Genomic DNA, 57,671 nt, shown 5'->3' with positions numbered 1-57,671 from the left:
AGCCCTATGGTAAGCCCCGCTGTATTGATCAGTGTGTACAGTTTATTCCTGTAAGCATTCCTGAAAATAACTTTGATGTAATTACGGAACATGATCATTCGTTTATTAGCCTACCCCTGGAATTACTCATCCCTTAAACTGTCCACCGGATTAGAGGTAGCTGCTCTAAAAGATTTAAAACCTACCGTGAGCAAAGCGATCGATAATGTAAGCCCCAGGCCGGATAAAAAGGTCAAAAAACCCGGCGTTATCCTGTAATCATAATCTTGTAACCAACTGTTCATACCCCACCAGGCTAATGGCACAGCTATTATAAAAGCTGCAAAGATCAACCGAACGAATTCTTTTGAAAGCAAATACAGTATCTGAGCAACCGTAGCCCCAAGGACCTTCCTTACACCTATCTCTTTTACTTTTTGATTTACCATAAAAGAAACCAACCCAAACAGCCCCAGGCACCCGATGAATATAGCGACACCGGAAAACACAGAGAAAATAGTAGACATTTTCTGCTCCGATTCATAAAATTCGTTGATCTCCTCTTGCATGAAGTTGCCTTCATAGTTATAATCCGGGTACACCTCTTTCCATATCACCTCTACCTGATCAGCCACATTTTTGAGGTTGCCCGCAGCTATTTTGACAGAAAGGTTATCATACCTGCTAATGCCATTGATTAAAAATGTAGGTTCTATTTTACTATGAAGTGACATAGTATGAAAATCCTTAACAACACCAACGACAGGCACAGAATTTCTCCATAACCCTATGGTGTATCCAACGATGCTATCAGGCGTAATACCCACTGCCTTACAAAACATTTCATTCACTACCGCCCGATCAGCTGTATCAATGTCAAGCAAACCTTTCCCGGCAATCAATTCCAACCCAAACAAGTCAGCATAATTACCGTCTACTCTTTTATACTGGGATTCCTGTCCGTTGGGTTTAACATCTATGTCTACCCAGGTGGCTGAAACGGACCCCGATGATGGCGGTTTGTAATTTAAACTCACTAACTCAACCCCGGCAATGGATGCCACACGGGATTTCAGAGTTTTTCTCTTCTCATCCCCACCCTCCGGCAGTCTGGGTATCCAGGCGTTAAGGATTCCTTCTTTTTTAAAGCCGAGGTCTTTATTTCTAAAGTAGTCCATCTGATCGAATATGATGAATGTACTGATAATAAATACCTGGGAGATCAAAAACTGGAATACCACCAATGTTTTCCTGAGGTTATAACCTTTGCCTGTATGTCCTGTTAACCTGCTTTTTAACGCTTTTGAAGGTTGGAAACGTGCTTGTACAAAGGCAGGGTATAAACCGGCCAGCAGGGTGATCAAAAGGGTAACAGAAGTTATGTAAATTACCAGTGGCTGATTAGAAAACAGGTCCATGGCCAGCTTTATGTCCAGAAATGGGTTCACGTAAGTCAAAACCAGTTCGATAAGCCCTAATGAGATCAAAACTGCTAATATCACCACTGCTAAAGACTCACCTAAAAACTGACGAACCAACTGAGTTTGTGACCCTCCCAGTACTTTTCTCACTCCTACTTCTTTAGCTCGTTTCACCGCAATTGCTGTAGAGAGATTTACGAAGTTGATACATGCCGTAACAATGAGAAAAACACCAATAATAAGCATGGCCCATAACTCCGATTTCGCCACTGTATTATAGGTGTAATTTGAGTAGTTGGTATTGAAATGAATATTGGATAAGGGTTGTAGCCAATGCTCCCGCTTGGACTGATTATCACCTTCCAGGTATTTATCCACAAATTCAGGGAAACCGGATTGGATACTTTCCGGATTGGCCCCTTCCTTTAGCAGTATATAACATTGATCATCACTACCAATACTTCTCCAGCCTGTTCTTTCAAGGTATTCATCCTCTATCGTAGCGTAGGAGACCAGCATTTCAAACGGAAAGTCAGAATTATCAGGATAGTTTTCCATTACTCCTGTCACCTCCAGTTCATGTTCTTTATTCAGCAGGATCATCTGCCCTACTGGTTCGCTATCTTTAAAATATTTTTTTGCCAATCGTTCAGATAGAACCACTTTATTAGGACCTTCCAGCGCCTTTTCCCTGTTGCCTTTTGTAATTCCCCGATCAAAAATATTGAAAAACCCAGGTTGCGTATAAGCGACTCCATCGTCTTCCTGGATAGATTGCTGCTGTCCTAAAGCATCCGTAAAATTGACCAGACCATACCCTCTGTTGGAAATAAATATGACCTCATCCAGGTAATCCCCGAAATCATTTTTAACTGCTTCCGGCAGCGGGCTTGGGACCCCTGAAGTATTATCTTCATTGCCATCAGAATAAGTATTGGTCACTACTCTGTAGATCCTGTCTTTTTTTTCATGGTAGGCATCATAGCTAAAATAAAACTGTGCAAGCAGAAAAAGTATCACGCTCCCTGTAATGCCAAAAGACAGACCTAAGGTATTAATGATTGTATTCACCCTGTTACGCAAGAGGGTTCTTATGGCTGTTTTGAAATAGTTTTTGAGCATTTTTTATGTTGTTAATCGTGAGTTATCAGTCTTGAGTCGTTAGTCATTAGTCTTGAGTCTTTGTTTTTAATGTTTATAGTTTTGATTTTCTCTCTGCTCAGTCACTTTTGAGTGTCTTTACAGGGTTTGTTTGGGCGGCTTTCAGGGCGTGGATGCTTACCGTGCTTAGTGACAGCAATAGTCCCACCACTAGTGTAAATAGAAAAACAGCTCCATTGATCTCCACTTTATATTCAAAGCTTTGCAGCCAATAATCAGATACATACCACACTATAGGTAACGCAATAACATTTGCCAACAGGATAATTCTCACATACTCTTTAGAGATCAAATTCCATATGCTCATTATGCTAGCACCTAATACTTTTCGTATACCCACTTCTTTGGTACGTTGCTGAACGCTGAATGCGGCTATACCAAATAATCCCAGGCAAGAGATGAAAATGGATAGTATGGAAAAGGCCATGAATATACGTGACTTTTGTAATTCACTGTGGTAAAAAGCATCCAGTTCCTGATCTATGAAATAACATTCGAAAGGTTTTTCCGGGTTAAAATTCTCCCATTTGGATCGAAGCATCTGTACGTTTTCTATCAAATCACCTTTATGTAATTTGACAGAAAGGAAGTCGCTGTAATACGGGTGTTTATTGATGTAGATCACTAAAGGTTCCACCTGGTTATAAAGTGAAGCAAAATGAAAATCTTCTACTACGCCGATTACTTTACTTTGCCTGATTTCTTCTTTTTGTGTATACACCGTAAGACCAAACTCTTTGTGAAGTGGTTCGGTCCAGTTCAACTTTTTAGCTGCGGCCTGATTCAGGATAATAGCTTCTTTTTGATCGGTTATAATATCCCTGGAAAAATCCCTGCCGGCTATGAGTTTAATATTGTAAGTGGTAAGGAAATCTTCATCTACCCCCAATGTCTTAAAAGTGTACTCCGACTGTTCTTTCACGCCCTCCGGAAAAGTTTGGAACGCATAAAAGTCATTGCTCCCCATAAGTGCACTGGAAAGCGCTACATTCGCTACACTGGCTTCTCTAAGGATGTCTTGTTTTAACCTTTGATAATTTTTCTGGGCCATACGGTCTGTCATTTTTATGGCTACCACACTTTCTTTATCAAACCCTAAGTCTTTACCTCTAAGGTATTGGGTCTGTTGTATAACAATGACAGTACCGGCGATAAGTACACTTGAAACTACAAATTGAAACACGACCATTCCTTTTCTTAAATTCAGCCTTTTTGATGTGCTCTTTTGCATCCCTTTCAATGCACGAGCTGGTTTTTGACCCGATAAATAAAAAGCGGGATACAGTCCTGAAAACAAGCTAATGAGCAGAAAAGCCGCTATAATATATACTACACCTTCAGCATTTAGCATAAAATCCAGAGACAGCTGCTGATGTGTAAAGCCTTTAAAGAAATATCTGATCACTAATTCGGCCAGGCCGAATGATAATACAAACGCTAAAAAAGTGGTAATGGTGGATTCACCTAAAAACTGGACGACCAGTTGCATTCGGTGGGCTCCTAATGCTTTTCTCATCCCCACTTCCCTTACCCGCTGACTTGACCTAGCGGTGGCAAGGTTTACAAAATTCAAACATGCAATGATCAATATGAAAACAGCGATAATGATAAATAATTTGACATAGAGTACATTCGAATTGGACTTCCACTCATGGTCCATATCAGAATGCAGATGAATGGCGGTAACAGGCTGAAGTATAAATTCACGATTTTCCGCTTGCACATAATCAGGTAAATGACTGTATGTCAATTCATTTACCTGATGGTTTAACTGATGATATTGCAACTCGTCCTGTGATTGGATATAGATGTACATGGGCGGGTAATGCCAATTGTCATACCTGGGCATGATTGTTTCCAGGGTACTAAAAGAGCCAAGGATATCAAATTGAAAATGGGTGTTTTGAGGAAGGTCCTCCATCACCGCTGTGACGGTAAAGTTTGCTTTCCGCCGCTCATCTTCATAATAAAATGTACTACCAACAACGTCTGTAGAGCCAAAATGTCGCAGTGCAGCACCTTCGGAAAGCACCACGGAGAAAGGGGCATCCAGCGCCGTAGCAAGGTTACCACGAATAGCCTTGAAGCTGAAGACCCGAAAGAAGCTGGAGTCTGCAAAAGTAAAGCCTGATTCTTTGATCTTATTCTCTTTATCAGCACTGGCCACTATGGGGTAAGGATACATTCTGACGGTATTGACTATACCCGATAAAGACTCTTTAAGAACAGGTGCCAGCGGCGCATTATTTTTGGCAGAGTTCACACGTTGACCATCATCCTCCCAGTTTACCGCCACCCTGAAAATAGACTCTTTGTGCTCATGAAAATTATCATAGCTTAATTCAAGGTGCACATAACTTAAAATAATCAGTACACACGCTAACCCTAATGCCATACCGATGACATTGATCAGAGAGAATACCTTGTTTTTCAGCAGGTATCTCAAAGCTATTTTTATGTAGTTTTTGATCATTTTTTTGGTGGTTAGTATTTAGTTATGAGTTATTAGTCTTGAGTCGTGAGTTCTGAGTTTATGTTTTATAACCTTTCCTTGTGCTCTATGCTCTATGCCCTCTGCTCTACTCGTCTTTTAGCACTTCTATTGGATTTATGATGGAAGCTTTAAAGGATTTTAAACCTACCGTAAGCAGTGTAATTACCAGGGAACAGCCTAAAGCCAGCAGAAATATCCAATAGCTGATCTCTATCCTGCTGGCAAAATCTTCCAGCCAGCGGTCCATAAAATACCATGAAACCGGTACAGCAATCAAGAACGCCACTCCTACTAACTTTACGAAATCTGATGACAGCAATTGTATCACCTGACCAATGCTGGCGCCCAATACTTTTCGTACGCCTATCTCTTTGGTACGTGTATTCACCAGGTAGGACATCAGGCCAAAAAGGCCAATAGCCCCAATGAATATAGCTACAGCGGCAAATACCATAGCTGTTCGTGAAGTACGTTGCTCATTTTCATATAGCCGGGCAATTTCATCATCCAAAAATCCATAAGAAAAAATGTAGTCAGGAAACAACCTCTCCCATTCACTTTTAATCCGCGTAATATTATCAGGCCAATTACCCGGCAGCATTTTCACCGCCCCCAGGTAATGGGATTTTGGTTGTGTCCACATCACAACCGGCTCCATTGCATTGTGCAGGGAAGTAGTATTAAAATTCTTCACCACGCCGACTATCGTTCCCTCTTTCCCCCAAATATCAAATTTCTCTCCTATCGCCTCCTCATAGCTTTCTATACCCAATGCAGTCACTGACATTTCGTTGATCAAAAACTGCCTTACAGTATCAAAACCAATATTCCTTCCTGCAAGGAGTTCAATATCATAGGTATCTAAATAAGTCTCATCAATGAGTTTTATTTGCATAGATTGGTTGACCGGGCCATTTCCATTGTTATACCTGGCCTTACCTCCCCACACACTTTCGGAAGTAGTACCTGTATTTGAAAAAGTCACCTGCTCTATCCCTGAGATAGCTTTCAGGTTTGTCTTAAAGGTTTCTAACCGTTCTTTACCGGGTTCAGGTACACGGAACTCTACCAATCCTGCCATGTCCACACCGGTTGGAGCATTTATAAAGTGCCGTAACTGTTGCGAAACCACAATTACAGCCACTATAAGAACTTGTGAGATCAGTAACTGAACCACTATCAACGACCTTCGCAATGAAAGTCCATTCCGGTAGCCGGCGTTTATTTTATTTTTAAGAGCGCTTATTACTTTATATCTGGAAAGAATAATGGCAGGATAAAGGCCGGATAATAACGAAACCACAAGTATCATGACAATCAATGCGGCAAATAACTGTAAATCATAAACGGTAGGCGGCAAAGAATAACCAATAACGACTTCTGTTTTGAGGAGAAGTAATTCCGCCAACCCAAGGCTTATAACGGTAGAAATAAGCGTTATCAGAAGCGTTTCTCCCAAAAACTGTAAAGCCAGATGGGTACGTCCGCTCCCCAATACTTTTCGTATACCAATTTCCTTGGAACGTTTTACTGCCTGGGCAGTATTCAGGTTGATAAAATTGATAGATGCCGCCACGAGAAGTAATACTCCTATGATCACCAAAATAAGTATTTCATCTGAAGTTATTACCCGACCTGTGAAGGGCGGATAATCTGTATTAAAGTGCACTTCTGCAAGTGGCTGGAGCAAAAGCGTACTCTTTGATATTCGCTCGCCTTCTTTTTTATGATCTTGCAGGTAAGAAGCTATTTTACCATCAAAAACCTGAGGATCAATTCCTTTATGGAGCTTCGCATAACATTGCACAGACGATGAGGTAGCTGTCCACGAATCCCACATCCTGTTTTTATTGGTCTCAAAAGAAAAGAGTATATTGAAAGGAATATCCGTATTGTCCGGCACATCTTCCACCACACCGGTTACGGTCACTTCAAAATTGCTATTTACGGTAAACGTCTCTCCCATGGCCGACAGCGGGTCTGAATAGTACTTTTCCGCAAGGCTTCTGGATATCACAACGGCATGTGGATTCTGAAGCGCCTTATCCGGGCTGCCATGAATGAACTGATATTTGAAAATGTGGAAATAATCGGGCATTACATAGGCAGTTGTAAGATCATCCTCCTGAAGTTTCACCTCTGCGCCATGGCGCTCGAAAGATATGATCGGATCTCCTATGTTATTATCTACATAAGTAAAGAATTCAACATCTGAAAAGTCCTGCTTGAAAGACAAGTGCATGGGAAATGGCACACCCGTATCAGGATCTATTTCACCATTTAACTCTTCTTCTACTACCAGACGGTAAATGCGATCTACATCATCGTGATAATTATCAAAACTCAGATCAAAACGAATGATCATAAAGATCACCAGCGCTGATGTGATGCCAAGTGACAACCCCACAATGTTGATCAGTGTGTGCGACTTATTTTTTAAAAAACTACGAAAGCCTATTTTGATGATATTTCTAAACATTATTCTTCTTTGTTATTCATCTTTTAATACATCCACCGGATTGACCATAGCAGCCCTGTACGCCTGGTAGCCCACACTTACAAAGGCAATGGCCATAGAAAGTATGATCGTTAACAGAAAGAACCATACTTCCATATCAATCTGATAAGCAAACGAAGACAGCCAATAATCCATGGCATACCACGCTACAGGAGCTGAAAGCACAAAGGCAATCAGTACTAACCAGATAAAATCACGTGAAAACAGCATAACAATACCCAATACTTTGGCACCAAGTACTTTTCTTATCCCTACCTCTTTCATGCGCTGGGACACCACGAAGGATATGAGCCCTAACAACCCCAAACAAGATATAAAAATGGAAAGCGCACTGAATAGCTTAAACAAGGCAAACGTTCGCTGCTCGGTAGAATACAGTTCCTCTATACTATCGTCAATGAATTGGTATTCAAAAAGGTTATTGGGGTATACGTCTTCATAAGTGGTTTCCAGGTGGTCTATGCCATCAGACATTCGATTGGAGGCCAATTTGACGTTTGCCGTAAAATAAAACATGGGTAAATGCATTAATATGGCCGGGGCTATCTTCTGTTTAAGAGACCCCATGTGATAGTCTTCCACTACTCCAACAACAGGGGCCGTCAATTCATCGATCCCAGTGGTTATCCGGGCGCCGACGGCATCTTCCGGGTTGCTATAGCCTAATTTTCTGGCAGCGGTCTCATTGATGATATAAGAAATATCAGGCTTAGGCTGATCATCATCTCCTTCAAAGACGATCCTGACCAACTTTTCTTCGCCAGGCAGAAACCATCTTCCATGCTTAATATTTAGTCCGTAGGTATCTTTAAAGTGATAATCTGCAGCTTGTATGTAAACACCACTCCGGGTGTCAACGCCATCTTTTGTCTGGTAAAAATGTGTTTCTATAAAATTTTCTTTTTCAGGAGAGCTAAAAGAAAAGGACACTTCCTCTATCCCTTCGCTCGTAAGCAGACGCTCCCTGAAACGTTTAAGGATCTCTTCATCGTTTTCGCTTATATCCAGTGTTACCACGGCCTCCCGGTCAAACCCCAGTGGTTTACTCATAAAATACCCCATTTGGTTAGCAATGACGATAGTAGCAATGACGAGCGCTTGAGAAATGAAAAATTGCAGGATGATCAACCCCTTCCGCAAAAACAATGACGATTGACTTTGTGAATGAATATTGTTCTTCAACGCTTTGGTAGGGTTAAAACCCGATAATATGAAGGCAGGGTATATGCCCGCCAGTAAAGTCACCACAATGATGATGAACACGGTAAACAATAACGTATCTACCATATTCAATTCCAATTGCTCGTCAAAAAACCGGTTGAATAATGGAACGATCCGCTCGCTAATACCTACCGCCAGAATTCCTGAAATGGTGGTGATTATCAAGGTATCCGACAAATACTGTATCACAAGTTGCGCTCTACCTGCGCCAAGGCTTTTTCGAATACCCACTTCTTTAGACTTTCGCACGGCAAGTGCTGTGGACAAATTGATGAAGTTCACGCAACCTATGAACAGAATAAAAATGCCAATAACACCCAGTATCCACAACGACGTTTCATCGGTAGCTGAGTTATTCCATTTTCGGTCAAAATGAATCTCTTCCAAGGGTTGCAGTTGAAATGTAAGATTTCTACCATCATCCTTATCAAGATATTGCTTCACCATTTTCTCAAAAGAAGCACTGGTATTTGAAGGCTTTTCGCCACGCTTTAACTTTACATAGGCATAACCACTGGCCCGCATGGTCCAACTGTCAATGTCCAGGCCATAAACGTATTTATCTGAAAATGAAGGATAAGAAACTAACAGGTCTGGTCTTATATGTGAGTTTGTGGGAGGGTTTTCAAAAACGCCTTCCACCTCCACTTCTATTAGATTCCTTAGTTTTATTTTCTGCCCCAGGGGGTCTCCATCCCCAAAAAGGGCCAAAGATTGACGTTCAGAGATAAACGCTCGTCCCGGCGCTCCAAAAGCCCTTTTGGGATCACCGGAAATTATTTTAAAACTGAAAACATCAAAGAAATTGCTGTCTGCAAAAATCACCAGGTCGATTAACGACTTCTGGTCATTTACTACCGCTAATGGACTGGGGTCCAGATGCATTTGAGTGCAGGCTTCAAATTGACTGAATTCTGAATTCAATGCTCCAATCAAGGGGTATGGGGTGGAATCCTCGTATTCCGTATCATTGCTTGAAAAAGAAGTAGACACCACCCGGTAAAGCCTGTCCACATCTTTATGAAAACTGTCATAAGATAATTCATGACTTACATAAACATAGACAATCAGGCTAGCTGAAATTCCAATGGTTAACCCTATTATGTTTATAAAAGTGAACCAGCGATTCTTCTTCAGATCTCTCAGCGTAATTTTTAGATAATTTCTTAACATCACTTCGTTGTTAGCTACACTCCCTATACCAAAGGCTATGCCATTGATTCAAAACACTGAATATCAGTAAATTAAGTCATTTTTAATTATTTTGAATTACATGAGTGTATCATAAACATACGCATGAGTGTATCATTTATGATACAACTTTTAACAACCCGAGCAGATACTTTACTAAAAAAAATTCCATTACGAAATAAAAGTGCTTATCTCCCTCCCTTGATGCTCTTTGCGATTCAATTGTATCATTTTCATAACAATTTTTGATCACTTTATGGATCATATCCGTACATTCAGGACATGAAAACGAATGCCAGCATACTCATAGTCGATGACGACAGAGACGTTTTGGAAACAGCACGTATGTTTTTAAAACAGGAATTCAGCCAGGTGGATATCGAAGAAGACCCGAAGCTTCTCCCGAAATTAATGACGGGTAGTAACTATGACCTGATCTTGTTAGATATGAATTTTAAAAAGGGAGTGAATGATGGGGAGGAAGGTTTTTATTGGCTTGATCGCATCATGGAAATGGATAAAGATGCCATTGTGATCCTGATCACGGCTTACGGAGAAGTGGACCTGGCGGTAAAAGCCATGAAGAAAGGCGCCACGGATTTTGTGTTGAAACCATGGAAAAATCAAAAACTGTTGGGCACGATACTCTCAGCATTAGAACTTGGAAAATCGCGTAAGAAAGTGGCCCGGTTAAAAGAAACCAGCCAGGTACTTTCTAAAGATAATAACCAGGGATATGAAGATTTCATAGGACAATCCCCGGCCATCAAAAGAGTAAAGGAATTGATCAATAAAGTAGCTAAGACTGATGCTGACGTATTGATATTAGGAGAGAACGGTACGGGTAAAGAGCTGGTAGCACGTGCCATCCACGGTCGTTCGTTACGGAAAGAAGAAGTATTCATCAGTGTTGATCTTGGAGCTATTACCGAAACGCTGTTCGAAAGTGAGCTGTTCGGTCACTCGAAAGGGGCCTTTACAGATGCCAAGCAAGACAAGACGGGTCGGTTTGAGCTTTCGTCAGGAGGCACCATTTTCCTGGATGAGATCGGCAATCTCTCCACTCCGTTGCAGGCCAAGCTACTCACCGTTTTACAAAGTAAAACGGTACGCAGAGTAGGCTCTAACCAGGAAATTCCGGTGGACTTCAGGTTAGTTTGCGCCACCAACATGCCTCTATATGACATGGTCTATGAACAACGGTTTCGACAAGACCTGCTTTACAGGATCAATACCGTGGAGATCAGGCTTCCGTCGTTGAAAGAGCGTATAGATGACATCCCCATTTTGGTAGAACACTTTCTAAAGGTGTACCGCAAAAAGTATTTCAAACCACAACTTACCATAAGCGAGAGTACGTCTGAAAAGCTAAAAAAGTATCATTGGCCCGGTAATATACGCGAGTTACAACATGCGGTAGAGCGTGCTGTCATTTTGAGCGATCAGGATCAAGTCGATACCATTGAACTATTCATCAACGCCACTTCCGGACAGCGCGTAATGACTGGCAGCGCCTCACGAACACTGGATGAAATGGAGCGCGATTTCATCCTGGAATCCTTGGAACTCAATGGAGGGAACGTGACAAAAACAGCCCAAACCTTAGGGCTGACCAGGACAGCGCTTTACCGACGGATGAATAAGCATGGGATATGAAAGGTGCAAATAGGGTCTCCCGCAATTACTTTCAGTATTACTACGCCAAACCTAAAAGTAGAGTCCACACATTGCTTATTATATACAATATTAATAACCATGAACTATAATCTAATTGAGCTGGAAATCATTTAAAAGCTCATAATTTCTATTACCCAAAGTTGCTATCTGGTTTTTGAACCAGACAGCAACTTTAAAAGCGGAACTAAATTTTGAAACCTCATGCTGATCACAATCTTGAAATAAACTTATTTTGAATTACGTCTACCAGGGTGGTAGGTGTATAAACTTCAGCTGTACGAGGTGTAGCATAAGCGCCATTAGGATCCCCCAAAGCAACATAAAGGTCTACCATTTCCTTTTGCACAATCTCATTTGCTCCAAACCGGGCAAATTGATTTTTGATATCCTCATAGGTTACTTGCTTGTATACAATTTCCTGTTGCAGCTCTGCTGAGAATATACTGGCTGCCTCTTGAAGGGTAATATTAGTCGGCCCCATAACATTTCTGGTCCATTGCCCCGCCCAATGCGCATCCATCAGATAATCTGCTGCAACATCTCCGATATCGTCAGCACTAATAAAAGGGATGTCATGATCCGGAGCATACGGAAAGGAAAAACTGCCATTTTTAAGGATATCCTCTTTTTGCAGTAAGAAGTTTTCCATAAAATAACCAGGCCTTAAGAAGACTACATTTGACGCTACTTTTTTGAAGGCCTGTTCTAAATTACCCACGTAAGTTACTGTACCCAAATTATTAGCGGCACCTGCACCAAGAGAAGAAATGGCCACTACACGTGGAATATTGTTTTCTTTGATGGCTTCTACCCCGGCAGTGATCACATCATCATACCATTCTTTCAGACTGGATGCACCAAGGGTTGGAGGTATAAGCCAAAAAAATGCATCTGCTCCTTTTGTATGTGCAACTACCTGTTCTGCATCACGCATATCCACTTCGTAAGCAGATGAATTAGGTATCCTGAGGTTTTGTAACGAATCAAGATTGTTCCCTAATAATACCACTGAATGATTTGCTGATGCTATTTTTCCGGCTACACGGCTGCCAATGTTTCCTGCGGCAGCACCAATTACTATTTTCATGATTTTATTGTTTTGATTTGTCATTAAACATTTTACTAACTTCTTTATCATCCCCCATGGTAGATACAGCCATAGGATTCCAATATTCTTTGTAGTGGATGATCTTTCCTTTTTTCAGGGTAATACGAACCACATAGTCTTGTCTGTAAAGCTGATTTGTCGAGGGGATAATAACTTCCCCGTGAAATTCGGCCCAAATCACATTTCTTTGTGCTGCCCGATAGACGTTCACATTTGAAAAAGCTATATCTGGCATATTCGCAAGCGCACCTTTTAAATAATGGCCATACTGCGTTTTGTCCAATGAGGAAGGCGTACCTAATGAATAGGCGTACGGGTATTCAATAATGGCTTCCTCATCAAAAAGTTCCAGTACATTTTCTGCCCCCAGATTGAATGCTTTTAATAGATCCTCAACAGTGTCCCCCTGCTTACTTCTGGGATTTACTTTTTCCGTTTTCCTGGCTTCGGCCTCAAAAGCGGGGGTGGATTTTTGAGCCTCGGTCGAAAGTATAGTTACAAATACTAATACGACCCATAACATTTGTCTTGTTTTCATCTCTTTCCGAATTTTATATTTAACTATTTACATTGTTTAACAAATTTAAAAGCATAAATTTACTTATTAAAGTAGGTACTTACTAGTAAGTTACTAACTTTTAGGTAGTAAATAGAAAAACATACCATAATGGCGGAAAAAAAAATCAACAAAGAGGTAAAAAAAATTTCATACATGGAATCATTGGCTGCCAGAGCCATCTTTGATGAAAACTGTATTATACATCAATCCTTTGCACTGATAGCCGATAAGTGGACGTTGCTGGTCGTAACAGTCCTGATGCAGGGAACAAAAAGGAACAGCGATCTGCTAAGGCAAGTCATTGGCATTTCACCTAAAATGTTGGCTCAGACCCTGAAAACTTTGGTGAAGTACGGTATGATCTCACGGAAGGTCTACCCCGAAGTACCACCTCGTGTTGAATACACGTTAACCGAGTTTGGAACGAGCCTTGCCAAACCATTGTCCGGACTTTATGATTGGTCAGTGGATTGGGAGGAAGAACTTCGTACGGTTTACCGGAAGAATAAAGCGAAAAAATAAAATCTGCGGTCAATGTTTTAAGCAATCGGCTTAGGTAAATGGATGATAGGCTTAATTCCTATGGGATATACAGAACCCTGGAAAGCCCTTAGTTGCCAGATAGGAGTAAAGATGATATCAATCGCTTTTTACATTCTTATTTCTCCTGCATTTTTCGCTGCAATATTTAACCTGTTCCCAATCTTTCGCCCATTTTCGTCGCCATGAGAAGGGCCTTGCGCATACCACACAGTTCTTACTTGGCAAGTCACTTTTTTTCATTCAAAACCAGGAAGTTCATTCGTCCTCACATACGGAAAGCTTGTTAACTTATTTAAACTGTAATAAGTGTTTAGTCCTGAAATGCCTACACCGAGACTACTGGCAAGATCAAGTTGTCCTAACTCATTGATGGCCTGATCGGGAAAAGATACCATTTCAACAGAACCTATTATTAAGGTGCAATCATTCGGTAATGGTATACTTTCCAACAGTTTCATTCCTATTTTCACAGGACTGTCCTTCACAAAGGGGGCCGGAAACTCATCAATTACTTCTTTGTCAATCTTCATTCTAACAAACTCTGATTCTTCCCTGGGGAGTTTTGCAGAAGTATAATGTGCTTTTTTTATGAATGACTCTGCAATATGATTAATAGTATAATACCCGGTTTCCTGAATATTACGGAAGGTATCCCGGGGTACCTCTGATTGAGGCCTGGCGATAAACCCCAATTGGGCAGGGTTGGACCCCAAATGAATTACAGAAGAAAAAATGGCTACATTGTCTTCTCCTTTTACAGAGCGTGTTGCGATAAGGTTCGCAGGTTTGATCCCTGAAATGGAATTGATCAAATTCAATCTCCATTTCCTCTCTGATCTTTCAAGTTCTTTTCCGGTTAGTTGCATTGCCCCTCGTATGTAATTTTATTATTCTCTGGTTTTCTTTTTTCACTTTTAATTCTTTTCGGTGTCCCCATATTTTAGCCCGTGCTTTTTTACCCGTTTTTTGAAGGTCTACCAAGGGGGCTGGATAGTCCAATGTGGTTCCTGAAAATGCCAGATCAAGAGTGGTCATTTTCCAGGGTTCATGGATGAATTCAGTCGGGACATTTCTTAATTCAGGCACCCATTCCCGAATAAAAATACCATAAGGATCATGTTCCCGGGATTGTTTCACAGGATTGTACATCCGGATGGTATTGATCCCTGTAGTCCCTGCCTGCATTTGGAATTGCGTATAATGTATGCCCGGCTCATAATCTAAAAATAATTGGGCCAGGTGATATACACCCGTCCGCCAGTCACAATCAAAATGATGACAAAGTACTGAAACAAGCATTGCCCGCATCCTAAAGTTGATCCATCCGGTAGATTTCAGGCATCGCATACAGGCGTCTACAAGCGGAAACCCTGTTTTACCCTCTTTCCAACCTCGAATTAATCTTTCGTCATTCGCATGTTCTAAGATCTCGTAGCCGCGATTTACACAACGTATTTCATATTGACATTCTACTTCAAACTTTTGAATAAAATGACAATGCCATTTCAAGCGAGTAAGCAGTCCATTAAAACTTCTTTTATTACTTGAATAATGGGAATGTTTTTTCACAAATTGATACGCCTGCTTTACAGATAGGTTACCCCAGGCCAGATAGGGAGAGATTCGACTGCACGACCTCCTACTTTCTTGTGGCTTTGAGATGTGCCTACTATAATTTTTTCCACGATCCTGACAAAAAGATCTCAAATATTCCCAGGCATAAAGCTCCCCGGCTTTTTGAAACTCTGGAGGGTATTCATCCCATTCTTTTTTTATAGAACTATTTAAATGAAACGTATGCTTAATCACGGGGCCTCTGTAATTCGAATACTGGTTTTCAATAATGCCGTCGTGCATGGTAGCATACCATTGCTTATCCCAGCCTTGTCTGTTTTGAATACCACGGAGAATACCATCCCTTTGAAATTCCGTCCACTTTATTCTGTTTTGTTCAAGAAACTTTGAAACTGCCTTATCCCTGTTCCACGTATTCAAAATACCACTTTCTTGATGGGAGAACACTTTTTTCACTTGAAAACGTGCATGAAGAAATTCAAATACCTCTACTGCTTCAGCATAAAAAATAATAACTTCTCGATCATAACTTCGGAATAGCTTATTGATCGCTCTGATGGAATGATAAACAAACTGCAAGTGCCGAAGTGAACAGTCAGCATAGTGGATGACCGATGGCTCAAAAATATATATAGGAATATATTCTTCACCGGCCTGCTCAGCCACATGAAAAGGAAAATGATCCTGGGTTCTCAAGTCTCTTTTGAGCCAAACAATATTCATGTCATGAGCTCTCTTTGCAAATAAAAGGGGCAGAAGCCCATTCCTGGATCAACCTTTTCGCCTTGGACCAAAGCAACGGCAAAGTCTGAAGATACTTGAAAGTTTTCCTTGTTGATCGTACTCGTTTTGAAATATAGGGGCTTACATAAAGTAAAACCTCCTCCATGCACTTTCTACTGAAGTCATACTTCAAAAGGTCAATATGAGCCCTACTTCCTATCTCTGATCTGTCAACAGGTAATTTCACCTTTTTGATATTTTATTGTTTGAGATAGTGGTTTGTCTTGAACATTTAAAGCGGTTAATATGACTATTTCTTTTTCTTAAATGCTTCTGGCTAACACCACTGCTTACTCGTTTTCTCCAACGTTTAAAAGAGCTTGGTTTTAACTCCGTTCTCATGATCTTAATTACTTCAGCTTCTGAAATAGAAAACTGAATTTGTATTGCTTCAAAAGGCGTACGGTCTTCCCAGGCCATTTCAATTATCCGGTCGATATTCTGATCAATCATTTTATGTCGTTAAACTTTCAAACAACTTGTCATACATTATAATGTGGTATGTGGAGAGTTGTTCTAAAAATTTTGATCTTAATTGATCTCTATGAAATTCTGGCACCTATTAGACCGGTTGGTTTTCTGTCGTTGGAAAAGCTAACACTCCCCAGGGTTTTACTTACAAACAAAAAATTTACAGCTTAGACCTCATAGAAAAAAAAGTTAACCCCGGATCATGCATTAAGATTCGTTATGAAAGTTCAAACCAGGTTAGCACTCACATCCAACCGGGGTGACATAGCGGATGACTTCGATTGATAGGCCTCCATATTAGAAAGCATTGCATCCAGCAAGATAATGGTTTCCACAATATGAGGACCTTTATTTAGCATTACACATTCTGCTTTCAAAGAAGCAGCAGCATCTGTGATTTCTGAACGGGCCGGTGTACCCTTTTTCGCCAGGCTTTCCAGCACTTGCGTGGCCCAAATTACAGGAACATGGGCGGCTCCACAGATATTCACAATCTCAGTTTGCAAACGCGCCATATTCGCCCATCCGGTTTCCACTGCCAGGTCTCCTCGTGCTATCATTACTCCTACCGGACCCCATCGCATACCATGCAGTAAGATGTCGATAAGGTTTGTAAAGGCCTTTTTTGTTTCAATCTTTAATACCACGCCAAAGTCTTCTTTGGTATGGTGTTTTTTTAACTCTTCTATTAACTGCTTGATATCTTGAGCCGTATTCACAAAAGAAACGTTTACAATATCTGCGTGAGTCACTACAAATTTCAGGTCTTCCTTATCCTTTTTTGTCAGGCCAGTAAGGTCCAGGTTTGAATCCGGCAGATTGATCCCTTTGTTCTTTTTTAATTTCTTACCATCTATCCCAGCCACTAAAGTCTTTGCCACAAAATGATCTGACTTAGTTTCTGTAATCTCTGCCATGATCTTACCGTCATCGAACAGAATGTGTTCACCAACTTTTACGCTATCAAAAACCACCGGCGAACTACATGTAATATGGTATTTTTCACTTTCTTTATCAGGTGTAAATGGCTCTTTATGAATATAAATGGCATCATCCGGTTTAATAAGAAGCGGCTTATCCATACCGCCTGTACGTATCTTGGGGCCGGCCAGATCCATAGCAATTTTTATCTCTTTCTTAAACTCCCTGCCGGCCTTTTTCACATGGTAGATCATATTTTTCCAATCATCCGGTGTGTCATGCGCACAGTTGATCCTCACCAGGTTCGTAGCGCCACCCACAATCCTTTTCACCAGCTCGTAATCGTGAGAAGCTTCTGAAGGCAATGTTACCATGATCCTGACCCTTCGGTCACCACTCAACATACCCAACAACTGTTCGGTATTCTTATCGAGCATGTTCATTCCATCCTGTATGGACAGGTCCGGAACCGGGGTCTCTGCTTGCCGGTCATCTGTAAGTTTTCTTAGGATATATCGTATGCCTTCCAGGCTACCTTTGACATGACGTTGGGCTCGTGCCAGCCGGGATATGCCAAGGAAACCGAGTGCATTCTGCAAAGCACTCAGATCCCGACCTCTTATCGCGCGGTAATAAACTAAATTGACCGCACTCATCTTATTGGAGGAATGTACCCTGGCAAGCTCTTTTTTGGACAGAGCAGTTTCTTTCTCCAGTATAGGGAAAAGCTCTTCTACAGCTTGCAAGACCGTTTTTAGATAATCAGGGTCGTAATAACTAGGCATGGTATTTATTGAAATGGAAAAGATTACAAATTCCCCAATTAGTTTGGCGATGTCAACGGTTTCTCTCATTTTCATAGCTGACAATAATCATATTCGTTCCGATCTTCTCAAATGCACCATTCATTCAATTTTAAAGTGATCTTCAGGCTGGTACTTATTCTGGCTAATATGATCGTACTATCGTTGATCTTTGGTGACATGCGACTTTTTTTCAACCAGATCATTTTAGGTATCACCCTGGTAATACAGATAATAGAAATGATACGCTACATCAACCACACCAACAAAGAGCTAGCAAAATTTCTACTGGCCATCAGGCATGACGACCTGGCCATCTCCTTTCATAAATCAAAACTCGGCAGGTCTTTCAGAGAATTGCACGGGTCTTTTGAGGAAATAGTAAACGCCATAAAAAGCGTTAAAATTGAAAAAGAGGCCCAGTTCCAGTATTTAAAACTGGCAGTAAACCGGGTAAACATTGGTATAATTTCTATAGAAAACAACCAGGATATCGTTCTCTTTAATAACTCGGGGAAATCGCTTTTAAGTGTACAGGGTATAAATAACCTGGCTATTTTAAAAGAAAAAGTGCCTCAATTCGTAAAGGAAATCAATGCAATAGGCGAAGAAGGCCGAAAACTTGTCGAGCTTAAGGTGGATGGGGATATAAAGACTTTGTCCTTAGATGTAAAGTCTATGGTTATGCTGGACAGATCTTATAAGCACATTACCTTCCAGGATATCAGGGGTGAAATTGAGCAAAAAGAGATCGAGGCGTGGCATAAACTGATCCGGATACTGACACACGAGATCATGAATTCCATTACACCTATATCTTCGTTGACCGAGACCATGCAATACATGCTGGAAGAAGGTGGCAGACAAAAGCCATTAGAAAACCTGGATGACGAAGTGATAAAAGACATACGTTTTTCGCTTAAAACCATCCAAAAGAGAAGTGACGGGATGCTCACCTTCATTGATGACTATCGCAAACTGACGAAAGTAGCCAAGCCACAACAAGAACATGTTTCTGTTAAAATACTTTTCGAAGAAATTAGCCTGTTAATGGCACCACAATTGGAAAAAGAAGACATCCGGCTATCCATACATGTGACTCCCGACGATATGTCCATCTATATGGATGCTCATCTCATGGAGCAGGTGTTGATCAATATGATCACCAACAGCCGTCATGCTTTAAAAAATAGACCCGGTGGCACCATCCATCTAAAAGCCTACAGGGAACCTCAGGTAACTATAGAGGTAGAAGACAACGGAGCAGGCATAAATGAAAAAGAGATCAAAGAAATTTTCGTCCCGTTCTTCTCCACAAAAAAAGAAGGATCCGGCATAGGTCTGAGCCTGTCAAAGCAAATTATGCACTTGCACGAAGGGAATATTAAAGTACGATCAACCCCGGGAAAAGGCACCACTTTCCAGCTATCTTTCAAGAGATGATATTTGCTTCTTTTTTTCAGGCATTTTTTTGATACCTTAACGGCTCAATTTACCCTAAACCAAAAAAATGAGATCAAAATTATTCCTATTGCTATTCGCTTTGGGGGCTTGTACAGGCACCCAAAAACCTAACGATGAAACCCAAACCACCACGACTACCGAAGAAGTAAAGCCCTTTGTTTGGAACAACGCCAACATCTATTTCTTACTCACCGACCGTTTTAACAATGGCGATAAGGCCAATGATCAGGCTTTTGACAGGAAGCCTGATGGCGCCAAGTTGCGCAGCTTTGAAGGCGGAGATATTAAAGGGATCACTGAAAAAATAAAAGAGGGGTATTTCGATAAATTAGGCGTTACTGCTCTTTGGTTCACACCGGTGTGGGAACAAGTTCACGGTTTTACTGATGAAGGTACAGGGAAAACTTATGCTTACCATGGCTATTGGGCCAGAGACTGGACAGCAATAGACCCAAATTTCGGCACATTCATGGACCTGAAAGAAATGGTGGATACCGCCCATGAACATGGCATCAGGGTACTGCTGGATGTAGTGGTCAACCACACCGGTCCGGTAACCGATATAGACTCACAATGGCCTGATGACTGGGTCCGCGTTTCTCCTACCTGCGCATTCCAGGACATAGAAACTACCACACGCTGCACACTGGTAGAAAACCTGCCGGATATTTATACTGAAAGTGACGCACCTGTAGAATTACCTGCATTCCTTGTAGACAAATGGAAAGAAGAAGGAAGGTTAGAGCAAGAAATGAAGGAGTTGGATACTTTTTTTGCTAGCACAGGTCTGCCCAAAGCACCACGATTTTACATCATGAAATGGATTGTAGATTATGTCAGGGAATTAGGCATTGACGGTTTCAGAGTAGACACTGCCAAACATACGGAAGCGGAAATATGGGCAGAGCTAAAAGAACTGGCTGTTGCCGCTTTTGAAGGTTGGAAAAAAGAAAATCCTGATAAAAAACTGGATGACCAACCTTTCTTTATGATGGCAGAAGTCTATAACTACCGGTTACACAGCGGACAGGAGTTTGACATGGGTAAAGGGGAAATGGTCAATTTCTACCAAAATGGTTTTGAAAGTTTGATCAACTTTGCCTTTAAAGACGACGGCCATCGTAGTGCTGAGGCCACGTTCAGTGAATATTCAGAAATACTTAATACCGGTAACCTGAAAGGATATTCTGTTGTAAACTACGTCTCTTCGCACGATGACGGCCATCCCTATGATGTAAACAGAGACAGCACATTGGTGGCCGGGACCAAATTATTACTTGCTCCGGGAATTACTCAAATATACTATGGAGATGAGACGGGCAGGCCACTTGTGGTTGAAGGCACCAAAGGTGATGCTAATTTGAGGTCCTTCATGAATTGGAGCGAACTGGATGCCGAAGCAACGGCCAACGGAAACAACGCTGAAGCTATTTATGAGCACTGGGCAAAGCTAGGTCAATTCAGAAAAGACCATATTTCAGTAGGTGCAGGTATTCATGAGAAAATTGGAGATGCTCCTTACACCTTCAAAAGAACGTATTCCAAAGATGGTTTGGAAGATAAGGTATTAGTTGCTTTGGATATCAGTGCAGACCATTTAGTGATACCAGTAAACGGCCTGTTCAAAGATGGCACTGTGTTAAAAGAGTATTACAGTGAGCAGGAAGTAACTGTTAAGAACGGAGTGGTTGATATTTCTGAACCAGGCCGTTTGGTGCTTCTGGGAGAATCGTAATAGCGTACCTGTTTTTTATTGAAAATGGCTATTGATAAACTGCCCTTATATCAGGTCGACGCTTTTGCCAGCACGTTGTTCAGTGGTAACCCTGCAGCCGTTTGTCCGTTGAGGTCCTGGATTGAGGATGACGTTATGCAAAAAATAGCAGCAGAGAATAATCTTGCTGAAACGGCTTTTTTTGTCCCTGTAAAGGACCATTATGAACTCAGGTGGTTTACTCCGTTGGTAGAGGTAGATCTCTGCGGTCATGCCACTCTGGCTTCTGCCCACGTGCTTTATCATCATTTAGGATATGAAGCGGACGAGATCGTTTTTCAAACAAAAAACGCCGGTCCATTAAAAGTGTTCAGGCAAGGAGATCAACTTACCCTGGATTTTCCATGCGATGAACTACAAAAAGTGACCGTACCGGAGGGCCTTTCAGAAGCCTTGGGCACCACTCTGACCGCATGCTACAAGGGTAAAACGGACTACCTGGTTGTAGTAAAAGACCAGGAAACTCTCGATCAGTTATCACCGGATTTCCGGGCATTAGCTCAATTTAAAGTCCGGGGGGTTATCGCTACCTGCCGCAGCAAAAAATATGATTTTGTATCACGTTTTTTTGCTCCGGCTGCAGGAGTTGATGAAGATCCGGTAACCGGCTCCGCTCACACCTCCCTGGTACCTTATTGGGCAAATGAGCTTAACAAAAATATACTTAACGCCCAGCAACGGTCCAAAAGAGGTGGAGAGTTACACTGCAGCCTGAAGTCTGGCCGTGTCTTTATCTCCGGAAAAGCCACAACCTACCTGGTAGGTGAAATCAACATTTGCTAAAATGAACAAACCAATATCCATGACCTTGATCATTCAATTTGTCACCATTCTATTCCTTAATACTTTTATGTCCACTCCATCCATGGCACAGTTTACCGACCAGGAACGCTTACAAGGGTACAGCTCCGGAAATAATAACACTATATTCATTTTTGATGAAGGAAAATATGGTCTTAATGACTTACAACGTGTAGTAATATCCGGCGCTTTCAATGCATGGGACCATGGTATGGATGAAACACCCTGGGCTTTACAACACCATGAGAATGGCATCTGGACGCTCACAGTGGAAGATGCCATAAAACCTTCATCCCCTTTTAAATTCAGGGTTAACGAAGGACTGTGGCTGGACCCTCCAACAGAAGCCCCCAATGTACAGGGAGGTAACCTGATCTTTATGATGGGCGTTGAACCTCCTGAATTAAAAGCTGAAATTTACGATGCTCGCACTATATGGATAGATGTCAAAGGTGTAGACCGGTCTTTTGATCCAAACAAATATAAACTGACCAACTCCCTGGGAGAAGAGATCAAAATAGAAGCGATACTGCCCAATACCGATACCAAGACATTGATCAAACCGGCAGGTGAACTGGACATACGTAAAGTCTACTTTTTAGAGTTACCTGACCAACAGTTAAAAACGGTTTGTTCCTACGACGGTTGGTTTAGGTCATTGTATTCTGACAAAGATTTAGGGGCCAATTTGGTAGATGGAAAACGCACTGTTTTCAGAATATTTTCCCCAAGAGCTGAAGGTGTCAAACTGTATTTATATCAACGTGCCAAAGATGAAAAGGCGTTCCAGGTGCTCGATATGAAAAAAGACATAGATGGCGTATGGGAAGCCTATGTAGACGATAACCTGAAAGGGGTATATTACGATTTCACAGTACATGGTGCCGATGAGCCAGGCAATCATTTCTATGAGACCAACCCTATACACATCAGCGACCCTTATGCCCGGGTAAGTGATGACACCTGGGGCAAATGCCGCGTTTGGAATAAAACCATACCTGCCACACCTTTGAAAAATGGCATCCCAAAAATGGAAGATGTAATCGCCTATGAGGTGCACCTTCAAGATTTTACAGACCTGTTACCGGTAAATGACGATCTAAAAGGCACACTACCCGCCATGGTAATGCCAGGATTGAAAAATAAAAAAGGCTATAAAGTTGGCTTCGATTATTTGTTGGACCTGGGCATTAACACGGTACATCTTATGCCTGTCCAGGAATACCTCCACTACCCGGATGAAATATGGAAAGCTTCTTTCAAAGATGATCCTTATATGATTGAGCAAGGTATCAGCGAGGAAAATTACCAATGGGGTTACCGTACCTCTCATTGCTTTGCCATTGAGTCCCGCTTTCGTCAACGCGGTACAGAGCCCGGTGCAGAGAGAAATCAATTCAGAGACCTGGTCCAGGCATTTCATGATAAAGATATTGCCGTAATTATTGATATAGTGCCTAATCATACGGCTGAAAATATGGATGGTGGCAGCTGGTTTTTTCATTTTAATGTATTGGATAAAATCTACTACTATCGCACTAAAGATCTTGATCATATAGGTGAATATGGTAACGAGGTAAAAACTGAAAACAGGCCCATGGTACAGCGTTGGTTGATTGACCAGTGCACTCAGCTCATTGAAGAGTTTGGCATAGATGGCTTCCGGATCGATCTGGCCGGGCAAATTGATGAACAAACACTGATTGCGTTAAAGCAGGCCCTGGGAGAAGATAAGATCGTTTATGGCGAGCCTTGGATTGGCAGCAATGACCCGGAATATGAAGCTAACCCGGCCTGGGATTGGTACAAAGAAGACTCTCCCATCACTTTTTTCCAGGATGAAAGTCGCAACGCTTTCAAAGGGCCGGTTTTTGATATCGCAAATAAGGAAACAGACCGCGGTTATGCCGGTGGCCATGGAGATTTGAGAGAAGATGTAAAAAAAGGGTTGAGTAATCAATTTGCAGAAGATAAGACTACCGCAAGCGGTATTAACTACCTTGACATCCACGATAACTGGGCGCTGGCAGATCAGCTCTCTAAAAATGAAGAATGGGACGGCCGTACCGGTGCCGATGAAGACCGTATCAAGCTGGCAGCGGTAATGCTTTATACGAGCATGGGGCCTATCGTATTACATGGAGGCACGGAGATCATGCGCAGCAAAGCACATGGCCCTTTGGAAGAAGTGGAAAAAGAAATGACAAATGGTGTTAAGGTGTATCTGCATGGCAAACGCGACACATATAATATGCGGCGTGCCAATCAGTTTCTATGGGATAATGTAGGCAAAACGAAGAAAGATGGCGCACTCGACTATGCAGGCATGTATGCTTTTTGGAAAGGCCTGAATGAATTTAGAAATAGTGACTATGCAGATGTATTCAAAATAAGCGGGGCCGTCCCTCAGGATCATTTTCAATGGATAGAACCGAATGATAATCGATTGCTGGGATACATTGCAGGAGATAAAGTAATGGTATTGATAAATGTAGCGGAAGAACCTCTGACATTTGAAAACCTGAAGTTTCCGGAAGGTAAATGGAAGTTGATCGGAAATAATGATTCGGTCAATGTTCAAAAAGGAGTAAAAGATGATAGCGTCTTCAGGAAACCTACTCCCGGAAACGCAACAAATTTCACATTACCTGCCGCTTCGTTTAAAATGTGGGTAAGAGAGTAAATACACCTGCATTCAACTTTGATCTTAGACTAATTTCACATTTTAACCCGGGCCCAATGCCCTTAACTAAACGGCATTGGGTCCGGGTTTAACCAGTAAGCAAAAAAAGAGAATAGCAGGCATTACCATGTCCAAATTTGCTTTTTTCTCTTATTTCATCTATTATTCAATAACTTAGTTGTGTGATGACAGAATGGTACATACCTGTTACATTACTCCCGGGAGTAGGGCTGTTAATAATGTCTACCTCTAACCTGATGAATTCATTGAGTGGGGAACTCTCCATGCTGATCCATGAACATGACAACGCCTTTCATACCATTATTGAAAAGAAAATAAGTCAGATACATCTGCTGAATAAATCCCTTTCCAGTCTTTATATCAGTTCAGCAGCTTATGTTCTGGCAGGCTTAATTGGCGGCCTGGGTACTTCTCAAAATATGTTGGTGGAAACCGGACAATTCTCTTTGATGATCTTAGGAACAATTTGTGTTTTAATAGGATTGATCTGGCTTACTCAATTTTCTTACCGGGCGGTAACCATAAAAAGGGCTCAGTTCAAATTAAGTATTGAGCTAAAAAACAAAAAGCCTCAAAATATTGAGGCTAAACAGTGATTTTTGCAAATGATATCGTTAAAAAACGATCACTGAATTCTCTTCTAAGGAAACTCCGTTACTTACATATTTATCCGCTTTCCAATCATTTTCCCATCTCTTATTGTCTATGAGGTACCGGAATTGATATTCCCCTGATGGATCAAGGTCTACGGAAGCTTTAAATGAACCGTCCTTTTGTTTCGTCATTTTAATACCACTGGACCAGCCAGTGAAATCACCGAAAAGCTCTACTTTTTTAGCGCCTTTAACCGCCGTTTTCGGTATACTTAGTGTTACTTTTGCCGTCGGTTTTGTTTTGAAGAATTGTTTTTTGATAGCCATATGATTTCGATTTAGTGAACTAACCTGGTATAAAAAAAACAAAGAACAATGGTTTTAAAAAGTCTTTTTTCAAAAAATCCGTCTCTCAATTAGTTTAAGAAGTGACATAACGATCCAGTACCAGGAAATCAGAACGTTTATTAAAACATTCTCATGAGAAAAATACTAATTATAATTGTTATTATACTAGCTACCCTCCTGATTACCTTTATATTGGTCAATGAACCGAGACCTGATGGTAAAAGTGGAGTGGAAGCCGAGCAGTTGGCAAATAAAATATTGACTGCCGTTAACTACCAGGGTTGGACCAAGGTTGGAGCTGTAAAATGGTCGTTTAGAGATAGTCATCACTTTCTTTGGGACAAAAAAAGAAATTTGGTAGAACTACTCTGGGATGATTATAAGGTACTATTAAATCCAGAGACACAGGCAGGACTGGCTTACCAAAATGAAGCACTGGTTGCCGGTAAAGAAACTGAGGACTTATTAGAAAAGGCATGGTCATACTTTGCAAATGATTCCTTTTGGTTAGTAGCTCCGTTTAAATTAAGGGATCCGGGCACGAAAAGAGAGTTAGTCAAAACAGATCGGGGAGACGCCTTGCTGGTCACCTATCAATCCGGTGGTGTCACACCAGGTGATAGTTATCTATGGATAGTAGACGACGAAGGTTTGCCGGTAGCCTGGAAAATGTGGGTAAATATAATACCTATTGGGGGGATGGAGTTCTCATGGGAGTCCTGGGACACCTATACTAACGGGGTGAAACTGGCATCGCTGCACAGCGGTATGTTTGAATTGGAAATTACCGGAATTGCCACAGCTGATACTATATTAGAATTTACCAGTGGTCAAGATCCGTTCAGCGCACTATTAAAAAACTAAGTGCCTGCAGCAGGTCTATCTCTCCTTAATTTTAAATACCTTCACCACCTTTATGTCCAAAGAGAGAACTTTCCTCCTGGTACTGGCCGCTGCACTTTTTACACATATTCTGGACTTTATGATCATGATGCCCCTGGGCTCACAGCTCATGCGCATATTCAATATCAGTCCGGCGCAATTCAGCTTTTTAGTGTCATCTTATACCTTTTCCGCCGGCGCTTCGGGTTTTCTGGCTGCTTTTTTCATTGATCGCTATGATCGAAAAACAAGCCTCATTTTCATCTATTTTGGTTTTATAGGAGGTACACTAACCTGCGCTTTTGCTACTACCTACGAGTTACTGCTTATTACACGATCTGTTGCCGGTGCATTTGGCGGTGTACTTGGTGCGTTGGTACTATCCATTGTGAGTGACGCTATTCCATTAGATAGAAGGGCCGCGGCCATAGGGTTTGTAATGGCTTCTTTTTCGATAGCTTCTGTAGCCGGCGTTCCTCTCGGGCTTTATTTAGCTTCTGTATTCAGCTGGCATGCACCGTTTTTATTTCTTGGTGGAATCGGCATACTCATTGGCTTGCTTATCACCCTTTTTATTCCGTCTATGCGTACTCATATGACTGACAGAGATCAAAAACAATCACCGTTGAAAATATTGAAGACCATTTTTGGACGTAAAAATCCGCTCATGGCGCTTCTTTTTACAGCTATTCTCATGCTGGGTCATTTTACGATCATCCCGTTTATAGCACCTTATATGGTAGGTAATGTTGGGTTCAGTGAAGGTGAGCTCGCTTACATTTATCTCATAGGTGGTGGAATCACTATCTTCACGTCACCACGTGTAGGAAAGCTGGCGGATAAATATGGGCGTGAAAAAGTATTTACCATAAGCGCGTTACTGGTATTGATACCGGTTCTTATCGTGACACACCTCCGGCCTGTTCCTCTCTGGCAGGCACTGATCGTAACAGGCGCCTTCTTCGTCCTTGCCAACGGCCGGATAATTCCGTCCACTACAATGGTGACTTCCGTTATCAAACCTGAAAACCGTGGTAGTTTTATGAGCATAAGATCATCTGTACAGCAGATCGCCTCGGGACTGGCAGCACTAATGGCAGGTGCGATCATTACAGAGTCAGAACCCAGTATAAACCCGGAAGTAACAACGTTGGTCAATTATGATATTGTAGGTTATGTTACAGTTGCGTTCAGCCTGATAGCATTATTAATAGCCAGGAAACTGAAGGTAGTTTCAGAAGTTTAAAAAGGTCATCATCGCTTCTTATAAAAATAGCGTACCAGAATAACCAATATACCCGATGGTAATATACCCTTTATCGACTTATGCTGACTTTTATCCGAACCAGGGTTCGAGACCTGCTCTACAACAACAAAAGAGGATTGTGAATCACTAAATACTTCAGACCAGCAAACTACTGAAACTATGATAAAACAAATAACAATGCCACTTAATGAGATCTTACGCAATTGCGACTTTACATGATTCAACATGGTCTATGTAATGGATGATACTATAAAGACTTGTATCTATGCACTTTTGTTACAGTAACCTTTAATTAATTTTAAGAAAACACTAGTGGAATACAGGTTAGATCAGCCTGCTTCATTGATGACCTCATCCTCAATCACAACGGCCAGTTCGGCTTGTTTTGTCAGGCCCACATCAAATTCTTCTTTCAGATCAGCGCTTCTCCATATACCTTTGATCGTCTTAGCGAAATTATCCGTATCGGAAAAGAGACTTGCCTCCATAGAGGCTATGTAAACATTATTCTGGTTATAAATACGTATACCCATATCAGACTTCTCTGCATTCATTCTTCCGTTGAATAAAAACAGATCACCGGTTTTTTCAAGTATATAAGAACCCGTAATGACCAATCCCGTCACCTGAAGGTTAAATTCCACTTTCTGTACCTCTCCTATAGTACCACTGTAATAAAAAAGACTATTTTGAGAGCCGTTTTCATCGTCTTGTGCAACACCATATTGCCATACCATACTCATAATGAGTATCATCATATACTTAATCCCTTTATTCATCTTGCTTAGGCTGTTGTGACCGAAGTTAGTATAATTCATATGAAATCAAAAAGAATGAAAACATACACTTTACAAAAATAATTTACGGTTTTTGTAATGATTCCTCTATTTAGCATACAAATAAATCAGGAAAATGTTGAGCCGTTGAAGGAAACCGAACGCAAATTTGTTGAGCTAGTGGACAAGCATCAAAACCTGATCCACAAAGTATGCCGTATGTATGTGGATCATAGAAGTGATCACAACGACCTGTTCCAGGAGGTAGTATTGCAGCTATGGAAGGCGTACCCTTCCTTTAAAGGACAGGCCAAAATTACAACATGGATGTATCGTGTAGCCTTATATACTGCAATGTCTGATTTCAAAAAACGCCGTAAAACGAGGCTACTCGGTACGCATGAATTACCTCCTTACGCTACGCGCAACGAAGCTGAATCAACGTATGAGCTGGAACACCTCAACACTGCTATTCACCAATTAAATGCGGCTGAACGAGGGATATTAACGCTTTACCTGGATGAAAGATCCTACCAGGAAATATCGGAGATCATTGGAATCACTGAAACCAACGTAGGCGTAAGACTTAACCGTATTAAGAAGAAATTAAAAACCATCATGAACGTATCATAACATGGAACTGGATGAACTCAAATCAAAACTTGACGTTTCCGATGTACTATACAGTGCTTCTGAACTCAATGATATCTTTGAAGTCAAAACGAAGGACGCGGTAAACAGGATCAATCGCAAGATGTGGTGGGACGCTCTGTTCATGATCCTTACCGCTGCCACCCTGATCGTTACCACTTTTCTCATAGGTTTGAGGGACCGTTACCTGATCAGTAGCGAGATCATTATACTCTCTGCCGCTTTATTCATACACTATCGTATCAAGTATTACTTACTGAACCGGATAAATTTTGAGGAGAAATTTAACCATGTGGTGACCAAGGTCTGGAGACGTTTAAAGACTTACATGCGAATGTATGAAGTGGTTATCCCGTTAGGTATAGCTGCATTGTATCTCAATATACAGTTCGATCTTATAGCCATGACGCATATCGAACCTTTCGATAAAATAATACGACTGGGGTTTACCATACCACTTATTTCAGTTGTTTATGTTTTGACAAAAAAACTGGTCCATCTGATCTATGGGCCTGACCTGGAAAAGTTGAATGCCATTATCAATGAAATGACAACATAAGCGTTGAAGGACCCAAATCATCATTAAATATTTTCTACTTATTTCTTCGATCAATAATCAAAATTCTATTCTATAGCTCAACACGGGAATTAATCCAAGTTGATGTGCCGCGCCTATATCTTGCGTGTTTCTTAAATAAAATGTTTCGAGAATGTTTTGACGGTCGGTTACATTTTGAATATCCAGCCTCCATTCGCTGGTAATATTGGGTTTGTTTTTACGTAGACTCAGCTGTAGGTCCAGCCTGAAGTAATTCGGATAACGCTCCTCATAAGCTCTGTCAGTAATCCTTACTTCTTGCCCCTCAGCTATGGAACTCTGTAGGTCAAGGGGCACAAATCGCCGATTTCCCGAAAAAGTTGATTTCACATTTACACCGAAAATATTGTTTTTGCCGTTCTTACCTACCTTAAATTCCTTACCAAACAGCAGGTTAGTTCCAAAATTCCCATTATACCGACTATTTCGCGTTAATCCTTGCTGATTTGTGTATTTAGCTTCATAAATGGAGCCATTGGCAATGAAGTAATACCCCCGACTGAAAGATTTTTCCAATGATAGCTCAATACCATAATTTTCACCTGTCCCTCCATTCACCAGGGCCCTGTTGGTAAACCCTTCTGAAACCAAGATGGTTGAAAATGGATCATCTTCGAACCCGCGTAGCACAGGGATGTCATAAAGGTCCTGGTAATACACTTCAGTTTTAAACCTTAAGTTAGAACGAAAGGATCTCTCATATCCAAGTACATAGTGCCTGGATTTTGTACTCCTCAACCCACTATTTCTAAGACCAGTTGGCCCACCTTCCGTAAAAATATTGGCTAAATAATATTCCAGGGACTCCAACCGGCTATGTACACCAAAACCACCGCTGATCACTTGGTTTTTACGAATATTCCATTGAAAACCTGCTCTTGGTTCAAAAGAGGTCTCATCACTAAAATTGAAATGAAACACATGTAGCCCTCCCACTAACAAAAAGCGGGGAGTCAACCTGTGCCTGGAGGTGAGATAACCCTGAAACGTATGTGAGCTACCTTTTTGATTGAAAAAATTTATACGTTGAAACTCAGGTTCATTAAAGGGGTTTTCAACACGGTTAAAGAAATCATACGAAAGTCGCCTGTAAATAACTCCTGTCTCAGCAAACGTCCTGGCACTAAATTTTTTACTAAGAGACGTAGAAGCATTAACATAAGATTTTTTAAACGCCGAATGATTGATGAACGTAGAATCAGTATTGATAAAATTTGTGAAGTTGTCATCCACCTGAGTCCCGGTAATACCTATTGTGGTTTTTAAAAATGATTTCTTCCCAACCGGGAATAAATGATTTACCCCTAAAACACCCAGATCATATGTCTCGAGGTCATCAAAGGCCCGGGGAATGCTTTCCGTGAACTTACTCAAGCCCCCCAGACCAAACACAGAAAATGTGCCTGCTTTCTTTGTGGGCACATTAACTTTGAGCGAGAGATCCTGGAAGACGTTTTTTTCAGTTTCATCCTGGATATTGATACCCATAGAGCTTAAGATAGCTAATGTAGAATATCTGTAATTTATCAAATAGGAGGATTGTCCGCCTTTTTTCAGGGGGCCCTCACTAGCCAGGTCCAGGCCTAAAAGGCCGAACTGCACAGTGTTTTCAGTTTTCTCATTATTGCCTTTTCTAAGCCTGATGTCAAAAACTCCCGACAGCGCATTTCCATATTCTGCTGGAAATGCGCCTGTAAAAAAATCGGACCTGCCCATCACATTGGTACTCAACATACTGATTCCCCCGCTGGAAGCCCCTTCCGATGAAAAATGACTGGGACTCGGAATTTCCATTCCCTCTAACTTCCACAACAATCCACGTGGTGTATTCCCACGGATGATAAGCTCATTGGTGCCATCATCACCCCCACTTACACCTGCGTAAGCGGAAGCCAACCGGGCAGGATCTCCTACACTTACGGCATACCTTCTTGTTTCTTCGGCTGTAAATGACCGGGCACTGATCGTTGCCAATTCATTTAAAGGGGCCGAATCAGTGCCATCTGCCTCCACCACTATTTCTTTCATCTTCATGATAGATTCTACAAGCTCCAGGTTTAAAACAGTCTCCCTGCCGGAGCCAATAAGTATCTCGGGTAAGACCATAGACTCATAACCAATGTGATCGATCCGGATGGTTTTTCTGCCAACACGCACATTTTCAATTCTGAAATAACCGTTAAGGTCAGTATTCACACCTTGTAGTGGCTCAGTACCGGCTACAAACACGCTTGCTCCAACGATGGGCGCCTGAGTGTCCCCATCTACGATCCGACCTCGAACGGTTTGACGCAGATCGGTATATTTAAGTATTATTCTATTGTTTGAAATCACATAATCAATGGGTAGATCTTCAAAAAGCTTATTCAGTCCTTGCCTTAACGGGACACCTATCTCATTAATATTGATCATCTCTCCCAATGGGATCTTATTATTACTGTATGAAAACTTCACCTTAAACCTACTGCGGATATCGCTCAGCACCTCTTCCAGTCTAACTTCCGAATAACTCAGGTCAACTTCAGCATCAAGAGGTGAAAATTCCTGGGCATTACTGTTCTGAAGCATTACACATAGCATGATCAGCGAAAAGAATATTCTGTTCATAGTAATTTTTGAATTTTACCTAGTCGCAACCAGGACCTGTCAGGTAGTAGGTTTCATTAACAAGTTCGTATTCGATGCCCGCAGAAATCGCAAGTACTTCTAATACTTCTTCCATAGAAGGCGAGTCAAATTCCATAGTGAATTGACATGAAAGCAATCGATCATTGCGTGATTTGATCTCTTTTTTGAAGTAATTTTCTAAAACTGTTATCACCTCCGTCAGTGATGCGGCCTTAAATATCAGCTTATGGTCTTTCCATGACAGAAAATTCAGGTTTGTGTTCCTTGTTTTCGTAAATAGTCCGGTATTTTTATCATATATACCCTTATATCCTGGGGTCAGGATTTCTCCGGATCGTTGATTATCAGCGGCATAAAAAGCTACCTTACCTGTAACTACCGTTACCTCGGCAAATGCGTCCCCTACCTGATCTTTCGCATTAAATGAAGTCCCCAATACGGTAATTTGAGTTTCATTTGTAGTTATGATAAATGGTTTATTTTCGTTCGCGATAACGTCAAAAAAACCTTCCCCGACAAGCTTGATCGCTCTTCTTTCTTCGTTATAATCTTCTCTATAGTGTAAAGTCGCTCCTGTATTCAGCCAAACGGTAGAACTGTCAGGAAGTAAAACAGTAACTGGTTCATAAAGCGCCTGATGTTTAACCATATTGGTTTTAAATTCCCTTGTGAGTAAAAACACCATTGCCACAAGAAAAAAAATGGTAGCAGCCACATAATACCACCTTGATTTCAGGAAAACCTGTTTCATTCGTGAAGGAGGAGCAGGCTGTTGTACTTGTCGTATAATCCTCTCCCTTACATCATCCCATGGTATTGCCACAGTAACCGACGGTTTTAAACGACCAGCAGCCTCCCATCGTACTTTTAAATAATTAAAAATCCTTTGTTTATCAGAACTGCCTGAAAGTTCATTTTCCAGGCGTTGCTTTTCATTATCAGAAATTTCTCCCGAAAACTCTTTGGTAATGAGTTTTATAAGACTGTCGCTATCTGTCATATCGATATTTATACCTCCATGACGATTGATGGCATCCACATACGTAAAAACCCATAAAAAAACTTACACTATCATCAGCCCAAAGGTTAGTGACAGTAATTTATCGGTCCGATATCCTGCTTTCTGACGAAGTAATTTTAAAGCGATTGAAATTTGTTTTTCTACAGTACGAGGAGATAAATTGAGATAATCTGCTATTTCCGAATTGGTGAGGCCTTCAAAACGGTTGAGTGAAAATATGAGCCTGCACTTTGGAGGCAACTCTGACACAAACTGTTCTATCTCTGCTTTCAAGGTCTCATAGTTCGTAATATCTTGTTCTAATGGCTGTGTCGGATCCCATTCTAACTGCAGGTAACTTTTTTTATTCTTCTCAACCTGGAGATTTTTCTTGATGTGATCCAATGCCATATTTTTCATGGCGGTATTCAGATAGCTTTTGAAATTATCGATCTGAGAAAGCTGTGTGCGTTGAGTCCAGAGTTTAGTGAATAACTCCTGCACCATGTCCTGGGCCTCGTCTTTGTCCTTAAGTATATAATAAGCGGTCTTAAATGCCATCTGATGGTATTTATGAAAAAGAAGTTCAAGCCCTTTTACCTCTTCGTGTTGGAGTAAATCCCTTATTTCATCTTCCACCTGCATGTAATAACGGCTTGAAATTAAACAACTTTCACCATAGCGTAGCAGTAGAACGTTGTCATAAACTTTATGTTAAATGCGGCAAACGTATCAATAGTTCAAAACCACACCGCCACATATTTCAACTTCCTTTAAAACCTTCCAATACCTGAGGGTTAACTGCTACATACAGAAAGGCCACTATAATAAAAGCAACCAATAACATGAAGAAGCCAAGTAGCCATGCCAACACACCTTTAAAAAAACCAAACACCTTATTTCCAGAATAGAAAGACGTACAGACCCATCCATAAAAAAACAGGCCTATGAAGGTAATGATCAGGTTAGGCGCCCATCCGACCATCCAATACATTACCACGGAAAGGTTATTAAGTATGAGCGGATGTCCGATGGCATAAAAAACAATCACTGAATGCTCCACGAAATTGAGGTCTGACTTTCGGTATAACAGCCGGTTCGAAACAATGTAAAGCGGTAGCATAAAAAAAGAAAAAATGCGAAAATTGTTAGTGATGACATGCATCAAATCCTGGCTGAATTGCTCCTGGCGAGCAGAAAGATCTTCCTGATTAAAGGACCTGTTCACGTCAGACATCATTTTTGACAGATCAACGTCAAGCATTGAAGCCAACAACACATAAATGGTAAGCATCAAAAAGTAATACCCCACAGGTCCTACATAATTAACACGGATACCTATTAAGGTGCTTTGAATCACTTTTTCAGGCCTTAATGTAAGATCACGAATCGTTCGGATAAGCTTATTATCGAAACCAAATAACCTTTGTTGTAATTCATTGAATAAGGTGCGCCATGTTAATCGATTTATTCCCGACTTTTGTCCACAGGTTTGACAATAGCTACCTGATACTTCACTATTACAATTAATACAGTGTATTACATTTTCCATCTTTTCAACATAAAGCAAAAACAAATATAAAAGGCTGCTGTTGAATTCAAAACAGGTAAAATTTGAAAGCAATTGTTATTGGTGCCGGTATAGCCGGGCTGGCAGCAGCATGCCGGTTGGCACAAAAAGGTTATCGCGTCACTGTTTTTGAGAGTAATGAATATCCGGGAGGTAAGCTTACGGCTATTTCTTCCAAGGGATTTCGATTCGACGCAGGCCCTTCCCTGTTCACGCTCCCTCATTTACTTGACGATGTGTTCCATGCGACAAAGGAAAACCCAAGGGACTTTTATGATTATGAAACACTGGATGTGGCATGCCATTATTTTTATGAAGATGGTACCACATTGAAATCATTTTGTGATCAAAACAAGTTCGCCAGCGAGGTGAGTGAAAAATTAAATATTGATGGAGGCGTGGTCGTTGATTTCCTTCAACGAAGTGAAGTGATGTACAACCAGGCAGGTCAGATATTTCTGAATAACTCTTTGCACAAAGCGACAACCTGGCTCAAAAAAGATGTACTATCCGCTTTGCTCCGGATCTACAAATACGACCTGTTTAAAAGTATGGATGCCGCAAATCAAATTCATTTAAAACATCCCAAATTAGTCCAGTTATTTGATCGTTATGCTACTTACAATGGTAGTAATCCGTACAAAGCGCCGGGTATACTGAATTCTATAGCACATCTTGAGCATAATCTCGGCACCTACTTCCCAAAAGGTGGCATGCATACTATCACACTGTCACTTTATGAACTGGCCCAAAAGAAAGGTGTAGAATTTGTATTTGGAAAAAAGGTAAGCCGTATCCGCAGTAATAAGAATAAAGTAACAGGTGTCGATACCGAGGACGGTTTCACACAGGCTGACCTCGTGGTATCCAATATGGATGTTTACCCTACTTACAAATATTTGCTACCTCAAATAAAAACACCTGAAAGGATAGAAAAACAGGAGCGGTCGAGCTCAGGTCTGGTCTTTTATTGGGGCGTAAAAGGAGCGTTCAGCAACTTAGGCCTTCATAATATTTTCTTTAGTGAGAATTACAAAGAAGAGTTTCACCATCTTTTTGACAAACAACGCATTTACCAGGACCCAACCGTATATGTGAACATCACTTCCAAGCTAAATAACTCTGACGCACCGGAAGGTCATGAAAACTGGTTTGTAATGGTGAATGCCCCAAGTAACACAGGTCAGGACTGGCAAACCATAATCGCTCAAACAAGAGAAGCGGTAATAAAAAAACTCTCAAGGTTGCTCAACAAAAATCTGTCTGAAATTATCGTAACGGAAGAATTGCTCAACCCTATGAAAATAGAAGAGCGTACGTCCTCGTTCAAGGGATCACTCTATGGCACAAGTTCCAACAGTAAATTTGCCGCTTTTTTACGACACGCTAACTTTTCGTCAAAAATCAAAGGGTTGTATTTTTGCGGGGGTAGTGTTCATCCTGGCGGAGGTATTCCTCTCTGTCTTTTATCCGCAAAAATAGTAAGTGAATTGGTACCTGAAATCTCTTAACATCCTTTCATCCAGTTGGCTTATTGATCCAGCCACGCTTTAAATTCATTGACCCGTTCACGGCTTACGATAACATCCTGCTCTGAAAAATGATCTAAAACAATTTTCAAACGGCTATTAGAGTAACTAATAATGTCTTTGACCGACCGTAATGAAATGATAAACCGGCGATTAATTTGAAAGAATTTGGTTGGATCAAGCATATCGATAAGTTGTTGTAGTGTATAGTCCAGTAAGTAGTTTTTACCCTGGTCCAGGGTGCAAAAAGTAGCCTTTTCCCTACTGAAAAAAAAGAGTATTTCGTCAACTGCTATAGACCTGATGTGCTCTCCTGTTTTTACCACAAATCGATTCTTATACTGTCTGGTAAGCATTTGCATAGCTGCGGCAATCTGGTCCATACTGTTTACAGCAGTAACGTTGACCGTTTCAGGCGCCTGTTTCAACGTATTTAGTTTAGCAAATGCGTCAGAAAGATCTTCATCGTCTACAGGCTTAAGCAAATAGGCCACACTATTTACTTTGAAGGCTTTTAAGGCATATTCATCATATGCAGTGGTAAAAATAATGGGGGCAGTGATAGAAACATGATCAAATACTTCAAAACTCAAACCATCAGCCAGTTGGATATCCATGAACACCAGGTCTAGCATCTTACCGGTCTGAAACCAGTCTATTACACTTTTTACACTATCCAGTTTAGCGACAACCTCTATGGAATCATCGTAACTCAACAAAAGTCTTTCCAGGCGTTTTGCCGCTGGTTTTTCATCTTCGATAATTAATACTTTCATAGTCCGGTCAATGGATGCTTTAGGATTCGTTGAGTAAGGGTAGCTTAACCATAAAAAGACCTTTGGTATCCGATACCTGGATCTGTTTTTCTGATAAAAATTCATAGCGGGCCTTAATATTTACAAGCCCGACACCCGATGATTCTTCTTTCAGTATGTTCTTTTTTTGAAGGGTATTTTGAATCACCAGAAATTCATTTTCTTGCAAAATTTTAATAGTAAGCGGTTCATTATCAGAAACTACGTTATGCTTAAATGCATTTTCTACCAGCATTTGGACGGCCAGAGGAACTACATAATAGTTTTGATCTATCTGCTCATCCATTTCAAAGATAAGCGCATCTTCATGCCTTATTTTCTGCAAAAAGACATAAGACCTGACAAACTCGAGTTCTTCTTTAAGGGAAACCAGCTCTTTTTCGCGCGTTTCTAATACATATCGGTACACCTGTGAAAGCTTTTTAATAAACTTCGCAGACAAGTCGGCATCTTCATATACGAGGTTGGTAAGGGCATTCAGACTATTGAAGAGAAAATGCGGGTTCACCTGGTTTTTGAGCGACTCATATTTGGCAGAAATAGCCTCTCGCTTCATTCGCTCACTTTCGAGCGCAAGATTGCGCCAGGATAAAAGAAATCTTCTACTATTCATAATCAAGGTAGCTAACAAAGAGATAATCAGGGAAGTGGAAACAGTGGCAGAAGGACTGCCTACCCTAATATCAAAAAAATACTTAAACAACCACCCCATAATAATGACCGCTATTACGGTGAATCCGGAATGGCCAAGCAAACTGACCAGTAACCGTTTCACAGGTTCTTTAAGCCAGTCAACATATTCATTTGTAATATAATTCACAAAGACATTCCCTTTGGCCAGTACAATCCAAAATGTGGCACAAACCAGGATAGAATACCACACCATAAGGCTATCATCCCAGCATTCAGGACACATCAAAAAACTAAAAGGCACTCCGATCAGGCCCAAAAGAAAGATATCCCTGAGCTGCCGGAACCAAAATGATTTTGAATGCAATAAGAGCATATTAGATAACTAAAAGTAAATAACAATCAAGATACTGCCTTAGATTGATCGATCTTTCGCTTAAGTCTGACGATAAAAATATAGATTAAAGGCACTCCGATAAGAGAGGGCCAGCTCCACTGGAGCCAGGTAGGAAGAAAGCCCATTACCTGACTGGAAAATGCCGTTAGTGCAGCTATAAACCCTCCGATCATCCCTCCAATATGTCTATATAGCCAGGCTTGTGCTTCATGTGGTTTCAAAAAGAGCTGTATATTTTTTTTAGAAAGTAGCAGGCCCAACGTTCCAAAACCTATGCTTAAATAAGGAAACGCACCTTGTACATCTATGAAGATCAGGTAAATACCCCAAGCTACATATGTTGTATTAAAAATGGCGTTTACAATGGCAGCCAACCAGTCATACCATTTTACTGTATCTCCCCTATGGAGCTTCTTTTGGAACTTCCACCGGTAAGCGCTGAAAACTGAGTAATAACTGAAGACTGAGATCATTAATAAAAACGGGATCCATTTTACCGTAGATAAAAATAATGCGGTGACAAAGATAACTGTCATAGACCAAAAAAATATGAGGCCCCAACGCTTATGGCTTTGACCGCCTTTTTTCACCACCATTGCAATAGGAGCCACTGCCAATGCAATGACTCCCGCTATTATATGAATAATGAGTATGGTATCTGAAAGCGACTTCATTAGTTCAGAGTTATGGTCATCACAGTATCTGAACTTACTGAGAACTTTGATGCTTCATAGTCCGCAGGGCCATAGAAAGCAGGGGGGTTATTGGAAAACCCATACCCTTCTATCGGGCCCATAGGGCCAAAATCAACTTCACTATTATTATTTTCGTCATGATGCGTGGCAATAGCGTACTCACCAGCAGGTAATCCTTCTATGACAAACGCGTTTCCTTCATGATCAGCCAGGTTGAATTTCAATGATTTAAATGGCTGTTCCATATAAGATGCCTGTGAATTAAAAACACTTAAAGATAAGTGTCCTTCCCTGTTCAACATACCTTCTACCTTAACCATAATAGAGATTTTATCTTGCGCGAATGTGATATTTATGGCCGTTAGAATTCCTAAAATGACAATTAAATTTCTCATGATCTTTTGGGTTTGTGTTAAAATATGATGCTAATATCACCACGGGTGTGGCATGTTGAAAAAAGTACTTACTGAACTGTAGAATTACCTGGATGAATTGTAAAAACGATAAAGAATATTGATTTTACAGGTAACGGAAGAAGAGAAGGAACATACATTTCGCGCCAAAATTACCTCTGTTTTGCGAAACTGGCTCAAGAAACACCATCTAACGGAAAAAAGTGTATGGCTTATCCTGTAAAAAGACAGTAATGCACCCAGTGTATACTACAATGAGGCTGTAGATGAAGCATTGTGCTTTGGTGGGATTGACGGTAAACCTAAATAAAAGAGACCCGGAAAGCTACTACCGATTTTTCTCCAAACGTAAAACAACAAGCAACTGGAGCAGGATCAATAAGGAAAAAGTAAAAAAGTTGTAAAAAGAAGGGCATATGGCAGCGGCAGGCAATGAAATGGTACACATTGCAACAGAAAATGGCATCTGAAATGCCTTAGATGACGTAGAAAGCCTGGTAATTCCTCAGGATCTGGCAAATGAATTAGATAAAATACCTGGAACCAGGAAAAACTATGAACTTTTTCCAAGATCAGTAAAAGAGAATTCTGGAATAGATAATGAATGCAAAACGGCCCGAAACCAGGAAGAAGCGAATTGAGGAGACCACAAAACATATGAGCCAATCCATTCAGAAAACCTTGATAGACCGAAGCTTAACCATCAAAGCACGCTTTCACAAAATGAGACAACAGAGCATTTTCATTCAACAAAAAAGTATACAAATTGTATCTGATTTATGCAATTTGAAGACTTAAAGCACATCACATTAATAAGGCTTACATTCGCGAACAACTCATCAGAAAAACGGTTGATTAACTTGATTTTTATACATTTGTAAGCCGTACGAGAGGATAAAATAAGTTTACTCTTCGCTAAACCACTGGATAACCGTAAAAGCGCATTAAAGTTTTTTGGCACAAAAAACAATAATCATAACAATGTGAAACAAATGAGAACAGTGCTTGTTTACCAGTTAGATCAGGGATAGAGATGGGAAATTATTCGATTAAGGAACTTGAAAAGTTATCGGGCATTAAGGCCCATACGATTAGGATTTGGGAGAAAAGGCATCAGATCATAGATCCAAAACGCACTGATACCAATATCAGGTTCTACTCGGATGACGATCTGAAGAAAATCCTCAATGTCTCTATTCTAAATAATAATGGGTATAAGATCTCATATATTGCTGACTTATCCATTAAAGAATTAACGAATACCGTTAAGCAACTTTCAGAAGAAAAAACAGACGCGGCCTTATTTATTGATCAACTCACTATTTGCATGATCGATTTTGATGAAGTGGGCTTTGAAAAGAAATTGGCAGGATTTATTCTGAAAATTGGCTTCGAAAGAACACTCCTCGAAATTATCTATCCTTTCCTGACCAAGATAGGAGTGTTATGGTTGTCAGGCAATATAAGCCCGATACAAGAACATTTCATTACGAACCTAATTCGTCAGAAAATAATTGTAGCCATTGATGGGCTCGATGTAAAAACGGATGAAAATGCGAAAAAAGTCGCCTTTTTCCTTCCTGAAAATGAAATGCATGAAATTGGTTTGTTATTCTTTCATTACCTGCTGAAAAAGCTGAAATTCAAAACTTACTATTTAGGACAGTATGTACCTTTTGATGATCTGGTTAAGAGTGTTGAGATAATTCAACCGGATATGATGGTAGCATCTATATCGTACAGTCCCTCTGCACGTCAGCTGAATCAATTTTTAAAAAATCTCGCAGAAACTTTCAATGGTACCGACATATATATCACGGGCCAGTCACAACTTAAACAAAGTCTGAGTCAGTTTAAAAATCTACACTTCTTTGAGGACGCTCTGGCACTAAAAGAGTTGTTTTCTTCTAAAATTTAACACTTTCCGCCTTTACTTGCATATAAATGCCTCAATAGGTGTTTAAACACAATGTTTAAAGTTTACAAAAAAAAACTTAAACAAAATATTGTATAAGAAATCTAATCTTGTAATTTTGTTTAACGTTTCACCATAAATGTTAAACACTATGACGGCAATGGAATTTGATCACAAAATAGCTTCTCTCCATGAAACGCTAGAATTATTCACTAAGAAGTTCACAAAAGATCAGGAAGAATCAGAAGATCTGATCCAGGATACTATCCTGAAGGCACTGACCTATAGAGATAAGTTTAAGCAAAATACCAATCTGAAAGGGTGGCTTTATACTATCATGCGTAATACGTTCATCAATAATTATCGTAAAGCGCAAAGAGCTCGTACTACTTTGGACGACACCAAGGAATCATACTATCTTAATGTACCTGATAACCATACCTTCAATACACCGGATGGAAATTATGAATATAAGGACATCACCAAGTGTATCAATGAAATTAAAGAAGACTTATTGACACCGTTTAAAATGCATACGGAAGGTTATAAATACCATGAAATAGCTGATTATTTAAATATACCGATCGGGACGGTGAAAAACAGAATATTCCATGCCAGAAAGGAAATACAGAAAAAATTGTTAGCTTATGCTTATTAATTAATAAGCATGACAAAAAAAATAGCGGTCATAGGGTCCGGGTTTGCTGGATTAGCAGCAGCTTGTTGTCTGGCCGACGCCGGTTGTGACGTAGAATTATTCGAAAAGAACAGTACCCCGGGCGGCAGAGCACGCCAGTTCTCTTCTAAAGGATTTACTTTTGATATGGGGCCCAGTTGGTATTGGATGCCCGATGTTTTCGAACGTTTTTTTAATAAGTTTTCTAAATCTACGGCTGACTTTTACCAGTTAGAAAGATTAGACCCTTCCTATAAGATCTTTTTTTCAGATGATCTGCCGGTGGATATTCCAGCTTCAGTAGAAAAATTAGGCGAGTGGTTTGACAGCCTGGAGCCTGGAAGTAGTCGTCAATTGAAAGCTTTCCTGGATGAGGCCGCTTACAAATATGAAGTAGGCATCAACGAACTGGTTTATAAACCCGGGCAGTCATTAATAGAATTTGCTGATCTAAAACTTATTAAAGGAGTATTCAAACTCCACATTTTCCAGTCCATGTCGAAGTATATCAGAAAATACTTCAAACATCCAAAACTTATCCAACTACTGGAATTCCCGGTACTTTTCCTTGGCGCCATGCCGAGCAAAACACCGGCATTATACAGCTTAATGAATTACGCCGATATTTCATTGGGCACATGGTATCCTATGGGAGGGATGCACGAGATCGTTAAGGCAATGCATCAATTAGCTATTTCTCTTGGTGTCACCTTTCATTTTGACACCCCGGTGGAGGAAATCCATATGAATGCAGTAAAAGCCAAAGGATTAAAAGTGAAAGGGGAAATAAAAACCTTTGATTTCATAGTAGGTGGCGCCGATTACCATCATATTGAACAGCACTTGCTACCTGAAAAATTCAGGACTTATGACGACAAATATTGGGACACAAGAGCAATGGCTCCCTCAAGTCTGATTTTTTATCTCGGTATTGATAAAAAATTAGAGAACTTAAGCCATCATAATTTATACTTTGATGAGTCTTTTGAAGTACATGCCAAAGAAATATATGAAGACCCCAAGTGGCCTTCAAAACCATTATTCTACGTGTGCTGTACGTCTAAAACTGATCCTACTGCCGCTCCGGAAGGTATGGAAAATGTATTCATCTTAATTCCCACCGCCCCGGATCTATCGGATGATGAAAGTACAAGGGAAAAATATTTTGAAATGGTGATGGATCGGATGGAACGCCTGACCCATCAGAAGATCAAGGATCATATCATCTTTAAAAAGAGTTATGCTCACAATGATTTCATCAGCGATTATAATGCCTTTAAAGGAAATGCTTACGGACTTGCAAACACTTTAAAGCAAACAGCGTTATTAAAGCCATCAATGAAAAGTAAAAAAGTAAAAAATCTTTATTATACTGGTCAATTGACCGTACCGGGGCCCGGAGTCCCACCATCGTTAATATCGGGGCAGGTTGTGGCGGAAGAAATCCTCAAACAGGTTAATAAAAAATGAAGCAACTCTTTGATCACGTGTCTCAAAAGTGCAGTAAGCTAGCCACTACTTCTTACAGCACCTCGTTTTCTTTAGGGATAAGGTGTCTTTCAAAAGAACTAAGAGACCCCATTTGTGCTATTTACGGTTTTGTACGCTTTGCAGATGAAATAGTGGATACCTTCCATGACTATGATAAAAAGACCCTTCTTGAACGCTTTAAAAAAGACACTTACCTTGCTATTGAAGAAGGCATTAGTTTAAATCCTATCTTAAATAGTTTTCAACATGCGGTCAACACATACTATATAGATCATGAATTGATCGATCAGTTTTTATACAGTATGGAAATGGACCTCGCGGACCAAACCTATGATCAGGAAAAATTTGAAATGTACATTTTGGGTTCGGCTGAGGTGGTAGGTCTTATGTGTTTAAAGGTATTTTGTAAAGGAGATGAGAAAAAATATCTTGAACTCAAACCTTTTGCCATGAAGCTTGGCTCAGCATTTCAAAAAATCAATTTTCTTCGTGACCTTGAATCCGACTATGTAGATATGGGCAGAACTTATTTCCCGGGCCTTGAAATGTCTGAGTTCAATGCTGAAAACAAGCAGACCATTGAGGAGGATATTGATGAGGATTTTAAAATGGGTTTTGAAGGTATTAAAAGGCTTCCCCAAAGCGCAAGATTCGGCGTTTACCTGGCCTATGTTTATTACCATAATCTCTTTAAAAAAATAAAGAAAGTACGTCCTGCTCATGTCCTCAACGAACGCATCAGGATACCCAATCAACGTAAGCTGTCCATATTATTTTATTCGTACATCAAACATAGACTAAATCTTATTTAGCCTTGGAGCACGTTATATTGGTAAATACCAACGATGACCAATTGGGCACCATGGAAAAAATGGAAGCCCACCAACGCGGTGTTTTGCACCGGGCATTTTCTGTATTGGTCTTTAATTCCAAAGGGGAGCTAATGCTTCAAAAAAGGGCTAAGCACAAATATCACTCCGGTGGTTTATGGACAAATACATGTTGTAGTCATCCCCGGGAAAACGAATCGATGGAACAGGCTACTCACCGTCGTTTGATAGAAGAAATGGGCATTGACCTTCAGCCCGAATTTCTTTATAAATTCATTTATCGTGCTCACCTGGATCAAAACCTTATTGAACACGAATTAGATCATGTTTACACCGCTATCTATGATGAGGCCCCTACACTTAACTATGATGAAGTAGAAGATTGGAAATTCTCATCTATAAAAAATGTGAGACAGAGTATCAAAAGCAACCCCGAACAGTATACCGCGTGGTTTAAGATCATTATGGACAGTTATGAAAATCATGTTTCTTCAGACATAATCCGATGAACATCCCGGTGTTAAAGCTGTTAGTTTGATATAACAACTTTAGCTTATATGTTCTCACTTTTCAAATCAGATCCCATAAAAAAACTTAAAAAGAAAAAATCCAAATTGCTTGAAGAAGCGATGCAAGTCCAGCGCTCCGGAGACTTGAAGCTTTATGCCACCAAAATGGAGGCCATAGAAGCGCTGGAAAAGGAAATTCAAACCCTGCAAGGTACTAATGACTAAAAAGCCTGTTAATATATTCTGGTTTCGTCGTGACCTGAGACTTGAGGATAATACAGGGCTTCATAAAGCTTTGGAAGGAAAACACCCCGTATTACCCATTTTCATTTTTGATTCGCAGATCATAGATTCCCTGGAAGACCGGTCGGATGCTCGCCTCACATTCATTCACCATCATCTCTCGAAGATTAATGAGGTATTGAAAGAAAAAGGGGCCGCGCTACTTACCTTTTATGGCGAACCCAAGACTATTTGGGCCAAACTATTGGAAGATTACAATGTGCAAGGCATTTTTCTAAATAGAGACTATGAGCCTTATGCCAGAAAAAGAGATACTGAGATAGAGGAAATTGCACAAGAACAAAACATATCTTTTAATACATTTAAGGATCATGTATTGCATGAACCGGACGCAGTATTAAAAGATGATGGCACCCCGTATGTAGTATTCACTCCATATAGCAGACGCTGGCGTGATAGTCTTACACCTGGTCATTTTAAGACAGTTCCTTCCGCTTCTTATTATGATAACTACTATCAAATACCCAATGCTCCTATCCTATCGCTTGCAGACATGGGGTTCACCAAATCAAAATTAGTTGTACCACCTTCAACGGTTTCGGATACAATACTTAAAAGATATGGTGAAAACCGGGACTATCCTGCCGTAAATGGTACCTCGCGGTTGGGTGTACACCTTCGTTTTGGCACAATCAGCATACGCGAATTGGCACAACAGGCTGAGGGAAAAAGCAGTACTTTTCTTAATGAGTTAAATTGGAGGGAATTTTACCAGGTGATCCTATGGCATTTCCCGAGAGTGGTTACGGAAAATTTCAAAACCAATTATAACGCTGTGGAATGGCGTAATAACGAAGATGAATTTCAAGCCTGGTGCGAGGGAAAAACAGGTTATCCTATTGTGGACGCCGGTATGCGGGAGCTTAATGCGACCGGCTATATGCACAACCGCGTAAGAATGATAGTAGCCAGTTTTCTGACTAAACATTTACTCATAGACTGGCGTTGGGGTGAAGCATATTTTGCAAAAAAACTGTTAGACTATGAATTAGCTTCTAACAATGGTGGCTGGCAGTGGGCGGCCGGCACCGGTACGGATGCACAACCCTACTTCAGGATTTTCAATCCCGAATCACAAACCAGGAAATTCGATCCGGAACTAAAATATATCAGACAATGGGTTCCAGAGTTCCAGGAATTGAATTATGCCAAGCCTATCGTAGAACATAAAGCTGCCCGTGAGCGGTGCCTTAACACCTTCAAAGAGGCATTGGCATGAAGGTGTTACTCACAGGCTCTACCGGGTACATTGGACGACGATTATTGCCTGTTCTGGTAAAAGAAGGACATCATGTCACCTGTATTGTAAGGGATTCAAGACGATTTGATTGGTCTGATTTCAGTGAAAAATTTTTAGAAAATGTTACCGTCATTGAAGCAGACTTCAGTCAGAGTATTGAGCCAAATGAGTTACCCACTGATATTGAAGCAGCGTATTACCTGATCCATTCATTGACTCAGTCCTATGAGAGTTTTGAGCAGCAGGAAAAATGCACCGCATACAATTTTGCCTCATACATTTCCACCACTTCATGTCAACAAATAATATACCTGGGAGGTATATCCAATGCCGATGAGCTTTCAAAGCACCTTGCTTCACGGCAAAATGTAGAAGAGCAGCTTAGGACATCAAAAGTACCTGTAACGGTGCTTAGAGCGGCAGTGATCATAGGTTCCGGTAGCGCATCCTTTGAAATCATCAGAGACCTGGTGGAAAAACTTCCCGTCATGATAGCACCTAAGTGGCTAAAAAGTAAATGTCAACCTATCGCTATCAGAAACGTGATAGAATACCTGATGGGGGTGTTACACCATGAGGCATGTTATCACCAGGTTTTCGATATTGGTGGCCCCGATGTACTCACCTATAAGGAAATGTTATTGCAATATGGAAAATCACGACGACTAAAACGAACCATCATTACACTGCCTGTACTAACACCCAAGCTATCGTCTTTATGGCTTTACTTTGTCACGTCTACTGCCTATACCTTAGCAAGTAAGCTGGTAGACAGCATGAAAAACGATGTCGTCGTCAAAAATCATGGTATCCGGGAACTTGTGTCTATACAACTCCTTTCCTATGCCGAAGCGCTCGAAAAGGCCTTCAGTAAGATCAATCAAAAAAACGTGATCTCAAGCTGGAAGGATGCCATAACCCATCATCATATTGATAAGAATTTTCTGGATTATGTAGATGTGCCCCGTTATGGATGCTTCCGTGATACCAGAACAGTAGAATTTCATAGGGAAACAAGCGAAGTATTGAACAATGTCTGGCAAATTGGAGGAAAACGAGGCTGGTACTTTGGCAATACTTTATGGAAGATCAGAGGCTTTCTGGACCAGCTCATTGGTGGAGTAGGACTTCGCAGAGGCAGAAGAAGCCAGGTAGACCTTAAAGCAGGTGACTCATTGGACTTCTGGCGCGTGTTACTGGCAGATAGTGACAGAGGCCACCTTCTTCTTTATGCAGAAATGAAACTTCCGGGGGAAGCGTGGTTGGAATTTAAAATAAACGAAACACCGACCAAAAAACTTTTGTTACAAAGGGCCACCTTCCGTCCATTAGGGTTATGGGGGCGCTTATATTGGTATCTCGTACTGCCATTTCATTTTTTAATTTTTCCAAAAATGGCCCAGAACATAGTGAAGTACTGATTGTTTTATTTTTATGAAGGTATATACATTAACAAGAAAACAAACGCTTCCCATTAGCATGGAAGAAGCCTGGGATTTTTTTTCATCTCCGGTAAATCTGAAGGAAATTACGCCGAAGCATATGAAGTTTGAAATAAAATATATTTCGGGTAGAGACAGAATGTACGCCGGGCAGATCATCAGGTACATAGTGAATGTATTACCCGCCATTCCGGTAAAATGGACCACGGAGATCACACACGTTAATGAACCGTATTACTTTGTAGATGAACAGCGCTTTGGCCCATATGCTCTATGGCATCACCAACATCGCTTCAAGCCGGTAGAAGGTGGAGTGGAGATGATAGACGAGGTGAATTATGCTGTCCCTTTCGGTATTTTAGGACGTTTGGCTAATTGGTTGTTTGTGAGCAAACAGGTAAATACTATCTTTGACTATCGCTTTGAAGTGTTAGATCAACTGTTCAAAAGAAAAAAAGTAGCTGCATGACAATAACCACCGTGATACTGTGCGCTCTGATTGTCATCGGAGTTTTTCTGTTCATGGAATTTGTGGCCTGGTTTACTCATAAATACATCATGCATGGCTTTTTATGGGTATGGCATGAATCACATCATAAGAAACACAATCATACTTTTGAACGCAATGATCTTTTTGCTGTGGTATTTAGTGTACCCAGTATTGTCCTTATTATGGTATCCACTTCAGTATATCCATCCGCTTATCTTACAGCGGCCGGTATTGGTATTTTCTGCTATGGAGCCTTTTACTTCATTTTCCATGATATCATAGTACACCAAAGAATAAAGTGGAGGCCAAAAAAAAGAAGTAAATACCTGGATCGCATGATCAAAGCGCACTACATACATCATAAAGTACGTACAAAAGAGGATGCCGAAGCTTTCGGTTTTTTGTATGCTCCCAAGAAATACGACAAGGCGGATATCAATCAATCTTAAGGAGTTTCAACGCACACTTTCCTGGTCTTTTCGTTTTAAAATAATAGCTTTTTTATTCACTTCTCAGGTTAACCAAATGAATAACCATCTGTTATTTGATTATTGACCCGGGAACGTGTAAGCATGAAACTCAACAGTACATTTAGCATTCAAAATGGGCCCAAGATCTATTTCTCAATTGGAGTAGTTTGGCTTTTTCATATCTCAGGAATAGTGGGCATCACCATAGGGTTTGAATCATGGTTTGTTCCCAAAACTCCTTTAAACCTCTTGGTCTGCCTGGTCTTACTCGTGTGGCAATATCCTATTAAGACATTAAAAACAGCATTACTTACCTTGGTCTTCTTCAGCTGTGGAATGTTGATCGAATGGATAGGTGTACATCATGATTTTCTTTTTGGGGCCTACCACTACGGAAACAACCTGGGAGCCAAAATAGATGGCGTCCCCTTACTGATAGGGGTTAACTGGGCTGTTCTTACCTTGATCACCGGAACCATTGCCTCAAAACTCACCAACAGCTTTCCTGTCAGGGTCATCACAGGAGCCTTTTTAATGGTATTCCTGGACTTTTTCCTAGAAGTTTCCGCACCGGTCTTTGACTTTTGGCATTGGGAAGCTGGTGCCGCTCCCATCCGGAATTTCATTACCTGGTTTTTAGCCTCTTGCCTCTTACACGCTGTCCTTCAATTATATAAGGTGATTGGTAATGATCAGATTTCTATCCATCTTTACCTTGCTCAACTGGCTTTCTTCGTCTACTTCTATGGAATACATCACTTATGATTATGCTATTATTGGCGCAGGTGCTGCAGGTTTGAACCTGGCGTTGTGTATGTTAGAAGATCCCTTTTTCGACGACAAAGCCATAGTGATTTTTGATAAAGACCTTAAAAATGCCAATGATCGAACCTGGTGCTTTTGGGAAAAAGGGGCCGGCCGCTGGGACGGCGTTGTTTCTCATAAATGGGGAAAAGCTGTGGTTACAGATACAAATACAAAACAGTATACCCTAAGCCTTGACCCGTTTACCTACAAAATGATCCATTCAGATGATTTTTACAGGTTCGCTAAAGATAAGATCAGAGCATCCGGCATTATTGACTGGGTAACGGCGGAAGTAGAGCAGGTAAATATTATAAATGGAGCGCAGGAAATACAGGCTCAAAAAAGGTATTTGATCACGCGCCATACATTTGATAGCAGAATAGCCTCCAAGTTCAACCATGATACCTCCTCGATCAAGTTATTACAGCATTTTAAAGGCTGGGTTGTAGAAACCGATGCTCCTGCCTTTGATCCCTCTGCATTTGTAATGATGGACTTTAGCCTTAGGTGGAAAGACACTACAAGTTTTACTTATGTTTTACCTTTTAGTGCCACCAAAGCACTGGTAGAATTCACACTTTTCAGTCCGGACCTGATACAAAACGAGGAGTATGATACTATGCTCAAACAATATGTCACTGAAATCCTTGACATAAAAAAGTATAATATCCTGGCATCCGAACAGGGTGTTATTCCTATGTCTGATTATCCTTTCCACCATCAGAACAACGACAGTCTTACGAAAATCGGCACTGCAGGAGCATGGGTAAAACCTTCGTCAGGATATTCGTTCAAAAACACCGAACGTTATTCTTTGAGGATTATTGATAATATCAAAAAAGGCCTGGTCCCCTCAAAAAATATCATCCGTAAAAAATACCGTTACTATGACTCTGTATTCTTAAATGTACTATACCATAGAAATGAATTGGGGCCTGAGCTTTTCACTATCATGTACGGAAAAAACCCTATTGAAAAAATATTCGACTTTTTAGATGAGCAGACCTCTCTTCTCGATGACATCAGAATAATGAATACTTTCCCAAAAGCGCCATTTAACAAAGCGGTTTTTAGAAAATTAGTAAGTTAATAAACTATTCATCTTCATTACGCCGGGAAAGCTTTGGCAATGGATTAATTCCTTCCCAGGTTCCCTCCGACCGAAAGGGTTGAAATCTTGCAAACAACTCTTCTTTATACCAATTAAGCTCACGTGTAAGTCGGATAGCTTCCTTATGTTCTTCACTACCATAGGCAAAAGAGGTTAGTTGCTCTTCACTCTCCCAGAGACTAAAAGTAGCCATCTGCACTAACGGAATCTCACCTATTCCCTTTGTATACATCAGCCCCCTGGCTCCGTTCAGGGGCCTATGGGACTTGGGGACATAACGCCAAAAGGAGACCATTTTATTCCATTTTATCGTCGCACGGGTAATAACAGCCACATAATTATTGGAAGGGTCTGTTTTTGCCAACTCAAACGGGTTACTGCCAGACCATTTGCCCTTCGCAGCAATCGCTCTGAAGTACAAACACCACAATTCAGAGGAACGATTTTTATAGTCTGTCAGAAGCTGTGATTGGTCAAAAAAATGCTCTGCATGATCCAGGTTATCCCAGACTTGCAAAAGGCTGTAAACGGACCAATCGGGCAAAGGATTAAAACCCTTTCCTTTTCCACTGCCCAACAAACGATAAAAACGTTGTCCTTTTACATTTTTCAGACTTTGATGCGCCATCTGCATCATCTTCAGCGCCCAAAATTTATCACTGGTGGTTGAAAAACGAAAAAAAGCAATAGTAGTGACCTGATCCATACGTTAAGCCAAAATAACAACCTATAATACTTTTCGTTCGTCATTCCGGCAAGAAAGTCAATAACTACTCACTGCGTAACGTTTCTGCCGGATTCATATTGGCTGCTTTTAATGACTGATAACTCACGGTTAGAAATGCAACTACGATAGCACAGGAAACCGCCACAACCAATGGTAAAAACCCTACGGAAGTACGATATTCAAAATCATTTAACCATTGTGTCATCAGCCAGTAACTCAATGGACCTGCCACAAGAAAAGAAATTAATACAAGCCTCGAAAAATCACGAGAAACAAGAAAGAAAAGGCTGGCTACGGAAGCCCCGAGCACTTTTCTAACACCAATCTCCTTTGCGCGTTGTTCTACAGAGAAAGAAACCAGGCCGAAAAGTCCTAAACAGGCAATCAATATGGCTAATATTGAAAACGTAATGAATACCTGGTTCAGGCGCATTTCATTACGATACATTGCATTGTACTCATCATCCATAAAATCAAATACAAACGGTCGGTCGGGTACGATCTGTTTCCATAAATCTTCAATACTCAGCAGTGTTTTTTGGAGGTCATCCGGCTGAATACGTATGAAGATCTTATTAAACTGACGTGGCTCTATAAACAGCAGTAACGGGCCTATTTTTCTGTGCAATGAGGTAAAATGAAAATCATTAAGGATTCCAACAATCTCACCTTGCCTGCCGTTCAGGTTTACTTGCTGGCCAATGATGTCTTCAGGGGCTATCATAAGTGTTTTTGTTAATTCCTGATTAACGATGAATGAGAAGCGTCGGTCTGAACTCTCTTCAAGCGTAGCTTGCTTATGGTCTGCGTCGGTCAGGTCGCGCCCGAAAAGCATTTCCATGTTCATAGTCTCAATAAAATCTTTTTCCACTGTTATAGCCTGGACGTTCATAGGTTCATCTACGTAACCAGGCACTGACAAGGCGTAACCTCCACCAATGTCGGTGGGGCTTTCTGAAGCGCTTGAAACGGACACCACATCTTCCATTCGTTCCAGCTGGGTCTTGATCCTGTCAAAATTTTGGTTGACCACATTATCTGTAGGAAGTATAAGCACATTTTCAGTAGTATAACCCAACTTTTTATTACGCATAAACTGCAATTGCTTATAGATCACCAGCGTACCTATGATCAAAAATATGGAAATGGAAAACTGAACTCCTACCAGTACCTTTCTCATCCAACTGCCTTGCACAGAGCGCTTAAAACTACCTTTCAAGACCTGACCGGGAGCATAGGAAGATAAACTAATCGCTGGATAGGCCCCTGCAAAAAAACTAACGAACACTGCAATGATCAATAACCCAATAATGACAGGCCCACTAAGAATATCTTGAAAGACAAGCTGCTTACCGGTAAGATGATTAAAAGGCCCTAAAAAAATGCTGACCATTACCATAGCAATGATAAGTGAGAGAGTGGTTATAATGATCGATTCTCCCATAAACTGATAAAACACCTGTTTTCTGAGTGCCCCCAGTACTTTGCGCATGCCAACTTCTCTGGCCCGTTCTGCTGACCTGGCAGTAGCAAGGTTCATATAGTTAATACAGGCGATGATCAATATCAATAATCCAACCGCGCTTATGATATAAATGTAACGGATATCACTTTGAGGTTGCATTTCAGAGGGAATATCAGATCTTAAATGAATATCTGTCAGTGGCATTAGGTCAAAGCCCATTTTTACATCGCCCAGCTGATCCCCCAAATTTTTCACATACAGGTCATGGATATCCGACTCAACCTCCTTTGCCAAATCAGGGTCTGTCAATACCAGGTAGGTAGCATAATTAGCACTCCACCAAGTTTCCCTTTGAGAAGCCCTCAAAGAGCTAAAGCTTGCCAAAAAGTCGAATTTCATATGTGAATTATCAGGTACATCTGAAAGTACCCCGGTAATACTATAATCATCGCCATCTACTTTTATCACCTGCCCGAGTGGGTCTTCATCGTTAAAATATTTTTTCGCAGAAGAAGCCGTTAGTATTACAGAGCGTGGCGCAGCAAGGGCTTTTGCCGGGTCACCTGCCAGCATTTCAAAAGAAAATACATCGAAAAAAGAACTGTCAGCATACAAAAACCGCTCTTCCTGGTATTTGGTATTCTCTTTTTGTACCACCACCGGGCTGAACATACTTACATTAAATACCCGGACACCAGTAGCCACCTTACTATTATCCCGCCTGAGTGATGGAAGAAGTGCGGTAGGTGTGGTGTACGACTTACCCGAGGCTCCTGCTGTTTCGTATGAAATGTTCACCCTGAAGATGGCTTCAGCCTGTTTATGGAACTTATCAAAACTCAGTTCCTGGACTACATAGACACCAATAAAAATACAACATGCCAGACCTATGGCCAGGCCTACCACGTTAATCGTGCTGTACCCTAGCTGTCTTCTGATATTTCTGATTGCAATTAGTAGGTAGTTTTTAAGCATATCTATACTGTTTGGTGGATGATATTTTCGTTTCACAATGAGCCCCGGGGCTGATAAAATCAGAAAAACAAATGCTTTTCGATTGGCATATCTTCTATTTTTCTTTTCACATAGCTCAGCATAGTACTCAAAAAGGTCGCCCTCAATTTCATCACACATATGTGCCGGACAGATCCTTCCAAGTACTTTACTTATCCAGTTTGGCGGAAGCTGATTCATAAGTCACTTTTATCTAAAATGATCGCTGGCACTGATGCCCACAGTCCTTCCCTTAACTGCCGGATATCCTGAAGTGCCTTGATTCCAAAGGGGGTTATGTCATACAGCTTTTTTCTCTTCCCTCCCCGAATAGCCGTGGCCTCCCCTTTATACGACTTAAGAAACCCTTTCTTTTCCAGTCTGTGAAGTGCACTATGTACTGCGCTGAGATTGATCTTCCGGGTTGTTCTGATTTCAATTTCTTTAAGGACCGCATTACCATACGCCTCATTTTTCAGTACCATTACGGTCAGTAAAACGACCTCTTCAAATTCTCCCAGATATGTTCCTTTCAAGGTAATTTATTTTTTCTATAAATGTAGATATAATAAACGGATTATGGTATAAGACTCATAATGAACAAAAAGGTTGCACTCCATCTATGATAATTGTGTATTAAAAAATCTATAAGCTGGTTATCCAAAGAGTGTGGAAATCAGTTATCTACAGGTAAAGGTATCCATTCAGAAATACAGTCCGTTCTACGTAACTTCTATGCGCTAAAGCCTAACTAACATTAGTTATTTTAATTATATTTGGCATTTGAAAAGATCCAGTATGCTTAATTCAAAAATCGCGGGACTCGGTCATCATGTCCCTGAAAAGATCGTCACGAACGACTACCTATCGACGATCATAGACACCAATAACGAGTGGATAATAGAGAGGACAGGTATTCAAGAACGCAGATTCATTGACCCTGAAAAAGACACCGTTGCCAACATGGCTGCGAAGGCATGTCGAATGGCCTTGGAAAGGGCTGATTTAGAGGCCCGGGAAATAGATTTCATCGTTTTTGCCACTATTACCTCTGATTATTATTTCCCCGGATCAGGTGTATTACTTCAGCGAGAGTTAGGGTTAGAAAATATACCCGCCATGGACATTAAGAACGCCTGCTCCGGTTTTATTTACGCTCTATCTACTGCTGACCAGTTCATAAAAACGGGTATGTATAAAAATGTACTGGTGGTAGGTGCGGAAATACAGTCTACTGCATTGGATCTCACTACTCGCGGCCGTAATACGGCAGTGATATTTGGGGATGGCGCCGGTGCAGCTGTGTTACAGCCAACGGAAGGACCGGGCATACTTTCTACACACTTACATTCTGACGGAAAGTTTGCGGAAGAATTATTTGTCAAAGACCCTGGAAGCAGCCGTCCTCATGAAGAACGTCAACCGGAACAAATTCTGGACACTTCAGGATTCAAAGTCCACATGAATGGCAACCTGGTATTCAAACATGCTGTAGTGCGTTTTATGGAAGTCATTAATGAGGCATTACAAGCAAATAATATAGAAAAAGAGGAAATTGACTTATTGGTCCCTCACCAAGCCAACCTGCGTATAAGCAACTACATTCAACAAAAGCTTGGATTGCCTGATGAAAAAGTGTATAATAACATTATGAAATATGGCAATACCACGGCAGGCTCTATCCCCATTGCCATGAGTGAAGCCTGGGAAGAAGGTAAGATAAAGGAAAACGACCTTGTCTGCCTGGCCGCATTTGGAAGTGGTTTTACCTGGGCCTCAGCATTGATACGATGGTAACTACCTTAATTATTAAGAAAGGTATGTATGATATTGCCCCATTATTATGTCATACCTGAATACATACGCAGACTCAAGACTCATAATTTAGACTTATGACTATATTAGCATCATGAAAACAACTCAATACAATCCCAGTACACTGGAAGTTAGCTTTGCAGAAGCATTAGAAGACCTGAAGGAAGTCATTCAAAAGAAGTTACCCAATAATGATATTATTAAAATAGAAAACACTATTTCTGCGGACAATCCAATGGTGAAATTCTTTTTGCTGGACAACGACGGTGATCCTCATGAGATTGTATTGAAGATCATCCAGACACCGGATAAATTCTAGGTCACTTCGACAGATCAGAATACGTTTTATAATGTCAGGATATTAAGGTCTTACCTAGGAGTTAGGGGCTTTCCTTTAAGATATTTACCACAAATTGGGTGGTAAATGAGAAAGTGATTTGCTTTAACTTACCGTTATGGTAAAAATCCTCTGGTTCTCCTGCATACTCATCTGTACATCCCTATTTACGTATGGTCAAACTGAAAATCAGGTATCTGTTTTTGATCAAACCATTAATCCTGCCGGAATTATAGAGGAACTCCCTCCCCCTCCGCCAAAAGTAGAAGGTAGTGTATACTTGTCAGAAGAATGGCAACACGGTGCGGTTACATTGGCGTCAAATCAAAAGATCACTAATTACCTATTAAAGTATGATCTGCAAAACCATATTCTTGAGATAAGAGTTAGTGATGAAATAAAGGTATGTCCATTGCATATGTTTACCTCATTTGAACTGAAAGATGTTAGAACCAATACCACAAGCCGGTTTGTAAATTTACCTAATCTTACCAATGACCCTGAATTCGCAGATGGAATTGCAGAAGTATTATTTGAAGGTGAAGTACTTTTATTGAAGCAATACCATTTAGTCACTAAAGAACCTACCTATTTAGCTACGGTGGATATGGGCAAAAAGAATTCAAGTATTCATAAGAAAGAAAAATTCTATATCTCACAAAATAAAACCCTAAAAAAAATTGAGAGAAGACACAAACTCAATAAGGAGTTATTTGGCAACCACCAGAGTCAGATGGAAACTTATATTGCCACAAATAAATTAAAATTTTCCAATGAGTCAGACCTAATTAATATAGCCCTTCATTTCAATAGTATAATTTCCGGGAAATAGCCTCCGGAATACTTGACCGACTTTTAAATACCCTCCTTGCCGGCAACTATTTTACTAGTACCACGCATGTTTACTTTAGGGCTCTCTCGAAAATTCCATTTTCAAGGTTTGTTTCTGGGTGCTGGTCACTGGGTCACTGGCAATACAGTGCACAATTTATTGATTATCATCATATTACAAATACACTTGAAAAATGATGTTGCTCAGTCGCTTATTGCAAATCAGACCGTGATAGAAGATAAAAACCTCGAAAATGGC

Annotated in this window: 53 protein-coding genes (1 of these 53 running past the window's edge); 28 read left to right on the top strand and 25 right to left on the bottom strand. The window is 40.7% G+C overall.

Translation table 11 applies throughout. The features are described 5' to 3' along the window. From FNH22_RS15695 to FNH22_RS15675, 5 genes are all read right to left on the bottom strand, one after another. Positions 1 to 92, bottom strand: partial view of an ABC transporter permease gene (locus tag FNH22_RS15695; RefSeq protein ID WP_185154249.1) — the start only. It extends 2,350 nt beyond the left edge of the window; only the first 92 of its 2,442 coding nucleotides appear in the window; it begins with the start codon at positions 90 to 92; its stop codon lies beyond the left edge, outside the window. Positions 93 to 122: 30 nt separating this feature from the next. Next, positions 123 to 2,522 (bottom strand): ABC transporter permease, encoded by a 2,400-nt coding sequence (locus tag FNH22_RS15690; protein ID WP_143399363.1) that lies wholly within the window; start codon positions 2,520 to 2,522, stop codon positions 123 to 125. A gap of 97 nt (positions 2,523 to 2,619) precedes the next feature. Beyond that, positions 2,620 to 5,034, bottom strand: coding sequence for an ABC transporter permease (locus FNH22_RS15685; protein WP_143399362.1), 2,415 nt, complete (start codon positions 5,032 to 5,034; stop codon positions 2,620 to 2,622). 106 nt (positions 5,035 to 5,140) lie between these two features. After that, positions 5,141 to 7,534 carry an FtsX-like permease family protein gene (locus tag FNH22_RS15680; protein WP_143399361.1) on the bottom strand — a complete coding sequence of 798 codons (2,394 nt, stop codon included), beginning with the start codon at positions 7,532 to 7,534 and terminating at the stop codon, positions 5,141 to 5,143. Between the two features lie 12 nt (positions 7,535 to 7,546). Further along, positions 7,547 to 9,967, bottom strand: coding sequence for an ABC transporter permease (locus tag FNH22_RS15675; protein ID WP_143399360.1), 2,421 nt, complete (start codon positions 9,965 to 9,967; stop codon positions 7,547 to 7,549). A 300-nt stretch (positions 9,968 to 10,267) separates the two neighbouring features. Here FNH22_RS15675 and FNH22_RS15670 point away from each other — a divergent pair, with 300 nt between their 5' ends. Beyond that, positions 10,268 to 11,641: a sigma-54 dependent transcriptional regulator gene (locus tag FNH22_RS15670; protein WP_143399359.1), complete on the top strand. Its 1,374-nt coding sequence runs from the start codon at positions 10,268 to 10,270 to the stop codon at positions 11,639 to 11,641. A gap of 229 nt (positions 11,642 to 11,870) precedes the next feature. Here FNH22_RS15670 and FNH22_RS15665 read toward each other — a convergent pair whose 3' ends face one another. Together FNH22_RS15665 and FNH22_RS15660 are read right to left on the bottom strand one after the other, a co-directional pair. Beyond that, complete coding sequence (locus FNH22_RS15665) at positions 11,871 to 12,749, bottom strand: NAD(P)H-binding protein (RefSeq protein WP_221420283.1); 879 nt, start codon at positions 12,747 to 12,749, stop codon at positions 11,871 to 11,873. 4 nt (positions 12,750 to 12,753) lie between these two features. Next, positions 12,754 to 13,308 (bottom strand): nuclear transport factor 2 family protein, encoded by a 555-nt coding sequence (locus FNH22_RS15660; protein WP_143399357.1) that lies wholly within the window; start codon positions 13,306 to 13,308, stop codon positions 12,754 to 12,756. Positions 13,309 to 13,437: 129 nt separating this feature from the next. Between FNH22_RS15660 and FNH22_RS15655 the strand changes: the two genes are divergently transcribed. Then, a complete protein-coding gene (locus tag FNH22_RS15655; RefSeq protein WP_143399356.1) occupies positions 13,438 to 13,851 on the top strand; it encodes a helix-turn-helix domain-containing protein in 414 nt (137 codons plus the stop codon). Between the two features lie 117 nt (positions 13,852 to 13,968). Here the strand turns inward: FNH22_RS15655 and FNH22_RS15650 are convergent, their stop codons facing one another. From FNH22_RS15650 to FNH22_RS15630, 5 genes are all read right to left on the bottom strand, one after another. Next, complete coding sequence (locus FNH22_RS15650; RefSeq protein WP_143399355.1) at positions 13,969 to 14,112, bottom strand: DUF2256 domain-containing protein; 144 nt, start codon at positions 14,110 to 14,112, stop codon at positions 13,969 to 13,971. Continuing rightward, on the bottom strand, positions 14,109 to 14,738 hold the full coding sequence (locus FNH22_RS15645; protein ID WP_143399354.1) for a flavin reductase family protein: 630 nt from the start codon (positions 14,736 to 14,738) through the stop codon (positions 14,109 to 14,111). The genes FNH22_RS15650 and FNH22_RS15645 overlap by 4 nt, the downstream gene beginning before the upstream one ends. Beyond that, positions 14,713 to 16,170 carry a cryptochrome/deoxyribodipyrimidine photo-lyase family protein gene (locus FNH22_RS15640; protein ID WP_143399353.1) on the bottom strand — a complete coding sequence of 486 codons (1,458 nt, stop codon included), beginning with the start codon at positions 16,168 to 16,170 and terminating at the stop codon, positions 14,713 to 14,715. The genes FNH22_RS15645 and FNH22_RS15640 overlap by 26 nt, the downstream gene beginning before the upstream one ends. A gap of 243 nt (positions 16,171 to 16,413) precedes the next feature. Beyond that, the gene (locus FNH22_RS15635; protein WP_143399352.1) at positions 16,414 to 16,683 is read right to left on the bottom strand and encodes a TIGR03643 family protein; all 270 of its coding nucleotides are present in this window, start codon (positions 16,681 to 16,683) and stop codon (positions 16,414 to 16,416) included. 245 nt (positions 16,684 to 16,928) lie between these two features. After that, complete coding sequence (locus FNH22_RS15630; RefSeq protein WP_185154248.1) at positions 16,929 to 18,476, bottom strand: pyruvate kinase; 1,548 nt, start codon at positions 18,474 to 18,476, stop codon at positions 16,929 to 16,931. Positions 18,477 to 18,518: 42 nt separating this feature from the next. Here FNH22_RS15630 and FNH22_RS15625 point away from each other — a divergent pair, with 42 nt between their 5' ends. The 5 genes from FNH22_RS15625 to FNH22_RS15605 all read left to right on the top strand — a co-directional run bounded on the left by FNH22_RS15625 (position 18,519) and on the right by FNH22_RS15605 (position 25,764). Next, positions 18,519 to 19,868, top strand: coding sequence for a PAS domain-containing sensor histidine kinase (locus FNH22_RS15625; protein ID WP_143399350.1), 1,350 nt, complete (start codon positions 18,519 to 18,521; stop codon positions 19,866 to 19,868). Positions 19,869 to 19,935: 67 nt separating this feature from the next. Beyond that, positions 19,936 to 21,624, top strand: coding sequence for an alpha-amylase family glycosyl hydrolase (locus FNH22_RS15620; protein ID WP_143399349.1), 1,689 nt, complete (start codon positions 19,936 to 19,938; stop codon positions 21,622 to 21,624). Between the two features lie 24 nt (positions 21,625 to 21,648). After that, positions 21,649 to 22,446: a PhzF family phenazine biosynthesis protein gene (locus FNH22_RS15615; RefSeq protein ID WP_143399348.1), complete on the top strand. Its 798-nt coding sequence runs from the start codon at positions 21,649 to 21,651 to the stop codon at positions 22,444 to 22,446. Between the two features lies 1 nt (position 22,447). Further along, positions 22,448 to 25,147: an alpha-amylase family glycosyl hydrolase gene (locus FNH22_RS15610; RefSeq protein WP_143399347.1), complete on the top strand. Its 2,700-nt coding sequence runs from the start codon at positions 22,448 to 22,450 to the stop codon at positions 25,145 to 25,147. A gap of 185 nt (positions 25,148 to 25,332) precedes the next feature. Then, positions 25,333 to 25,764: a DUF2721 domain-containing protein gene (locus tag FNH22_RS15605; protein ID WP_143399346.1), complete on the top strand. Its 432-nt coding sequence runs from the start codon at positions 25,333 to 25,335 to the stop codon at positions 25,762 to 25,764. Between the two features lie 18 nt (positions 25,765 to 25,782). Here the strand turns inward: FNH22_RS15605 and FNH22_RS15600 are convergent, their stop codons facing one another. Then, positions 25,783 to 26,088, bottom strand: a complete 306-nt coding sequence (locus tag FNH22_RS15600; RefSeq protein ID WP_143399345.1) for an isoamylase early set domain-containing protein — start codon at positions 26,086 to 26,088, stop codon at positions 25,783 to 25,785. A gap of 153 nt (positions 26,089 to 26,241) precedes the next feature. Between FNH22_RS15600 and FNH22_RS15595 the strand changes: the two genes are divergently transcribed. Beyond that, positions 26,242 to 26,973, top strand: coding sequence for a hypothetical protein (locus FNH22_RS15595; RefSeq protein WP_143399344.1), 732 nt, complete (start codon positions 26,242 to 26,244; stop codon positions 26,971 to 26,973). A gap of 52 nt (positions 26,974 to 27,025) precedes the next feature. After that, on the top strand, positions 27,026 to 28,237 hold the full coding sequence (locus FNH22_RS15590) for an MFS transporter (protein WP_143399343.1): 1,212 nt from the start codon (positions 27,026 to 27,028) through the stop codon (positions 28,235 to 28,237). Between the two features lie 350 nt (positions 28,238 to 28,587). Here the strand turns inward: FNH22_RS15590 and FNH22_RS15585 are convergent, their stop codons facing one another. Continuing rightward, entirely contained in the window at positions 28,588 to 29,016 is a 429-nt protein-coding gene (locus FNH22_RS15585) for a hypothetical protein (RefSeq protein WP_143399342.1), read from the bottom strand. A 117-nt stretch (positions 29,017 to 29,133) separates the two neighbouring features. Between FNH22_RS15585 and FNH22_RS15580 the strand changes: the two genes are divergently transcribed. Continuing rightward, positions 29,134 to 29,667 carry an RNA polymerase sigma factor gene (locus FNH22_RS15580; protein WP_143399341.1) on the top strand — a complete coding sequence of 178 codons (534 nt, stop codon included), beginning with the start codon at positions 29,134 to 29,136 and terminating at the stop codon, positions 29,665 to 29,667. Position 29,668: 1 nt separating this feature from the next. Next, positions 29,669 to 30,244: a hypothetical protein gene (locus tag FNH22_RS15575; RefSeq protein ID WP_143399340.1), complete on the top strand. Its 576-nt coding sequence runs from the start codon at positions 29,669 to 29,671 to the stop codon at positions 30,242 to 30,244. Positions 30,245 to 30,301: 57 nt separating this feature from the next. Here the strand turns inward: FNH22_RS15575 and FNH22_RS15570 are convergent, their stop codons facing one another. The 4 genes from FNH22_RS15570 to FNH22_RS15555 form a co-directional block, all read right to left on the bottom strand. After that, positions 30,302 to 32,890, bottom strand: coding sequence for a TonB-dependent receptor (locus FNH22_RS15570; protein ID WP_143399339.1), 2,589 nt, complete (start codon positions 32,888 to 32,890; stop codon positions 30,302 to 30,304). 19 nt (positions 32,891 to 32,909) lie between these two features. Beyond that, positions 32,910 to 33,911 (bottom strand): FecR family protein, encoded by a 1,002-nt coding sequence (locus FNH22_RS15565; RefSeq protein WP_143399338.1) that lies wholly within the window; start codon positions 33,909 to 33,911, stop codon positions 32,910 to 32,912. A gap of 63 nt (positions 33,912 to 33,974) precedes the next feature. Further along, positions 33,975 to 34,556, bottom strand: coding sequence for an RNA polymerase sigma-70 factor (locus FNH22_RS15560; protein ID WP_143399337.1), 582 nt, complete (start codon positions 34,554 to 34,556; stop codon positions 33,975 to 33,977). 118 nt (positions 34,557 to 34,674) lie between these two features. Next, the gene (locus FNH22_RS15555; protein ID WP_143399336.1) at positions 34,675 to 35,463 is read right to left on the bottom strand and encodes a DUF3667 domain-containing protein; all 789 of its coding nucleotides are present in this window, start codon (positions 35,461 to 35,463) and stop codon (positions 34,675 to 34,677) included. 62 nt (positions 35,464 to 35,525) lie between these two features. Between FNH22_RS15555 and crtD the strand changes: the two genes are divergently transcribed. Beyond that, positions 35,526 to 36,992 carry a 1-hydroxycarotenoid 3,4-desaturase CrtD gene (gene crtD / locus FNH22_RS15550; RefSeq protein ID WP_143399335.1) on the top strand — a complete coding sequence of 489 codons (1,467 nt, stop codon included), beginning with the start codon at positions 35,526 to 35,528 and terminating at the stop codon, positions 36,990 to 36,992. 20 nt (positions 36,993 to 37,012) lie between these two features. Here the strand turns inward: crtD and FNH22_RS15545 are convergent, their stop codons facing one another. The 4 genes from FNH22_RS15545 to FNH22_RS15530 are packed head-to-tail and all read right to left on the bottom strand — an operon-like array spanning position 37,013 to position 39,942. Next, positions 37,013 to 37,786, bottom strand: a complete 774-nt coding sequence (locus FNH22_RS15545) for a LytTR family DNA-binding domain-containing protein (RefSeq protein ID WP_143399334.1) — start codon at positions 37,784 to 37,786, stop codon at positions 37,013 to 37,015. 19 nt (positions 37,787 to 37,805) lie between these two features. Further along, positions 37,806 to 38,831 (bottom strand): sensor histidine kinase, encoded by a 1,026-nt coding sequence (locus FNH22_RS15540; protein WP_143399333.1) that lies wholly within the window; start codon positions 38,829 to 38,831, stop codon positions 37,806 to 37,808. A gap of 26 nt (positions 38,832 to 38,857) precedes the next feature. After that, positions 38,858 to 39,526 carry a hypothetical protein gene (locus FNH22_RS15535; protein WP_143399332.1) on the bottom strand — a complete coding sequence of 223 codons (669 nt, stop codon included), beginning with the start codon at positions 39,524 to 39,526 and terminating at the stop codon, positions 38,858 to 38,860. Further along, positions 39,526 to 39,942, bottom strand: a complete 417-nt coding sequence (locus FNH22_RS15530; RefSeq protein WP_143399331.1) for a DUF2141 domain-containing protein — start codon at positions 39,940 to 39,942, stop codon at positions 39,526 to 39,528. The genes FNH22_RS15535 and FNH22_RS15530 overlap by 1 nt, the downstream gene beginning before the upstream one ends. 1,051 nt (positions 39,943 to 40,993) lie before the next feature. Between FNH22_RS15530 and FNH22_RS15525 the strand changes: the two genes are divergently transcribed. From FNH22_RS15525 to FNH22_RS15470, 12 genes are all read left to right on the top strand, one after another. Next, positions 40,994 to 41,878, top strand: coding sequence for a MerR family transcriptional regulator (locus FNH22_RS15525; RefSeq protein ID WP_143399330.1), 885 nt, complete (start codon positions 40,994 to 40,996; stop codon positions 41,876 to 41,878). 157 nt (positions 41,879 to 42,035) lie between these two features. Then, positions 42,036 to 42,533, top strand: coding sequence for an RNA polymerase sigma factor (locus FNH22_RS15520; protein WP_255518066.1), 498 nt, complete (start codon positions 42,036 to 42,038; stop codon positions 42,531 to 42,533). A 9-nt stretch (positions 42,534 to 42,542) separates the two neighbouring features. After that, positions 42,543 to 44,021, top strand: coding sequence for an NAD(P)/FAD-dependent oxidoreductase (locus FNH22_RS15515; RefSeq protein ID WP_143399329.1), 1,479 nt, complete (start codon positions 42,543 to 42,545; stop codon positions 44,019 to 44,021). Next, positions 44,018 to 44,854: a phytoene/squalene synthase family protein gene (locus FNH22_RS15510; RefSeq protein ID WP_143399328.1), complete on the top strand. Its 837-nt coding sequence runs from the start codon at positions 44,018 to 44,020 to the stop codon at positions 44,852 to 44,854. Before FNH22_RS15515 ends, FNH22_RS15510 begins: the two co-directional genes overlap by 4 nt. Positions 44,855 to 44,856: 2 nt before the next feature. Next, on the top strand, positions 44,857 to 45,381 hold the full coding sequence (idi, locus tag FNH22_RS15505; protein WP_221420282.1) for an isopentenyl-diphosphate Delta-isomerase: 525 nt from the start codon (positions 44,857 to 44,859) through the stop codon (positions 45,379 to 45,381). Positions 45,382 to 45,429: 48 nt separating this feature from the next. Then, positions 45,430 to 45,606 carry a DUF6435 family protein gene (locus FNH22_RS15500; RefSeq protein WP_143399327.1) on the top strand — a complete coding sequence of 59 codons (177 nt, stop codon included), beginning with the start codon at positions 45,430 to 45,432 and terminating at the stop codon, positions 45,604 to 45,606. Continuing rightward, on the top strand, positions 45,599 to 46,903 hold the full coding sequence (locus tag FNH22_RS15495) for a deoxyribodipyrimidine photo-lyase (protein ID WP_143399326.1): 1,305 nt from the start codon (positions 45,599 to 45,601) through the stop codon (positions 46,901 to 46,903). The genes FNH22_RS15500 and FNH22_RS15495 overlap by 8 nt, the downstream gene beginning before the upstream one ends. Beyond that, positions 46,900 to 48,345 (top strand): SDR family oxidoreductase, encoded by a 1,446-nt coding sequence (locus tag FNH22_RS15490; RefSeq protein ID WP_143399325.1) that lies wholly within the window; start codon positions 46,900 to 46,902, stop codon positions 48,343 to 48,345. Before FNH22_RS15495 ends, FNH22_RS15490 begins: the two co-directional genes overlap by 4 nt. 13 nt (positions 48,346 to 48,358) lie before the next feature. Continuing rightward, complete coding sequence (locus tag FNH22_RS15485; RefSeq protein WP_143399324.1) at positions 48,359 to 48,835, top strand: SRPBCC family protein; 477 nt, start codon at positions 48,359 to 48,361, stop codon at positions 48,833 to 48,835. Next, the gene (locus FNH22_RS15480; protein ID WP_143399323.1) at positions 48,832 to 49,305 is read left to right on the top strand and encodes a sterol desaturase family protein; all 474 of its coding nucleotides are present in this window, start codon (positions 48,832 to 48,834) and stop codon (positions 49,303 to 49,305) included. The genes FNH22_RS15485 and FNH22_RS15480 overlap by 4 nt, the downstream gene beginning before the upstream one ends. Before the next feature lie 123 nt (positions 49,306 to 49,428). Continuing rightward, positions 49,429 to 50,091 carry a carotenoid biosynthesis protein gene (locus FNH22_RS15475; RefSeq protein WP_143399322.1) on the top strand — a complete coding sequence of 221 codons (663 nt, stop codon included), beginning with the start codon at positions 49,429 to 49,431 and terminating at the stop codon, positions 50,089 to 50,091. Continuing rightward, the gene (locus FNH22_RS15470; protein ID WP_143399321.1) at positions 50,015 to 51,223 is read left to right on the top strand and encodes a lycopene cyclase family protein; all 1,209 of its coding nucleotides are present in this window, start codon (positions 50,015 to 50,017) and stop codon (positions 51,221 to 51,223) included. Before FNH22_RS15475 ends, FNH22_RS15470 begins: the two co-directional genes overlap by 77 nt. Positions 51,224 to 51,227: 4 nt before the next feature. On the opposite strand, the gene FNH22_RS15465 is transcribed toward FNH22_RS15470, so the two are convergent. The 3 genes from FNH22_RS15465 to FNH22_RS15455 all read right to left on the bottom strand — a co-directional run bounded on the left by FNH22_RS15465 (position 51,228) and on the right by FNH22_RS15455 (position 54,965). After that, positions 51,228 to 51,950, bottom strand: coding sequence for a DUF3291 domain-containing protein (locus tag FNH22_RS15465; protein WP_143399320.1), 723 nt, complete (start codon positions 51,948 to 51,950; stop codon positions 51,228 to 51,230). A 64-nt stretch (positions 51,951 to 52,014) separates the two neighbouring features. Further along, positions 52,015 to 54,630 (bottom strand): ABC transporter permease, encoded by a 2,616-nt coding sequence (locus FNH22_RS15460; protein WP_143399319.1) that lies wholly within the window; start codon positions 54,628 to 54,630, stop codon positions 52,015 to 52,017. After that, a complete protein-coding gene (locus tag FNH22_RS15455; RefSeq protein ID WP_143399318.1) occupies positions 54,627 to 54,965 on the bottom strand; it encodes a PadR family transcriptional regulator in 339 nt (112 codons plus the stop codon). Before FNH22_RS15455 ends, FNH22_RS15460 begins: the two co-directional genes overlap by 4 nt. A 262-nt stretch (positions 54,966 to 55,227) precedes the next feature. On the opposite strand from FNH22_RS15455, the gene FNH22_RS15450 reads away from it, so the two are divergent. From FNH22_RS15450 to FNH22_RS32395, 4 genes are all read left to right on the top strand, one after another. After that, on the top strand, positions 55,228 to 56,226 hold the full coding sequence (locus FNH22_RS15450; protein WP_143399317.1) for a beta-ketoacyl-ACP synthase III: 999 nt from the start codon (positions 55,228 to 55,230) through the stop codon (positions 56,224 to 56,226). Positions 56,227 to 56,338: 112 nt separating this feature from the next. After that, a complete protein-coding gene (locus FNH22_RS15445) occupies positions 56,339 to 56,563 on the top strand; it encodes a hypothetical protein (protein ID WP_143399316.1) in 225 nt (74 codons plus the stop codon). A gap of 136 nt (positions 56,564 to 56,699) precedes the next feature. Then, positions 56,700 to 57,413, top strand: coding sequence for a hypothetical protein (locus FNH22_RS15440; RefSeq protein WP_143399315.1), 714 nt, complete (start codon positions 56,700 to 56,702; stop codon positions 57,411 to 57,413). Positions 57,414 to 57,449: 36 nt separating this feature from the next. After that, positions 57,450 to 57,671 (top strand): hypothetical protein (locus tag FNH22_RS32395; protein WP_221420281.1); only part of this gene is annotated, 222 nt, incomplete at its 3' end.

The organism is Fulvivirga sp. M361, from assembly GCF_007097395.1.
Lineage (GTDB): Bacteria > Bacteroidota > Bacteroidia > Cytophagales > Cyclobacteriaceae > Fulvivirga.
This window is presented reverse-complemented; position numbering and strand designations above follow the sequence as displayed.

Coding starts and splice junctions, on each gene's coding strand:
- FNH22_RS15690 (WP_143399363.1), bottom strand. CDS start 2,522: ATGCTCAAAAACTATTTCAAAACAGCCATAAGAACCCTCTTGCGTAAC.
- FNH22_RS15685 (WP_143399362.1), bottom strand. CDS start 5,034: ATGATCAAAAACTACATAAAAATAGCTTTGAGATACCTGCTGAAAAAC.
- FNH22_RS15680 (WP_143399361.1), bottom strand. CDS start 7,534: ATGTTTAGAAATATCATCAAAATAGGCTTTCGTAGTTTTTTAAAAAAT.
- FNH22_RS15675 (WP_143399360.1), bottom strand. CDS start 9,967: ATGTTAAGAAATTATCTAAAAATTACGCTGAGAGATCTGAAGAAGAAT.
- FNH22_RS15670 (WP_143399359.1), top strand. CDS start 10,268: ATGAAAACGAATGCCAGCATACTCATAGTCGATGACGACAGAGACGTT.
- FNH22_RS15665 (WP_221420283.1), bottom strand. CDS start 12,749: ATGAAAATAGTAATTGGTGCTGCCGCAGGAAACATTGGCAGCCGTGTA.
- FNH22_RS15660 (WP_143399357.1), bottom strand. CDS start 13,308: ATGAAAACAAGACAAATGTTATGGGTCGTATTAGTATTTGTAACTATA.
- FNH22_RS15655 (WP_143399356.1), top strand. CDS start 13,438: ATGGCGGAAAAAAAAATCAACAAAGAGGTAAAAAAAATTTCATACATG.
- FNH22_RS15650 (WP_143399355.1), bottom strand. CDS start 14,112: ATGAAAAAAAGTGACTTGCCAAGTAAGAACTGTGTGGTATGCGCAAGG.
- FNH22_RS15645 (WP_143399354.1), bottom strand. CDS start 14,738: ATGCAACTAACCGGAAAAGAACTTGAAAGATCAGAGAGGAAATGGAGA.
- FNH22_RS15640 (WP_143399353.1), bottom strand. CDS start 16,170: ATGAATATTGTTTGGCTCAAAAGAGACTTGAGAACCCAGGATCATTTT.
- FNH22_RS15635 (WP_143399352.1), bottom strand. CDS start 16,683: ATGATTGATCAGAATATCGACCGGATAATTGAAATGGCCTGGGAAGAC.
- FNH22_RS15630 (WP_185154248.1), bottom strand. CDS start 18,476: ATGAGAGAAACCGTTGACATCGCCAAACTAATTGGGGAATTTGTAATC.
- FNH22_RS15625 (WP_143399350.1), top strand. CDS start 18,519: ATGCACCATTCATTCAATTTTAAAGTGATCTTCAGGCTGGTACTTATT.
- FNH22_RS15620 (WP_143399349.1), top strand. CDS start 19,936: ATGAGATCAAAATTATTCCTATTGCTATTCGCTTTGGGGGCTTGTACA.
- FNH22_RS15615 (WP_143399348.1), top strand. CDS start 21,649: ATGGCTATTGATAAACTGCCCTTATATCAGGTCGACGCTTTTGCCAGC.
- FNH22_RS15610 (WP_143399347.1), top strand. CDS start 22,448: ATGAACAAACCAATATCCATGACCTTGATCATTCAATTTGTCACCATT.
- FNH22_RS15605 (WP_143399346.1), top strand. CDS start 25,333: ATGACAGAATGGTACATACCTGTTACATTACTCCCGGGAGTAGGGCTG.
- FNH22_RS15600 (WP_143399345.1), bottom strand. CDS start 26,088: ATGGCTATCAAAAAACAATTCTTCAAAACAAAACCGACGGCAAAAGTA.
- FNH22_RS15595 (WP_143399344.1), top strand. CDS start 26,242: ATGAGAAAAATACTAATTATAATTGTTATTATACTAGCTACCCTCCTG.
- FNH22_RS15590 (WP_143399343.1), top strand. CDS start 27,026: ATGTCCAAAGAGAGAACTTTCCTCCTGGTACTGGCCGCTGCACTTTTT.
- FNH22_RS15585 (WP_143399342.1), bottom strand. CDS start 29,016: ATGATGATACTCATTATGAGTATGGTATGGCAATATGGTGTTGCACAA.
- FNH22_RS15580 (WP_143399341.1), top strand. CDS start 29,134: ATGATTCCTCTATTTAGCATACAAATAAATCAGGAAAATGTTGAGCCG.
- FNH22_RS15575 (WP_143399340.1), top strand. CDS start 29,669: ATGGAACTGGATGAACTCAAATCAAAACTTGACGTTTCCGATGTACTA.
- FNH22_RS15570 (WP_143399339.1), bottom strand. CDS start 32,890: ATGAACAGAATATTCTTTTCGCTGATCATGCTATGTGTAATGCTTCAG.
- FNH22_RS15565 (WP_143399338.1), bottom strand. CDS start 33,911: ATGACAGATAGCGACAGTCTTATAAAACTCATTACCAAAGAGTTTTCG.
- FNH22_RS15560 (WP_143399337.1), bottom strand. CDS start 34,556: ATGCAGGTGGAAGATGAAATAAGGGATTTACTCCAACACGAAGAGGTA.
- FNH22_RS15555 (WP_143399336.1), bottom strand. CDS start 35,463: ATGGAAAATGTAATACACTGTATTAATTGTAATAGTGAAGTATCAGGT.
- FNH22_RS15545 (WP_143399334.1), bottom strand. CDS start 37,786: ATGAAAGTATTAATTATCGAAGATGAAAAACCAGCGGCAAAACGCCTG.
- FNH22_RS15540 (WP_143399333.1), bottom strand. CDS start 38,831: ATGCTCTTATTGCATTCAAAATCATTTTGGTTCCGGCAGCTCAGGGAT.
- FNH22_RS15535 (WP_143399332.1), bottom strand. CDS start 39,526: ATGAAGTCGCTTTCAGATACCATACTCATTATTCATATAATAGCGGGA.
- FNH22_RS15530 (WP_143399331.1), bottom strand. CDS start 39,942: ATGAGAAATTTAATTGTCATTTTAGGAATTCTAACGGCCATAAATATC.
- FNH22_RS15525 (WP_143399330.1), top strand. CDS start 40,994: ATGGGAAATTATTCGATTAAGGAACTTGAAAAGTTATCGGGCATTAAG.
- FNH22_RS15520 (WP_255518066.1), top strand. CDS start 42,036: ATGGAATTTGATCACAAAATAGCTTCTCTCCATGAAACGCTAGAATTA.
- FNH22_RS15515 (WP_143399329.1), top strand. CDS start 42,543: ATGACAAAAAAAATAGCGGTCATAGGGTCCGGGTTTGCTGGATTAGCA.
- FNH22_RS15510 (WP_143399328.1), top strand. CDS start 44,018: ATGAAGCAACTCTTTGATCACGTGTCTCAAAAGTGCAGTAAGCTAGCC.
- FNH22_RS15500 (WP_143399327.1), top strand. CDS start 45,430: ATGTTCTCACTTTTCAAATCAGATCCCATAAAAAAACTTAAAAAGAAA.
- FNH22_RS15495 (WP_143399326.1), top strand. CDS start 45,599: ATGACTAAAAAGCCTGTTAATATATTCTGGTTTCGTCGTGACCTGAGA.
- FNH22_RS15490 (WP_143399325.1), top strand. CDS start 46,900: ATGAAGGTGTTACTCACAGGCTCTACCGGGTACATTGGACGACGATTA.
- FNH22_RS15485 (WP_143399324.1), top strand. CDS start 48,359: ATGAAGGTATATACATTAACAAGAAAACAAACGCTTCCCATTAGCATG.
- FNH22_RS15480 (WP_143399323.1), top strand. CDS start 48,832: ATGACAATAACCACCGTGATACTGTGCGCTCTGATTGTCATCGGAGTT.
- FNH22_RS15475 (WP_143399322.1), top strand. CDS start 49,429: ATGAAACTCAACAGTACATTTAGCATTCAAAATGGGCCCAAGATCTAT.
- FNH22_RS15470 (WP_143399321.1), top strand. CDS start 50,015: ATGATCAGATTTCTATCCATCTTTACCTTGCTCAACTGGCTTTCTTCG.
- FNH22_RS15465 (WP_143399320.1), bottom strand. CDS start 51,950: ATGGATCAGGTCACTACTATTGCTTTTTTTCGTTTTTCAACCACCAGT.
- FNH22_RS15460 (WP_143399319.1), bottom strand. CDS start 54,630: ATGAATCAGCTTCCGCCAAACTGGATAAGTAAAGTACTTGGAAGGATC.
- FNH22_RS15450 (WP_143399317.1), top strand. CDS start 55,228: ATGCTTAATTCAAAAATCGCGGGACTCGGTCATCATGTCCCTGAAAAG.
- FNH22_RS15445 (WP_143399316.1), top strand. CDS start 56,339: ATGAAAACAACTCAATACAATCCCAGTACACTGGAAGTTAGCTTTGCA.
- FNH22_RS15440 (WP_143399315.1), top strand. CDS start 56,700: ATGGTAAAAATCCTCTGGTTCTCCTGCATACTCATCTGTACATCCCTA.